General features: G+C 61.7%; 46 protein-coding genes and 2 rRNA genes (2 of these 48 running past the window's edge). 24 read left to right on the top strand and 24 right to left on the bottom strand.

Features of this window, described 5'->3' with window-relative positions; translation table 11 throughout:
* Together Aeroheme_RS20185 and rrf are read left to right on the top strand one after the other, a co-directional pair.
* Positions 1–2129 (top strand): 23S ribosomal RNA (locus Aeroheme_RS20185); it begins 761 nt to the left of the window's first position.
* 125 nt (positions 2130–2254) lie between these two features.
* Positions 2255–2369, top strand: a 5S ribosomal RNA gene (gene rrf / locus Aeroheme_RS20180).
* 99 nt (positions 2370–2468) lie between these two features.
* Here rrf and Aeroheme_RS20175 read toward each other — a convergent pair.
* The 3 genes from Aeroheme_RS20175 to ilvY all read right to left on the bottom strand — a co-directional run bounded on the left by Aeroheme_RS20175 (position 2469) and on the right by ilvY (position 6320).
* The gene (locus tag Aeroheme_RS20175; protein WP_411166455.1) at positions 2469–5042 is read right to left on the bottom strand and encodes a GNAT family N-acetyltransferase; all 2574 of its coding nucleotides are present in this window, start codon (positions 5040–5042) and stop codon (positions 2469–2471) included.
* Between the two features lie 90 nt (positions 5043–5132).
* A complete protein-coding gene (locus tag Aeroheme_RS20170; protein WP_111913734.1) occupies positions 5133–5324 on the bottom strand; it encodes a hypothetical protein in 192 nt (63 codons plus the stop codon).
* A gap of 102 nt (positions 5325–5426) precedes the next feature.
* Complete coding sequence (gene ilvY / locus Aeroheme_RS20165; protein WP_411166454.1) at positions 5427–6320, bottom strand: HTH-type transcriptional activator IlvY; 894 nt, start codon at positions 6318–6320, stop codon at positions 5427–5429.
* A gap of 212 nt (positions 6321–6532) precedes the next feature.
* On the opposite strand from ilvY, the gene ilvC reads away from it, so the two are divergent.
* Complete coding sequence (gene ilvC, locus Aeroheme_RS20160) at positions 6533–8014, top strand: ketol-acid reductoisomerase (protein ID WP_111913732.1); 1482 nt, start codon at positions 6533–6535, stop codon at positions 8012–8014.
* Between the two features lie 160 nt (positions 8015–8174).
* Here the strand turns inward: ilvC and pgi are convergent, their stop codons facing one another.
* From pgi to coaBC, 7 genes are all read right to left on the bottom strand, one after another.
* On the bottom strand, positions 8175–9824 hold the full coding sequence (gene pgi, locus Aeroheme_RS20155; RefSeq protein WP_411166453.1) for a glucose-6-phosphate isomerase: 1650 nt from the start codon (positions 9822–9824) through the stop codon (positions 8175–8177).
* 418 nt (positions 9825–10242) lie between these two features.
* Positions 10243–11079 carry a mechanosensitive ion channel domain-containing protein gene (locus Aeroheme_RS20150; RefSeq protein WP_106885449.1) on the bottom strand — a complete coding sequence of 279 codons (837 nt, stop codon included), beginning with the start codon at positions 11077–11079 and terminating at the stop codon, positions 10243–10245.
* Positions 11080–11260: 181 nt separating this feature from the next.
* Entirely contained in the window at positions 11261–11356 is a 96-nt protein-coding gene (locus Aeroheme_RS20145) for a hypothetical protein (RefSeq protein ID WP_392415242.1), read from the bottom strand.
* 16 nt (positions 11357–11372) lie between these two features.
* The gene (locus tag Aeroheme_RS20140; RefSeq protein WP_392415240.1) at positions 11373–11468 is read right to left on the bottom strand and encodes a hypothetical protein; all 96 of its coding nucleotides are present in this window, start codon (positions 11466–11468) and stop codon (positions 11373–11375) included.
* 16 nt (positions 11469–11484) lie between these two features.
* Positions 11485–12081, bottom strand: a complete 597-nt coding sequence (slmA, locus tag Aeroheme_RS20135; RefSeq protein WP_005323760.1) for a nucleoid occlusion factor SlmA — start codon at positions 12079–12081, stop codon at positions 11485–11487.
* A gap of 70 nt (positions 12082–12151) precedes the next feature.
* The gene (gene dut / locus Aeroheme_RS20130; protein ID WP_025328776.1) at positions 12152–12610 is read right to left on the bottom strand and encodes a dUTP diphosphatase; all 459 of its coding nucleotides are present in this window, start codon (positions 12608–12610) and stop codon (positions 12152–12154) included.
* A 121-nt stretch (positions 12611–12731) separates the two neighbouring features.
* A complete protein-coding gene (gene coaBC, locus Aeroheme_RS20125) occupies positions 12732–13934 on the bottom strand; it encodes a bifunctional phosphopantothenoylcysteine decarboxylase/phosphopantothenate--cysteine ligase CoaBC (protein ID WP_411166452.1) in 1203 nt (400 codons plus the stop codon).
* 147 nt (positions 13935–14081) lie between these two features.
* Between coaBC and radC the strand changes: the two genes are divergently transcribed.
* The 6 genes from radC to Aeroheme_RS20095 all read left to right on the top strand — a co-directional run bounded on the left by radC (position 14082) and on the right by Aeroheme_RS20095 (position 17754).
* Positions 14082–14756 (top strand): RadC family protein, encoded by a 675-nt coding sequence (gene radC / locus Aeroheme_RS20120; protein ID WP_163156784.1) that lies wholly within the window; start codon positions 14082–14084, stop codon positions 14754–14756.
* 136 nt (positions 14757–14892) lie between these two features.
* Positions 14893–15129 carry a 50S ribosomal protein L28 gene (rpmB, locus tag Aeroheme_RS20115; protein ID WP_005307492.1) on the top strand — a complete coding sequence of 79 codons (237 nt, stop codon included), beginning with the start codon at positions 14893–14895 and terminating at the stop codon, positions 15127–15129.
* Between the two features lie 11 nt (positions 15130–15140).
* Complete coding sequence (gene rpmG, locus Aeroheme_RS20110; protein WP_005323752.1) at positions 15141–15308, top strand: 50S ribosomal protein L33; 168 nt, start codon at positions 15141–15143, stop codon at positions 15306–15308.
* A 94-nt stretch (positions 15309–15402) separates the two neighbouring features.
* Complete coding sequence (locus tag Aeroheme_RS20105; RefSeq protein ID WP_163156786.1) at positions 15403–15858, top strand: hypothetical protein; 456 nt, start codon at positions 15403–15405, stop codon at positions 15856–15858.
* 27 nt (positions 15859–15885) lie between these two features.
* Complete coding sequence (mutM, locus tag Aeroheme_RS20100) at positions 15886–16698, top strand: bifunctional DNA-formamidopyrimidine glycosylase/DNA-(apurinic or apyrimidinic site) lyase (protein WP_163137455.1); 813 nt, start codon at positions 15886–15888, stop codon at positions 16696–16698.
* Between the two features lie 177 nt (positions 16699–16875).
* On the top strand, positions 16876–17754 hold the full coding sequence (locus Aeroheme_RS20095; RefSeq protein ID WP_411167273.1) for a VirK/YbjX family protein: 879 nt from the start codon (positions 16876–16878) through the stop codon (positions 17752–17754).
* Positions 17755–17829: 75 nt separating this feature from the next.
* On the opposite strand, the gene coaD is transcribed toward Aeroheme_RS20095, so the two are convergent.
* Positions 17830–18312 (bottom strand): pantetheine-phosphate adenylyltransferase, encoded by a 483-nt coding sequence (gene coaD, locus Aeroheme_RS20090; protein WP_139744767.1) that lies wholly within the window; start codon positions 18310–18312, stop codon positions 17830–17832.
* 223 nt (positions 18313–18535) lie between these two features.
* Between coaD and Aeroheme_RS20085 the strand changes: the two genes are divergently transcribed.
* Entirely contained in the window at positions 18536–19579 is a 1044-nt protein-coding gene (locus Aeroheme_RS20085; protein ID WP_411166451.1) for a glycosyltransferase family 9 protein, read from the top strand.
* A 58-nt stretch (positions 19580–19637) separates the two neighbouring features.
* On the opposite strand, the gene Aeroheme_RS20080 is transcribed toward Aeroheme_RS20085, so the two are convergent.
* Positions 19638–20426 (bottom strand): glycosyltransferase family 2 protein, encoded by a 789-nt coding sequence (locus Aeroheme_RS20080; RefSeq protein WP_411166450.1) that lies wholly within the window; start codon positions 20424–20426, stop codon positions 19638–19640.
* A 225-nt stretch (positions 20427–20651) separates the two neighbouring features.
* On the opposite strand from Aeroheme_RS20080, the gene waaF reads away from it, so the two are divergent.
* From waaF to Aeroheme_RS20065, 3 genes are all read left to right on the top strand, one after another.
* The gene (gene waaF / locus Aeroheme_RS20075; protein WP_411166449.1) at positions 20652–21749 is read left to right on the top strand and encodes a lipopolysaccharide heptosyltransferase II; all 1098 of its coding nucleotides are present in this window, start codon (positions 20652–20654) and stop codon (positions 21747–21749) included.
* A gap of 1 nt (position 21750) precedes the next feature.
* On the top strand, positions 21751–23028 hold the full coding sequence (gene waaA / locus Aeroheme_RS20070) for a lipid IV(A) 3-deoxy-D-manno-octulosonic acid transferase (RefSeq protein ID WP_411166448.1): 1278 nt from the start codon (positions 21751–21753) through the stop codon (positions 23026–23028).
* Between the two features lie 134 nt (positions 23029–23162).
* Positions 23163–24044: a DMT family transporter gene (locus Aeroheme_RS20065; RefSeq protein WP_411166447.1), complete on the top strand. Its 882-nt coding sequence runs from the start codon at positions 23163–23165 to the stop codon at positions 24042–24044.
* 172 nt (positions 24045–24216) lie between these two features.
* On the opposite strand, the gene Aeroheme_RS20060 is transcribed toward Aeroheme_RS20065, so the two are convergent.
* From Aeroheme_RS20060 to Aeroheme_RS20030, 7 genes are all read right to left on the bottom strand, one after another.
* A complete protein-coding gene (locus tag Aeroheme_RS20060) occupies positions 24217–24573 on the bottom strand; it encodes a 50S ribosome-binding protein YggL (RefSeq protein WP_411166446.1) in 357 nt (118 codons plus the stop codon).
* Between the two features lie 81 nt (positions 24574–24654).
* A complete protein-coding gene (locus Aeroheme_RS20055) occupies positions 24655–26007 on the bottom strand; it encodes a restriction endonuclease subunit S (protein WP_411166445.1) in 1353 nt (450 codons plus the stop codon).
* Positions 26007–27581 (bottom strand): N-6 DNA methylase, encoded by a 1575-nt coding sequence (locus tag Aeroheme_RS20050; RefSeq protein WP_411166444.1) that lies wholly within the window; start codon positions 27579–27581, stop codon positions 26007–26009. The genes Aeroheme_RS20055 and Aeroheme_RS20050 overlap by 1 nt, the downstream gene beginning before the upstream one ends.
* Positions 27582–27595: 14 nt before the next feature.
* Entirely contained in the window at positions 27596–28666 is a 1071-nt protein-coding gene (locus Aeroheme_RS20045) for a Fic family protein (RefSeq protein WP_411166443.1), read from the bottom strand.
* A 125-nt stretch (positions 28667–28791) separates the two neighbouring features.
* Positions 28792–32307: a type I restriction-modification system endonuclease gene (hsdR, locus tag Aeroheme_RS20040; RefSeq protein ID WP_411166442.1), complete on the bottom strand. Its 3516-nt coding sequence runs from the start codon at positions 32305–32307 to the stop codon at positions 28792–28794.
* Between the two features lie 2 nt (positions 32308–32309).
* Entirely contained in the window at positions 32310–33242 is a 933-nt protein-coding gene (locus Aeroheme_RS20035; protein ID WP_163157539.1) for a restriction endonuclease, read from the bottom strand.
* A 136-nt stretch (positions 33243–33378) separates the two neighbouring features.
* A complete protein-coding gene (locus tag Aeroheme_RS20030) occupies positions 33379–34242 on the bottom strand; it encodes a YicC/YloC family endoribonuclease (protein WP_111910820.1) in 864 nt (287 codons plus the stop codon).
* Between the two features lie 146 nt (positions 34243–34388).
* Between Aeroheme_RS20030 and rph the strand changes: the two genes are divergently transcribed.
* The 9 genes from rph to Aeroheme_RS19985 all read left to right on the top strand — a co-directional run bounded on the left by rph (position 34389) and on the right by Aeroheme_RS19985 (position 44080).
* A complete protein-coding gene (rph, locus tag Aeroheme_RS20025; RefSeq protein WP_025328763.1) occupies positions 34389–35105 on the top strand; it encodes a ribonuclease PH in 717 nt (238 codons plus the stop codon).
* 83 nt (positions 35106–35188) lie between these two features.
* The gene (gene pyrE / locus Aeroheme_RS20020) at positions 35189–35842 is read left to right on the top strand and encodes an orotate phosphoribosyltransferase (protein ID WP_371165816.1); all 654 of its coding nucleotides are present in this window, start codon (positions 35189–35191) and stop codon (positions 35840–35842) included.
* Positions 35843–35975: 133 nt separating this feature from the next.
* Positions 35976–38387: a heavy metal translocating P-type ATPase gene (locus Aeroheme_RS20015; RefSeq protein ID WP_411166441.1), complete on the top strand. Its 2412-nt coding sequence runs from the start codon at positions 35976–35978 to the stop codon at positions 38385–38387.
* Complete coding sequence (gene cueR, locus Aeroheme_RS20010) at positions 38384–38773, top strand: Cu(I)-responsive transcriptional regulator (RefSeq protein ID WP_005323722.1); 390 nt, start codon at positions 38384–38386, stop codon at positions 38771–38773. Before Aeroheme_RS20015 ends, cueR begins: the two co-directional genes overlap by 4 nt.
* 205 nt (positions 38774–38978) lie before the next feature.
* Positions 38979–40133 carry a diguanylate cyclase domain-containing protein gene (locus Aeroheme_RS20005; RefSeq protein WP_411166440.1) on the top strand — a complete coding sequence of 385 codons (1155 nt, stop codon included), beginning with the start codon at positions 38979–38981 and terminating at the stop codon, positions 40131–40133.
* 30 nt (positions 40134–40163) lie between these two features.
* A complete protein-coding gene (locus Aeroheme_RS20000) occupies positions 40164–40427 on the top strand; it encodes a YihD family protein (RefSeq protein ID WP_025328759.1) in 264 nt (87 codons plus the stop codon).
* A gap of 197 nt (positions 40428–40624) precedes the next feature.
* Positions 40625–42076: a cytochrome c oxidase accessory protein CcoG gene (ccoG, locus tag Aeroheme_RS19995; RefSeq protein WP_411166439.1), complete on the top strand. Its 1452-nt coding sequence runs from the start codon at positions 40625–40627 to the stop codon at positions 42074–42076.
* Between the two features lie 123 nt (positions 42077–42199).
* Positions 42200–43189: a serine/threonine protein kinase gene (locus Aeroheme_RS19990; RefSeq protein ID WP_111910825.1), complete on the top strand. Its 990-nt coding sequence runs from the start codon at positions 42200–42202 to the stop codon at positions 43187–43189.
* A gap of 282 nt (positions 43190–43471) precedes the next feature.
* A complete protein-coding gene (locus tag Aeroheme_RS19985; protein WP_111910826.1) occupies positions 43472–44080 on the top strand; it encodes a thiol:disulfide interchange protein DsbA/DsbL in 609 nt (202 codons plus the stop codon).
* Between the two features lie 74 nt (positions 44081–44154).
* Here the strand turns inward: Aeroheme_RS19985 and pncB are convergent, their stop codons facing one another.
* Positions 44155–45333 carry a nicotinate phosphoribosyltransferase gene (gene pncB / locus Aeroheme_RS19980; protein WP_411166438.1) on the bottom strand — a complete coding sequence of 393 codons (1179 nt, stop codon included), beginning with the start codon at positions 45331–45333 and terminating at the stop codon, positions 44155–44157.
* A gap of 101 nt (positions 45334–45434) precedes the next feature.
* Positions 45435–46070: a nicotinamidase gene (locus tag Aeroheme_RS19975; protein WP_393935596.1), complete on the bottom strand. Its 636-nt coding sequence runs from the start codon at positions 46068–46070 to the stop codon at positions 45435–45437.
* Between the two features lie 74 nt (positions 46071–46144).
* On the opposite strand from Aeroheme_RS19975, the gene Aeroheme_RS19970 reads away from it, so the two are divergent.
* Positions 46145–46795 (top strand): NUDIX hydrolase, encoded by a 651-nt coding sequence (locus Aeroheme_RS19970; RefSeq protein ID WP_111910828.1) that lies wholly within the window; start codon positions 46145–46147, stop codon positions 46793–46795.
* The gene (locus tag Aeroheme_RS19965; RefSeq protein ID WP_111910829.1) at positions 46792–47277 is read left to right on the top strand and encodes a DUF523 domain-containing protein; all 486 of its coding nucleotides are present in this window, start codon (positions 46792–46794) and stop codon (positions 47275–47277) included. Before Aeroheme_RS19970 ends, Aeroheme_RS19965 begins: the two co-directional genes overlap by 4 nt.
* Here the strand turns inward: Aeroheme_RS19965 and Aeroheme_RS19960 are convergent.
* The 3 genes from Aeroheme_RS19960 to Aeroheme_RS19950 form a co-directional block, all read right to left on the bottom strand.
* Entirely contained in the window at positions 47220–48167 is a 948-nt protein-coding gene (locus tag Aeroheme_RS19960) for an acyltransferase (protein WP_163148350.1), read from the bottom strand. The genes Aeroheme_RS19965 and Aeroheme_RS19960 overlap by 58 nt on opposite strands.
* Positions 48168–48176: 9 nt before the next feature.
* Positions 48177–49076 (bottom strand): acyltransferase, encoded by a 900-nt coding sequence (locus Aeroheme_RS19955; RefSeq protein WP_163137468.1) that lies wholly within the window; start codon positions 49074–49076, stop codon positions 48177–48179.
* A 121-nt stretch (positions 49077–49197) separates the two neighbouring features.
* Positions 49198–49953: the final stretch of a YifB family Mg chelatase-like AAA ATPase gene (locus Aeroheme_RS19950; RefSeq protein WP_411166437.1), read on the bottom strand. 762 nt of this gene lie beyond the right edge of the window; only the last 756 of its 1518 coding nucleotides appear in the window; its start codon lies off the right edge, out of view; the stop codon is at positions 49198–49200.

Raw genomic sequence — 49953 nt, 5'->3', positions numbered from 1 at the left:
TGGGGGTGAAAGGCCAATCAAACTCGGAGATAGCTGGTTCTCCCCGAAAGCTATTTAGGTAGCGCCTCGGACGAATACTACTGGGGGTAGAGCACTGTTTGGACTAGGGGGTCATCCCGACTTACCAACTCCATGCAAACTCCGAATACCAGTAAGTAATATCCGGGAGACACACGGCGGGTGCTAACGTCCGTCGTGAAGAGGGAAACAACCCAGACCGCCGGCTAAGGTCCCAAAGTTCTGGTTAAGTGGGAAACGATGTGGGAAGGCTCAGACAGCTAGGATGTTGGCTTAGAAGCAGCCATCATTTAAAGAAAGCGTAATAGCTCACTAGTCGAGTCGGCCTGCGCGGAAGATGTAACGGGGCTCAAACCAGGCACCGAAGCCGCGGATTCACACTTATGTGTGAGTGGTAGGGGAGCGTTCTGTAAGTCTGCGAAGGTGTGTCGAGAGGCATGCTGGAGATATCAGAAGTGCGAATGCTGACGTAAGTAACGATAAAGGGGGTGAAAAGCCTCCTCGCCGGAAGACCAAGGGTTCCTGTCCAACGTTAATCGGGGCAGGGTGAGTCGACCCCTAAGGTGAGGCCGAAAGGCGTAATCGATGGGAAGCAGGTTAATATTCCTGCACGACTTGTAATTGCGATGGGGGGACGGAGAAGGCTAGGTGGGCCAGGCGACGGTTGTCCTGGTGAAAGTGCGTAGGTGGTGTTTCTAGGCAAATCCGGAGACACAACACTGAGACACGAGACGAAGCCACTACGGTGGTGAAGCCATTGATGCCCTGCTTCCAGGAAAAGCCTCTAAGCTTCAGATTACAAGTCATCGTACCCCAAACCGACACAGGTGGTCGGGTAGAGAATACCAAGGCGCTTGAGAGAACTCGGGTGAAGGAACTAGGCAAAATAGAACCGTAACTTCGGGAGAAGGTTCGCTCTTGACAGTGAAGTCCCTTGCGGATGGAGCAGTTGGGAGTCGCAGTGACCAGATGGCTGGGACTGTTTATCAAAAACACAGCACTCTGCAAACACGAAAGTGGACGTATAGGGTGTGACACCTGCCCGGTGCCGGAAGGTTAATTGATGGGGTTAGCGCAAGCGAAGCTCTTGATCGAAGCCCCGGTAAACGGCGGCCGTAACTATAACGGTCCTAAGGTAGCGAAATTCCTTGTCGGGTAAGTTCCGACCTGCACGAATGGTGTAACCATGGCCATGCTGTCTCCACCCGAGACTCAGTGAAATCGAATTCGCCGTGAAGATGCGGTGTACCCGCGGCTAGACGGAAAGACCCCGTGAACCTTTACTACAGCTTGGCACTGAACATTGAACCTACATGTGTAGGATAGGTGGGAGGCTTTGAAGGCGTGACGCCAGTTGCGCTGGAGCCGTCCTTGAAATACCACCCTTGTATGTTTGATGTTCTAACGCAGGGCCCTGAATCGGGCTCGCGGACAGTGCCTGGTGGGTAGTTTGACTGGGGCGGTCTCCTCCCAAAGAGTAACGGAGGAGCACGAAGGTTGGCTAATCCTGGTCGGACATCAGGAGGTTAGTGCAATGGCATAAGCCAGCTTAACTGCGAGACGGACAGGTCGAGCAGGTACGAAAGTAGGTCATAGTGATCCGGTGGTTCTGAATGGAAGGGCCATCGCTCAACGGATAAAAGGTACTCCGGGGATAACAGGCTGATACCGCCCAAGAGTTCATATCGACGGCGGTGTTTGGCACCTCGATGTCGGCTCATCACATCCTGGGGCTGAAGTCGGTCCCAAGGGTATGGCTGTTCGCCATTTAAAGTGGTACGCGAGCTGGGTTCAGAACGTCGTGAGACAGTTCGGTCCCTATCTGCCGTGGGCGTTGGATGATTGAAGGGAGTTGCTCCTAGTACGAGAGGACCGGAGTGAACGAACCTCTGGTGTTCGGGTTGTCACGCCAGTGGCACTGCCCGGTAGCTAAGTTCGGAATCGATAACCGCTGAAAGCATCTAAGCGGGAAGCGAGCCCTGAGATGAGTCATCCCTGACCCCTTGAGGGTCCTAAAGGGCCGTTGGAGACCACAACGTTGATAGGTGGGGTGTGTAAGCGCGGCGACGTGTTGAGCTAACCCATACTAATTACCCGTGAGGCTTAACCATACAACACCCAAGAAGTGTTCTAAGGCTTGTAGCAAATAGAACGAACTACTCAAATTCAGTGATAGCGACCAGCCAATAAGGCCAAGTCGTTATTCACGTCAGCTTTCCGAGATTGAAGTTTTTTGCCTGGCGGCCATAGCGCCGTGGAACCACCTGATCCCATGCCGAACTCAGAAGTGAAACGCGGTAGCGCCGATGGTAGTGTGGCATTCGCCATGCGAGAGTAGGACACTGCCAGGCACCCAACACGAAGAACCCCGCTCATCGAGCGGGGTTTTTTATTGCCTGAAATTCACAGCCTGCATCTATATTCGGTTGATTTATAACCGAATCCCACCTTCATCGGCCCTGATCTGCACAGGGCAGCACCATATTGACTACGCCGTCTTCCAGCTGGATGTCGATCTGGAAACCCAGCCGCTTGGCCAGGTTGATCATGCCGCGATTGCTGGGCATGGTCATGCCCGACAGCTGGCCGATGCCGCGCTCTCTGGCGTAGCGCACTATTTTCTCCATCATCAGCTTGCCGAGCCCCAGCCCTTTCATATCCGATCGCACCAGGATGGCGAATTCCGCGTCAGACTGGTCCGGATTGGAGATGGCGCGCACCACTCCCAGGATCTGCTGGTTGAAGGCGCCTTCCTGTCCGACTGCGACGAAGGCCATCTCCCGGTCATAATCTATCTGGGTCATGCGGGCCAGCTCTTCGTGCCCCAGCTCCCCCACGTCGGCGAAGAAGCGTTTGTATCTGTCCTCATCGGAGACCTTGAGCACGAACTGCTTGTGGGCCGGTTCATCCTCCGGCCGGATCGGGCGCAGCAGGACATGGCTCTGATCCTTGAGCCAGGCACCCTCCTCCAGTTCGGTGGGATAGGGGCGAATGGCCAGTGGCAGCATCTGCCGACCCTCTTCCATCAGCACCAACCTGGCATCCAGGATCACCATCTCTTCACCACAGGCCTGCAGCGGGTGCAGATCCAGCTCCTGGATTTCGGGGAAGGCCAGCAGCAGTTCTGAGAGCTGGCACAAGACCTGGCCGAGGGCATCGATATCGAGTCGTACCGGACTGGCCTGTTCGCGGATCTTGCCGTTCTTGAGGGCACCGATGATCTGGTAGCGAGCGAGAGCCTGGTTGAGCGGTGGCAGGGCCGCGACCATTTCGTGGGGTTCGGCGCCTGACTCCCCGAGCAGGATGACGGGGCCGAACACGGGATCCTGCTGCAAGCGGATCCGCAGCTCCAGCCCCCCGCTGCGGCGCGCCATGCGTTGCACCAGCAAGCCTTCTATTCGGGCCCCCGGATCGTGCTGGCGGACCCGGTCCAGGATGGCATCCGCCGCCTGGGCCACTTCCGCCGAGGTGCGCAGATTCAGCATGACACCGTGCACCTCGGACTTGTGGGCTATGTCAGGTGAGCGCAGCTTCACCGCCACCGGATAGCCTATCTGCTCTGCGGTCAGCGCCGCCTCGATGGCATCGGAAACGATCCAGGTCGACAGGGTGGAGAGGCCGGCCGCCTGCATGATGGGTTGTGCCAGGTGGGTATCCAGTACCCGCTGCTTGCGATCCAGCGCCTGGCGGAGCAACTGCTGGCAACGTTCGACATCTAGCCTGTCCCCTTGCAGGGAGGCGGGGGTTTCCATCAACTGCTTCTGGTTGCGGCGATATTCCACCATGTGCATGAAGGCGGTGACTGCACTCTCCGGGGTGCGGTAAGTGGGGATCCCCGCCTCATTGAACAAGCGGCGACCCTCCTGGGCCGAGTATTCTCCCGCCCAGTTGGTCAGGATATTGAAACGCCTTGCCCTGGGGTGCTGCTTGAGGAAATCGATCAGATTGCTGGCCAGGGTTGCACCGCGGGCGGTAAGGGAGGGGGCGTGGATCAGCAGAATGGCATCGGCCCCGTCTCCTTGCAGCAGATCGTCCAGCGCGGTTCTGTAGGCCTCCACATCGGCATCGCTGCCTATGTCCAGGGGAGGCATGGCCATCTTGCCACCGCGCGCCAGCAGCACGTCTGCGGCCATGTTGGCCAGACCGCGCCCGTTGGAGAGGATGGCGAGTCGCTCCCCCTTGAGGGTCAAGGAGTGGCTCAGGGTTTCGACGGTGGCAAACAGCTCATGGGTATCCCGGACCCGCAGCATGCCGGCCCGGCGGATGGCGGCGTCATAGACGTTGTCGAGGCCGTTGGCCGGATCGTGGCGGCCGCTCTTGAGTACCAGAATGGGCTTGTTGCGGGAGGCGGCGCGGGCGGCGGAGAGAAAGTGACGGGCATCGTGCAGCTTGTCCATGTAGATCAGGATGGCGCGGGTTGCCCCGTCGCGGGAGAGCTGATCCAGCAGCTGGCCGAAGTCGATGTCGCAGTGATCCCCAAGCGAGACGAAGGCCGAGAAGCCAATCTCCCGCTGTTTGGCCCAATCGAGAATAGTGGTGCTGACGGCCGCCGATTGGGACAAAAAGGCCACCTGCCCCGGGGTGGCGGCTATGGGGGAAAAGCTGGCGTTGATGCCCTGCCCGGGCAACAGCATGCCCATGCTGTTGGGGCCGAGCAGGCGGATGCCGTATTGCTGGCAGAGCTGCCTGAGCCGCTGGCGCTCGTCGCCGGAGAACTGGGCGGCCAGTATGATGGCTGCGCCGGTCCCCTTCTTGCCGAGCTCCTCGATGAGCGGCAGTACCCGCTCGCGCCGGGTGCAGACGATGGCAAGATCCGGAGAGAGGGGGAGGCTCTCGATATCGGGATAGGCGAGCACGCCGGCGACGGCCCGGCAGTGGGGGCTGACCGGCAGTATGGGGCCCTTGAACTGGCCCGCGAGCAGATGCCGGATGACTACATGCCCGGCCTTCTGGGGGTCACTGGAGGCACCGATGACGGCAATCGATTGGGGTTTGAAGAGCCGATCCAGGCCGCTTGCTTTCATGGGCACTCCTCATGGCGACCCCCGAGGCGAGGGTGACGTATGGTGCCAGTCTAATACGCTTCAGGCGTTCATTCTGTGACCCATTGCGGATCACGACCGGGCCAGGGCATTGGCACGCAGATAAAATCTCAGCTCACCCTGGATGCACAACACAGTGGCCAGGTGCCTGTCCTGCACATAGATCTCCTGCTCCCGATCGAGCGAGGTGCGCTGGACTCCGAGGCTCTGCAGGTACTCTGCAAACAGGATGGCACTCTGGATTTCGACAAGATGCTGGCTCACGGCATGGTCCTCTGTGGTGGATGGGTTTGCCGGCCAGTGTCCCCTCTTCTCCAGGGGTTTCATACTGACACATTTGACACTGATGCTGGGGCCATCCCGGAGTCAGCGCAGTCCTCCCTGACCGCGGGCCGTGTTCCAGAAGGCGCGGATCAGCGGCTCCTCCAGCCGCTTCTTGAGCACGGCGATGCCGACATCGAACGGCTTGAGGGCAGGCTTGGGGTCGACGATGCGCACCTTGTCCCCCATGGGGCTGTGGTCGATCACGGCGGCAGGCACCAGGCCTACGCCGAAGCCGAGGGCGACCATGGCGACTATGCCTTCATTGCCGGCGACCTCGGCATAGATGTTGGGGGCTATGCCCTTGTTGCGAAACCACTGATCACAGCGTTTGCGGGCCAGCCCCTGCTCCGAGAGGATGAGTGGCAGCCGCTCCCAGTCGGGCTCCCCCTGCGAGAACCACTGGCTTTGCTGGGGGGCATTGCGGGGGGCGATAAACACCAGCGGCACCTGCTGCAGGCTGGCGAACTCCAGCTTGGCAGAGAGCGCATCCGGTCTGGCAGCGATGGCGAGATCGGCCTCGTCGGCCAGGATCTTGTCCACTGCCAGGGCGGGGTCGCCGGTCTCCAGCTTGATCTCGAGCTGGGGATAGCGGCGACGAAAGCGCTCCAGCACCTCGGGCAGCAGGAAGTAGCTGGCGGTGACCGAGCAGAACACCCGCAGCCGGCCCTGCAACGGCTCGTCGCTGCGCCTGAGTTCCTGCTTGAGCCGCCGCCACTCCTGCAGCAGGCTGCCACCGAACTCCCGCAACTTCTCCCCGGCCGGGGTGAGCCGCACGCTGCGATTGTCCCGCTCGAACAGCACGCAGCCGGTCTCCTGCTCCAGCCGCTGGATGGCGCGGCTCAGGGTGGAGGGGCTGACCGCCATGGCATCGGCGCTCTTGCCGAAGTGGAGGGAGTCGGCGAGGTGGAGAAACAGCTCGAGATTGCGAAGGTCCATCTTTGAATTCCTGCAGCGGCGCTTGTGCCGACTATATCCGTTCAGGCAGCTGCACCGGGCGGGAAAAACGGCCTGAGATTGCCAAGAGTCACATTTCAATTTATGCAACGTACTGTTTCGAATATATCAGTTCAGGCAATAAGTGTCCCGCGCTATAGTGGTTTGGACAACGCCGCTACCCGGCATGGAATCAATCGAACGGAGCAATCACCATGGCTAACTATTTCAACACCTTGAACCTGCGTCAGCAGTTGGCCCAGCTGGGCAAGTGTCGTTTCATGCAGCGCGAGGAGTTCGCTGACGGTTGTGCGGCGCTCAAGGGCAAGAAGGTGGTGATTGTGGGCTGTGGCGCCCAGGGTCTGAACCAGGGTCTGAACATGCGCGACTCCGGGCTGGACATCTCCTACGCCCTGCGCAAGGCCGCCATCACCGAGAAGCGCGCCTCCTGGCAGAAGGCCACCGACAACGGCTTCGTCGTCGGTACCTACGAAGATCTGATCCCGACCGCGGATCTGGTACTGAACCTGACCCCGGACAAGCAGCACTCCGACGTGGTGAAGACCGTCATGCCGCTGATGAAGCAGGGTGCCGCCCTGGGTTACTCTCACGGTTTCAACGTGGTGGAAGAGGGTCAGCAGATCCGCGCCGACATCACTGTCGTCATGGTGGCGCCCAAGTGCCCGGGTACCGAGGTGCGTGAAGAGTACAAGCGAGGTTTCGGCGTACCGACCCTGATCGCCGTTCACCCGGAGAACGATCCCCAGGGTGAAGGCATGGCCATCGCCAAGGCCTGGGCCTCCGCCACCGGCGGCGACCGTGCGGGCGTGCTGGAATCCTCCTTCGTGGCGGAAGTGAAATCCGACCTGATGGGCGAGCAGACCATTCTGTGCGGCATGCTGCAGGCAGGTTCCCTGCTCTGCTACGACAAGCTGGTTGCCGAGGGCACCGATCCGGCCTACGCCGGCAAGCTGATCCAGTTCGGCTGGGAGACCATCACCGAGGCCCTGAAGCAGGGTGGCATCAGCCTGATGATGGACCGTCTGTCCAACCCGGCCAAGCTGCGCGCCTTCGAACTGTCCGAGCAACTGCGCACCCTGATGCGTCCGCTGTTCGAGAAGCACATGGATGACATCATCGCCGGCGAATTCTCCCGCGGCATGATGGCCGACTGGGCCGAAGACGATGCCAAGCTGTTCGGCTGGCGCGAAGAGACCGGCAAGTCCGCCTTCGAGAATGCCCCGGCTTATGCGGGCAAGATCGCCGAGCAGGAGTACTTCGACAACGGCGTGGTCATGGTGGCCATGGTCAAGGCGGGTGTCGAGCTGGCGTTCGAAACCATGGTGGCCTCCGGCATCTATGAAGAGTCCGCCTACTACGAATCCCTGCACGAGTTGCCGCTGATCGCCAACACAGTCGCCCGCAAGCGTCTGTACGAGATGAACGTGGTGATCTCCGACACCGCCGAGTACGGCAACTACCTGTTCGCCAACGCCGCCGTGCCGCTGCTGCGTGAGCACTTTATGCCGACCCTTCAGGCTGGTGATTTGGGCAGTGCCCGTGCCGAGAGCAAGGCGGTGGACAACCTGGCGCTGCTGGCCGCGAATGAAGCGACCCGCAACCACCCCATCGAGCAGATCGGCCAGACCCTGCGTGGCTATATGAAAGACATGAAGCGCATCGCTGTTGGCGGCTAAAGCCGGCCATGCTGGCGATGGAAGGGCGGGGGTGACGATCCCCGTCTTCTGGCTGGCTTAGACACCTGGCCAGATCTCCACAGGATGGCAACGCCAGCTCCCGGCAATAAAAAGCCCCGCTCAATGAGCGGGGCTTTTGCATTCAGAAAGACTTGGAAAATCAGGCTTTCCAGGATTTCCAGGTGTTGATCAGACCGTTGGTGGAGCTGTCGTGGCTGGTGACGGCGTCATTGCTGCCCAGCTCCGGCAGTATCTTGTTGGCCAGTTGTTTGCCCAGCTCCACGCCCCACTGGTCGAAGCTGAAGATGTTCCAGATTGCGCCCTGTACGAAGATCTTGTGCTCGTACATGGCGATCAGGGCACCCAGCGTCTTCGGGGTCAGGCTCTTGAACAGTATGCTGTTGGTCGGGCGGTTGCCTTCGAACACCTTGAACGGCACCAGATCCTTGACCTGCTCCAGGGTTTTACCAGCAGCCAGGAACTCGGCTTCGACCTGTTCTTTGCTCTTGCCGAAGGCCAGTGCCTCGGTCTGGGCGAAGAAGTTGGCCAGCAGTTTCGGATGGTGGTCGCCGATAGGGTTATGGCTGATGGCCGGCGCCAGGAAGTCACAGGGGATCAGCTTGGTGCCCTGGTGGATCAGCTGGTAGAAGGCGTGCTGGCCGTTGGTGCCCGGCTCACCCCAGATGATGGGGCCGGTCTGGTAGTCAACCGGCTTGCCGTTGCGATCCACGTACTTGCCGTTGGATTCCATGTTGCCTTGCTGGAAGTAGGCAGGGAAGCGGTGCATGTACTGATCGTAGGGCAGAATGGCTTCGGACTCGGCACCATGGAAGTTGTTGTACCAGAGACCGATCAGCGCCAGCAGCACAGGCACGTTCTGCTCATAGGAGGCAGTGGCGAAGTGCATGTCCATCTCGAAGGCGCCTTGCAGCAGGGCTTCGAAGTTGTCGAAACCGACGGACAGGGCGATGGGCATGCCGATGGCGGACCAGGAGGAGTAGCGGCCGCCAACCCAGTCCCAGAACTCGAACATGTTGTTGGTGTCGATGCCGAACTCGGCCACGGCCTTGCCGTTGGTAGAGAGGGCAGCGAAGTGCTTGGCCACGTGTGCCTTGTCACCGGCGATCTGGATGAACCAGTCGCGGGCGGTCAGGGCGTTGGTCATGGTCTCCTGAGTGGTGAAGGTCTTGGAGGCCACCAGGAACAGGGTGGTTTCCGGATCGATCTTCTTGAGCGTCTCGGCGATATGGGTGCCGTCGACGTTGGAGACGAAGTGCATCTGCAGGTGGTTTTTGTAGGGGCGCAGCGCCTCGGTGATCATCACAGGACCCAGATCGGAACCGCCGATGCCGATGTTGACCACGTGCTGGATCGCCTTGTCGGTGTAGCCTTTCCACTCGCCGGAGATAATCTTCTCGCAGAAGCCTTTCATCTTGGCCAGTACGGCCTTCACTTCCGGCATCACATCCTTGCCGTCGCACTCTATGGGGCGGTCGGAACGGTTGCGCAGGGCCACGTGCAGGACGGAGCGGTCCTCGGTCATGTTGATCTTGTCGCCGTTGAACATGGCATCGATCGCGCTGCGCAGATCGGTCTCTTTGGCCAGATCGATGAGCAGCTTGAGCGTCTCCTCGGTGATCAGGTTCTTGGAGTAGTCGACCAGGATGTCGCCTTGATAGGTGAGGGAGAACTTGTTGAAACGCTGGGGATCCTGGGCGAACAGATCTTTCAGCCGGGTCTCTTTGTTCGCTGCAAAGTGGGCTTCCAGTGCCTGCCAGGCCTGGGTCTGGGTTGGATTGATATTTTTCATAGGATTACCGATCTTCCAAGTTGTGTTTGAACCTTGCAGGCAAGGCTCCCGCCAAACCTTATTATTCGAGCACTATACCGGGCCCATTATACCGAGCACATGGTGCGGCCCGTGTAACAGAGCTTTACCAATTGTCTGCATCGAAGGAGTTTACAACCAAAACGCTGCGATTATGAGTCAGCAGAGGCCATGAGATCTTGCGTTGGCTCATGCTTCGCCGGTCTCGTCAGGTTGAAAGGGGTTTCAATGTGGCAGGGGGGAGGCGGGGCGCACCAGGTGCCGGAGATGGGATGACGCGGCCGCCTTTGAACGGGTGTCGGGCAGGGGCCAGACCGTCCTGGCGGTGGCTGGCTTTTCCCCTGCCCCGGAAACGACAATGCCAGCCCGGAGGCTGGCATTGTGGCCATCATGACTGGATTCAGGCCTGGGTCTTCTGCATGTGCATGACCATCTGGGGGAAGGGGATCTCGACGCCCTCGGCATCGAAGGCCAGCTTCACCTTCTCGTGGAAGTCGAACCAGACACCCCAGTAATCGCCAGTCTTGACCCAGGGCCGCACCACTATGTTGACCGAGGAGTCGGCCAGGGCGGCGACGGCGATGACGGCTTCCGGATCTTTCAGGATGCGTGGGTCCTCGTTCACCAGTCGCTCCAGGATCTGCTTGGCCTTGCGCAGGTCAGAGCCGTAGCCGATGCCGAAGGTCATGTCGACCCGGCGGGTATCCATGCGCGAGTAGTTGACTATGGTGCCGTTGAGGATGGCGGAGTTCGGTACTACCACCATCTTGTTGTCACCGGAGGTGAGGGTGGTGGTGAACAGCTGGACGGACTGCACCACGCCGTTGGTGCCCGCTACTTCAATAAACTCGCCCGCCTTGATGGGGCGGAAGATGATCAGCAGGAAACCGGCGGCGAAGTTGGAGAGGGACCCCTGCAGCGCCAGACCTATGGCCAGACCGGCGGCACCTATGATGGCGACGAAGGAGGCGGTCTGCACCCCGACTCGGCCCAGGGCCGCTATCACCACGAACACCAGAATGGTGTACTTGAGGATGCTGCCGACGAAGTGGGTGACTGTGGCATCCAGCTTGCGGGTCTGCATCACTCTGACCACGCCACCGCTGAGAATATTGGCGGCGATGTAACCGACCAGCAGGGTGAGCAGGGCGGCGGCGATGTTGACCGCGTACTCGATGATCAGCCCCTGGTTGTTGACCAGCCAGGTCTGCGCTTCGGTAATGATCTCGGGTTCCATAGGATGTCCTGTTGGTATAAAGGTTTATGGCGCATGAATCTAACACCGGAACGCGACAACCTGGGTCGCATCTGGTGCTTATTTTGTGCCATAGCAAGCTGCCACAAAAAACAAGGGAGGCCAAGGCCTCCCTTTGTGTTCCAGTCCATCTGCGCCGGCATGGCCGCCGACGATTGCACATTCAACTCTGCAATAGCTGGCTGCGCATAAACTGCCATTGATCTTCGAACCCGGCGGTGGGCTTGAGCTTGAACTCGGAGCGGACGCCTTGGTCGATCCGCTCCTCTGGCTACTCAGCTTTGCAGCAGTTGGCTGCGCATAAATTGCCACTGATCTTCGAACCCGGCGGTGGGCTTGAGCTTGAACTCGGAGCGGACGTCTTGGTCGATCCGTGCCTCTGGCTACTCAGCTTTGCAGCAGTTGGCTGCGCATAAACTGCCACTGATCTTCAAACCCGGCGGTGGGTTTGAGCTTGAACTCGGAACGGACGAACTGGCTGATCCGTCCCTCGGCATAGGCCAGCAACAGGTTGGCCAGCATGGTCTCATCGAGCTGGAAGCCCTGGCCTTCCCGCAGCCGCTTCTCCCTCAGAGCCTGCTTGAGCTGGGTCTCCAGCTTGTCAAACAGGGCGCTGATGCGATCCCGCAGCCGATCGTGCTCGCCCAGCAGGGCGTCGCCGTTGAGGATGCGGGTGATGCCGGGATTGCGCTCGGCGAATACCAGCAGCAGCTGCAGTATATGGTGGCAGCGGGCCATGGTGTCCTTCTCTTCGGCCATGATCAGGTTGACCCGTGACAGCAGGGAATCCTCGATAAAGTCGATCAGCCCCTCGAACATCCGCGCCTTGCTCGGAAAGTGCCGATAGAGGGCAGCCTCGGACACACCCACCTCGGCCGCGAGGCGCGCCGTGGTGATGCGCTGGCCCGGACTGGTTTCCAGCATGTGGGCGAGTGCCTGCAGGATCTGATCGCGCCGACTCTGTTTCTGGTTACTGCTTGCCATGGATTCCCCTAAAAAAACAATGGCTTGATTCTGTTATTAGACACAGACCCCAGGGGCCTGTGTGGTCTTGTTATTGGCGACCAGAAGAACCAAACCCACCTTCACCCCGTTCACTTTGATTGAACTCATCGACCAGCTGGAAGCTGGCCTGCACCACGGGCAGGATCACCAGCTGGGCGATGCGCTCCCCTGGCTGCATGGTGAAGCTGTCGTTGCCGCGATTCCAGACCGAGACCATCAGCTGGCCCTGGTAGTCGGAATCGATGAGGCCGACCAGGTTGCCGAGCACTATGCCGTGCTTATGACCCAGGCCGGAGCGGGGCAAGATGGTGGCGCACAGACCCGGATCCTGAATGTGGATGGCGAGCCCGGTCGGCACTAGCGTGGTGTCGCCCGGGGCCAGCGTGATCGGTGCATCCAGCAGGGCGCGCAGATCCATGCCGGCGGAACCCGGAGTGGCGTAGGCAGGCAGCGGGAAGTCGGTGCCGATGCGGGCATCCAGGATTTTCAGTTCAATTTGTGTCGTCATGAATCGTTTTTCAATTGGATCGCCCGGGGGCGATCGAGTGGTTCAGTGGGCGCCCTTGGGTCGCCCAGCATGTTGTCAATGCGATGCCGATCGCCTTGAGTCCGCCGCCAGTGGCAGTGACTCAGGGTCGATAGTGGCGTGCAATCAGGGCGACAAGATGACGAGCCAGCGTCAGCTTGTCGGCCAGGGGCAGGGCGGCCTGACCCCCTTGCCAGAAGACGGTCAGGGCGTTGTCATCGGCATTGAAGCCTTGACCCGCGCGGGACACGTCGTTGGCGGCGATCATGTCCAGCCGCTTACGTCGCAGTTTGTCGAGGGCGTATTGTTCCACATCCACGGTTTCGGCGGCAAATCCGACGGTGAAGGGCTTGTCTGACAGTGCCCCCACGGCAGCTATGATGTCGGGATTCTTGACCAGGGTCAGCGCCATCTGGTCGTTGTCACCTGTCTTCTTGATCTTCTGGCTGGCGACCTGGGCCGGGCGATAGTCCGCCACGGCGGCGCAGCCGATGAAGAGATCGCACTCATGAACCCGGCTCATCACCGCCTGGTGCATCTGCAGGGCGCTCTCCACATCGACCCGCTCAATCCCCTGGGGAGTGGCCAGGGCGACCGGGCCGCTCACCAGCGTCACCTCGGCACCCGCCTCGCGGGCGGCGCGAGCGATGGCGTAACCCATCTTGCCGGAGCTGTGGTTGCTGATGTAGCGCACCGGATCCAGCGCCTCGCGGGTCGGCCCGGCGGTGAGCAGCAGCTTGACCCCCGCCAGCAGCGGCTCGGCAGTCAGCTGCTGGCAGCAGCGCTCCACCAGTTCGAGGGGATCCAGCATCCGGCCCGGACCCACGTCACCGCAGGCCTGGCTGCCGGAGTCCGGCCCCCACAGCAGGATGCCGCGGCTGGCCAGAGTATCGAGATTGGCCTGGGTGGCGGCGTTGCGATACATCTGCTGGTTCATGGCCGGTGCCAGCGCCACGGTTGCCGGGGTGGCCAGGCAGAGGGTGGTCAGCAGCTCGTCGGCCATGCCGGCGGCCATGCGCGCCATCAGGTTGGCGCTGGCGGGGGCGATCAGCACCAGATCCGCCCACTTGGCCAGCTCGATGTGGCCCATGCCCGCCTCGGCGGCCGGATCCAGCAGGCTGTCGGCGACCGGGTGGCCGGAGACGGCCTGCAGGGTCAAGGGAGTGATGAACTCCTTGGCGGAGCGGGTCATCACCACCCGCACCTCGGCCCCCTGATCTTTCAGGCGACGTACCAGCTCGGCACTCTTGTAGGCGGCGATCCCGCCACTGACACCCAACAGGATGCGTTTATCGGCCAATCTCATCTGCTGCTTCTCTTTCGGCTCACTCTGACTGGTCGGCTAAGATAGCACAGGCGATGGACGACGACAGAGGCTGACATGGGGGAGTTGTGGTCGGGCTCCCGCGATTTTTTGCTATGTTTTCTCTCAATAGCCATGAGGGAGAGACAAATGAGCATCAAGGAGTGGCCGGAAGATGAGCGCCCCCGGGAGAAGCTGTTGCGCCGTGGGGCGGGGGTGCTGTCCGATGCGGAATTGCTGGCGATCTTCCTGCGCACCGGGGTCAGCGGCCTGAGTGCGGTGGATCTTTCCCGCCAGCTGTTGCTGCAGTTCGGATCCTTGCGGGCGCTGCTCGGGGCCGAGCAGCAGGCTTTTTGCGGCGCTCACGGGCTGGGACCGGCCAAATATGCCCAGTTGCAGGCGGTGCTGGAGATGGGCAGACGGCATCTTGCCGAGCAGTTGCAACGGGGGGAGGCCCTCACCTCTCCCCAGTTGACCCGGGAGTATCTGCAGGCTCAACTGCGGGACAGGCCGCGGGAGGTGTTTGCGCTGTTATTGCTCGATAACCAGCACAGAGTGATTCAATTTGTTGAACTTTTCTACGGCACCCTGGATTCGGCGAGCGTCTGGCCCAGGGAAATCGTGCAGATCGCGCTCAAACATAATGCAGCCGCCGTGATTCTGGCGCATAATCACCCGTCCGGCGTAGCCGAGCCCAGTCGGGCCGACCGCCAGATCACGGATCGGATCCTGGCCGCCCTGGCCTTGGTCGATATCAGAGTGCTGGATCACTTGGTGATCGGTGACGGCATCACGGTTTCTTTCGCAGAGCGTGGTTGGTTATGACTGGGCTCTGGCACTGTATTAGTTGATCTTTGATCACGGATGCTGTATAAAATGCCGCCTTCTGTTTGCCCCGCAATCGAAGGCCAGCGGGGCAGATATTTGCTCGAGCAATGAAGTAAGATTTGGAGAGACTGACATGTCTAGAGTATGCCAAGTAACCGGCAAGCGCCCGGCAGTTGGTAACAACCGTTCGCACGCTAACAACGCTACCAAGCGTCGTTTCCTGCCGAACCTGCACACTCACCGTTTTTGGGTTGAGAGTGAAAAACGCTTCGTAAGCCTGCGCGTATCCGCAAAAGGCATGCGTATCATCGACAAGCGCGGCGTTGAAGTGGTTCTGGCTGAACTGCGTGCCAGCGGCGTTAAGGTATAAGGAATTAGATCATGGCTAAAGGTATTCGCGATAAGATTCGCCTGAACTCCAGCGCCGGTACTGGTCACTTCTATACCACTACCAAGAACAAGCGCACCATGCCCGAAAAAATGGAGATCAAGAAATTTGATCCCGTTATTCGTCAGCATGTGATCTACAAGGAAGGCAAAATCAAGTAATTACTTGATGCTGCATTCCCAAAAAACCCGGCTTAGTGCCGGGTTTTTTTATGGGTGAAATTCAGTACACTGCCGCTTCAAAGGGAGGCTTGCCATGTTCAAATTGAGCCGCAAAGGCTGGAATAACGTGATCATAGTGGTGGTGCTGATAGTGATCACCCTGCTGCACCGGTTGGAGCAGGCCCAGCAGGAGAACAGCGCCCAGCGGTCGCGTCCCCTGCTGCCCGAAGCTGCCGTGGTGTTGACCTGGCAGGGGCCTAGCTGGCAGATAGAGCGGATCGGCCAGGGCTGGCGCAGCGGGCCGGATCTGGGGCTCAGCAGCGCCCAGCTGGCCGCCCGCATCGAGACATGGCAGGGCTGGCTGCTGCCCCCGGGCGGGGCCGTGCGCGGCACCCCTGTTACCCTCAAGATATGGGTCGCCGGCCAGAGCGACCCGGTTGAAGTGGGGCTCTATCAGGACGACGGCAAGTTTGCCGCCCTGCTGTCCCCTTCGACCTGGCTCAGCCTGAGCCAGGAGCAGTACCGCAACCTGCTGCGTCCCACCCCCTGAACCCTGCCGTGAGCGAGAGGCCTGTCTATGCCTGAATTACCGGAAGTCGAAGTCAGCCGCCAGGGGATCTCTCCCTGGCTCACCGGCATCAAGGTGACCCGTGTGGTGGTAAGGGATGGCCGGCTGCGCTGGCCCGTGCCTGGCGAGATCCAGGAGCTGGTGGATCTCGTCATCCACAGGGTCAGCCGCCGCGCCAAGTACCTGCTGCTGGAGACAGATTTTGGCACCGCCATCCTGCACCTTGGCATGTCCGGCAGCCTGCGGGTGCTGGATATAGGCACCCCGGCCGAGAAGCACGATCACGTGGACATAGAGCTCGCCAACGGCAAGCTGCTGCGGCTCAACGATCCGCGCCGTTTCGGCGCCCTGCTGTGGACCCGTGAACCCGCCGAGGCGCATGCCCTGCTGGCCAAGCTGGGGCCCGAGCCGCTCACCGACGCCTTCAGCGCCGACTATCTGCGGGCGCGGGCCAAGGGGCGCAGCACCGCCATCAAGCAGTTCCTGATGGACAACCAGGTGGTGGTCGGGGTGGGCAATATCTACGCCAACGAGGCGCTCTATGCCGCCGGCATTCACCCCAAGCGGGCGGCGGGCAACATCAGTGGCGAGCGGTTGGGGACCCTGGTGGCCGAGATCAAGCGGGTGCTGGCCGAGGCCATTCGCCAGGGGGGCACCACCCTCAAGGACTTCACCAGTGCCGATGGCAAACCGGGCTATTTCGTGCAGCAGTTGCAGGTCTATGGCCGGGGCGGCCAGCCCTGTTTCCACTGCCATACCCTGCTGACCGAGGTGAGGATGGGCCAGAGAACCACTGTGTTCTGCTCCCACTGCCAACGCTGAATTGCCGTTTTTTGGGCCATATCCGGCCAAGTTGTAAGAGAGTATTGCCAGTCTGTTGATGCCGCTTTCGTCCATGACTACTATCTCGCCAGTTCAGGCTGCGAGGTAATAAAAATGACAGCAGAATCAATAGACTGGGATCATTTATCCCGGCAGGGGCACTATTGCGCCCAAAAAATGGCCCGCTTCCTTTATCCCGATGACAGCGCCCGCAAGACCTTCAATCGTGGCAAGTTCGTGCTGCGTAGTCTGCTCTACCGGCCGCAGTTGAACCGGGTGTTCGAGCTGTTTCAGACAGAACCCCTGAGGGCCCTGCCTGCCCACTACCCCGAGCTGCTCGACAAGCCGATGCGACCCTATCGCTTCGCCTGCTCGACCGTGAACCAGCGAGTCAGGATGGTGGAGGATCACTACCGGCTGCTGCTGGCCCGTTATCCTGACCTGATCGACCCGCTCTATCTGGGGGAGGGGATCGAACTCGGCCGCTACCCCGAGGGCGGCTGCCGCCTGGTGTTGCGCCACGACGGTACCTTCCGGCGGGAGGCCGAACTGGCCCTCTCCATCGTCAACGAGCAGGGGGAGCGGCTCTACAGCTGCGCCTTCTCGCTGGCGGGCAGCGAGCACGATCTGGCGCTGGTGATAGGCTCGGTGCAGGGCCCCGAGCCCGGTGTCGAGCGGCCCCAGGAGCAGGTACGGGCACTGACCAAGGCGGGTCATGGTCTGAGACCCAAGTCGCTGGTGGTGATGCTGGTGATGGCGCTGGCCGGGGCCATGGGGGCAAGCCGTGTTTCGGCCGTGCGGATGAAGGCGCACATCTTCCAGGCCAGACGCTACAGCAAGAAGAAAAAAGCCTGCCTGCAGGCGGACTATGACGAGCTGTGGCAGGAGTTCGGTGCCCTGGATCAGGATGCCAACTTCGTGCGGTTGCAGCCCGTGGTGCGCAAGCCGCTGGAAGAGGTGGCCGCCAAGAAGCGGGCCATGTACCGACGTCGCTACGCCTGGCTGGACGAGCTGACGCTCAACTGTCAGCAGGCGCTGAACCGCACGCCGGACTGACGGCAGGGGCGGGAGACCGGGGCTGCGCCAGTTGCCCCGACAAACAGGCTACCCGAGGGTAGCCTGTTTGCGTTGTCACTTGCCCTGTTTGGCGGCGATGGCCTGCGCCACCAGGGGATCGACGAACTGGTGGATGTCGCCGCCGTGCAGGGCGACTTCCTTCACCAGGGTGGAGGAGATGAAGGAGTTCTCTTCCGCCGGGGTGAGGAAGACGCTCTCAAGCTCCGGCATCAGGCGGCGGTTCATGTTGGCCAGCTGGAATTCGTACTCGAAGTCGGAGACGGCGCGCAGGCCCCGGATCAGCACGTTGGCCTGCTGCTCCCTGGCAAAATCCACCAGCAGGCCGGAGAAGCCCACCACCTTGACGTTGGGCAGATGGGCGGTCACCTGCTGAGCCAGCAGGACGCGCTCCGCCAGATCGAACAGCGGCCGTTTGCTCGGGCTGTTGGCGACCCCGACCACCACCTCGTCAAACAGCCTGGCGGCCCGGCCAATCAGGTCGGTGTGGCCGTTGGTGATGGGGTCGAAGGTGCCGGGATAGATTACCTTGTTGGTCATGCTGCTGATTCCTGCAACCGGGAAAATTGGTCGCATTATAGGGGCTGTTGCTGGTTTGTCGCGACCGGGATGGCGCGGATTTCTGGCGCGACGCCCCAGGTTTGATCGCCCAAATCAGGGCCCCTCGGCGTCTTCGCTTGAGAATAGCCCGGCATCAGGCAAGAATACCCGCACCGCGCATCAAGCCTCCCTGCATTGGTGACAGGGAGCAAAGGGATTTTTTATGAAACGTATTCTGGTAGTACGCAATGACAAGATTGGTGACTTCATGCTGGCCTGGCCGAGTTTTGCCATGCTCAAGCGCTCCATGGAGTGTCATGTGACTGCCCTGGTTCCCGCCTACACGGCGCCGCTGGCCCGCCTCTGCCCCTGGATCGACGAGATCATTCTGGATCCGGGTGCCCGGGCCGACAAGGAACAGCAACGCGCCTTGCTGGCCCGCATCAAGGCGGCCGCCTTCGATGCCTCCATCTGCCTCTTCTCCAACACCCGTAACGCCAAGCTGGTGTGGAAGGCGCACATTCCCTACCGGCTGGCCCCGGCCACCAAGCTGGCCCAGGTGCTCTACAACCAGCGGCTGGTGCAGCGCCGTTCCCGCTCCCAGAAGCCGGAGTACGAGTACAACCTGGATCTGGTGCGCCGCTTCCTGGCCGACCAGCAACTGAGCGTGGTGGAGCCCCAGGGGCCCTACCTCAGCTTCGATCCCGAGAGCCTGCAACAGGTGCGCGAGCAGATCGCCAGCCGCTTGAAGCTGGATGCGAGCCGCCCCTGGCTGATGGTGCACGCCGGCAGCGGCGGCTCGGCCAACAACCTCTCCATAGAGCAGTACTCGCGCCTCATCATCAAGCTCAACCAGGCCTGCCCTGAACTGCAGTGCGTGCTGACGGCGGGGCCCGGGGAGGAGAGCAAGGCGGAGCAACTGGCGGCCGAGCTGCTGGCCCACGGCGGCAACGGCTGGATCTACCGCTCCGACGAGGGGCTGCCGAAGTTCTGTCAGGTGATGGCCAACGCCGCCCTGTTCGTGGCGGGCAGCACGGGGCCGCTGCACATAGCCGCGGCGCTGGACGTGCCGACCATAGGATTCTTCCCGGCGCACCGCTCCGCCACGCCGCTGCGCTGGCGTCCGCTCAACAGCGAGGGGCGTCATCTGGCCTTCAGCCCGCCGGAAGACAGCGACCACCCGGAAGACATGAGCCAGCTCGATCCCAAGACGATGGCGGCGGCGATAGCCCGCTGGGCACCGCCGTTCTGGCAGGCAGAGAGCTGAGAATGCAGACAGGGCCCCTCGGGGCCCTGTCTCGTCATGGGAGTGTCACCATGCCGGCTTACTTTTGTGCCTGGTCCGGCGCCTGTGGTTGCTGGCGGATCCAGAGGTCGGCGTACTTCGCGAAGGTGGAGTGGGCCGAGAGGATGGCCAGCAGCAGCCCCTGCTTGCCGTCGAGGAAGCCGGCCTTGAGCAGGTACATCTTGAGGAAGCAGCCGACGGCGTGCACCAGCCCCTGACCGAGGGAACCCTTCTTGCCACGGGCGGTGCGCTGATCGGCCCAGGCCCTGGCGTAGCCGGCGGATTTGACCAGATAGTGCTCCAGATCCCGGTAGGTGAAGTGGAGCAGGTCGCCGTGCAGGTTGACGATCTTCATGTTGGCGCGCACCTCCACCTTCTCGTGCACCAGCGCCTCGTTGTAGCCGGTGAGCGCCCTGGGGTAGAGACGCAGTACCCGATCCGGGTACCAGCCGCTGTGGCGGATGAAGCGGCCGAACACCCAGGAGAGGCGGGGGATGGAGTAGATGGTGTCGCCCGCCGGGTTGGCCATGACGGTGGCAATGGCTGCTTTCAGTTCCGGGGTGAGCCGCTCGTCCGCATCCAGCCACAGCACCCATTCCGACTGGACATGGGACTGGGCGAGGCGGCGCTGGCGACCGAAACCGGGCCAGGCCGTGTTGACGAAGAAGCGGGCGCCGAATTCGGCGGCGATGGTGGGGGTCTCATCCTGACTGCCGGAGTCCAGGATGACGATTTCGTCCACCAGGCCATCGAGGGAGGCGAGGCAGGCGCGCAGGTTGTCGGCTTCGTTCTTGACGATCAGGACGGCCGCCAGGGTCGGTTTTTTCACGGGTTCTGGACTCTTGTTGGCGCCCGGCGGGCGGGTCATGCTCGGATTGGCGCCCATTCTAGCCTAAAACCCCGGCCGGGGCATGGGCCCGCTCCCCGTTGTGCTGCCCCTGAAGGCCTCTTGCGCATCAGGCAGGGATCTTCTGTTATTTCTTCGGCCTTTCTTGGGGCATAATCTCGCCCAGTAACGATTAACAGCCGGGCCAGTCCCGAGAGAAGACGCGCGATGAAGATATTGGTGATCGGCCCCTCCTGGGTCGGCGACATGGTGATGTCCCAGAGCCTCTACAAGGCGCTCAAGAGCAATCACCCGGACAGCGAGCTGCATGTGATGGCCCCGGCCTGGTGCGTGGCCCTGCTGGAGCGGATGCCCGAGGTGGACAAGGCCATCCCCATGCCGCTCGGCCACGGTGACTTCAAGCTGGGGGCCCGCCGCCGGCTCGGCAAGCAGCTGGCCGCCGAAAAGTACGATCAGGCCATCATCCAGCCCAACTCCATGAAGTCGGCCCTCATCCCCTGGTTTGCCCGGATCCCGGTGCGTACCGGCTGGAAGGGGGAGCACCGCTTCGGCCTGCTCAACGACATGCGCAGCAACAAGCAGGCCTTCCCGCTGATGGTGGAAGCCTATCTGGCGCTGGCCTACCCCAAGGCACAGATGAAGAGCCGGAGCGACATTCCGTCCATTCCCCATCCGTCCCTGCACGTGGATCTCGTCAATCAGGACAAGGCCCTGGAGCGGCTCGGCCTGAATCGCGCCCGCCCCGTGCTGGTGCTCTGCCCGGGGGCCGAGTTCGGCCCGGCCAAGCGCTGGCCCGAGGGGCACTACGCCGTGGTGGCCCAGAAGCATCTGGATGAAGGCTGGCAGGTGTGGATCTTCGGCTCCGGCAAGGATGTGGAGGTGGCCAACACCATACGGGACCGGATCAATCCCCTGTCCCGTCCCAATTGTCACGTGCTGGCGGGCAAGACCAGCCTGCACGAGGCGATCGATCTCATGGCCCTGGCAGGTCGGGTCATCGCCAATGACTCGGGCCTGATGCACGTCGCCGCCGCCCTCAACCGGCCGTTGATCGGCGTCTACGGCTCCACCTCGCCGCTCTACACGCCGCCCCTGGCGGACAGGGTGGAGATAGTGCACACCGACATCGAATGCCGCCCCTGTTTCAAGCGCACCTGCAAGTTCGGCCACCTCAAGTGCCTGATCGAGCTGATGCCGGAGCAGGTCATAGAGGCGGGCAAACGGCTGGAGCGCAGTGACGGGGCGGACCTGATCATAGCGCTGCAGCCGGTGGCTGAGCCCGCGACCGGCGGCGAAGGTCAGTAGCATGATCTATCGGCTGCTCTACAACCTGCTGATCCACCTGGGCCTGCCGCTGGCGCTGCTGGCGCTCTACAAGCCCAAAAAAGGCAAGCCCGGCTTCGGCAAGCGCTGGGCCGAGCACCTGGGGCGGACGCCTGCCACAGGGCAGGAGGCGCCGCTCTGGATCCATGCGGTGAGCGTGGGGGAGACGCTGGCCATCAGCCCCTTCATCCGCGCCCTCAAGGCGGAGCAGCCCTCCTTGCCCATACTGCTCACCACCACCACCCGCACCGGCGCCGAGCAGGCGGCCAAGCTCGGGGATCTGGTGGTGCATCGCTATGCGCCCCTGGACTACCCCTGGGCCGTCTCGGCGTTTCTGGCCACCTTCAAGCCCCGCGCCCTCTGGGTGATGGAGACAGAGCTGTGGCCGAACTGGCTGGCGGCCTGCGAGGCACGCAACCTGCCGGTGACCATCCTCAATGCCCGCCTCTCCGAGCGATCCTGCCAGCGCTATGCCCGTTTCCAGGGCGCCTTCGATGCCCTCAGCCGCCCGCTGACTCACCTGCTGTGCCAGCACCAGGACGACGCGGATCGCTTCCATCGTCTGGGAATAGGCCGCGAGCGGCTGGCGGTGACCGGCTCCATCAAGTTCGACATCCAGTTTGGCGACGAGGTGCAGGCCCGGGGCCGCGCCCTGCGTCAGCAGCTTGGACAGGAGCGGCCGGTCTGGATCGCCGCCAGCACCCATCAGGGGGAGGACGAGCAGGTGCTGGCCGCTTTCGATCGGGTGCTCAAGGCACATCCGTCTGCCCTGCTGATCCTGGTGCCGCGCCATCCCGAGCGTTTTGCCCGGGTGGCCGAGCTGTGTGCCCCCTACGGCTGCGTGCTGCGCTCTCACTGCCAGGGTCAGGGCAAGCCGGTGAGCGAGACGGACAAGGTCTATCTCGGCGATACCATGGGCGAGTTGCCGCTGATGCTGGCGGCCGCCGATCTGGCATTCGTCGGCGGCAGCCTGGTGAAGATTGGTGGCCACAACCTGCTGGAGCCGGCGGCGCTCGGCAAACCCTGCCTGACCGGCCCCGCCTACTTCAACTTCAGCGACATCACCCGCCAGCTGGTGGCTCAGGGGGGCGCCGCCGTGGTGGCGGATGCCGATGCCCTGGGCGACAAGGTGATTACGCTGCTCGGCGATGCGGGCGCCCGCCGCCAGATGGGGGAGCAGGCTCGTGCCGTGGTGCTGCGCAACCAGGGGGCGCTGGCGCGCACCCTGTCCCACTGCCTCGCCGCACTGGAAAACGACTAGTGCGGGTGGCCCTGGTGGGTCACCCCGTGCCCGCTCATAGTCCCGCCTGATCCCGGGGCAGGGGCAAACGCCGCAGGCAATCCGGCCTGCTTTCCTTTATGCTCTGCCCTTTGCCTTGACCCTGTGATGCCCCGATGAACCGCGCTCCCCTGCTGTTGATGATACTGGTCACCCTGCTGGCCGCCGCCGGCTGGCTCTTCTCGAAAGAGGCTATTCGCGAGCTGCCCACCGCCGCCTTTATCGGCAGCCGCTTCCTGCTGGCCGCCCTGCTGCTGTTGCCACTCGCCTGGCTGCGCGAGCCGCCCCCCAGCCGTTCGCAACTGCTGCGCGCCGCCGGGTGTGGCACCCTGCTCGGGGCCAGCCTGCTGTTCTGGGTCACCGCCATCAGCCAGAGCGATGCGCTGGGCAGCGGCGCCTTCATCATGAGCGTGGCCACCCTGATGGCGCCGCTCGCCGCCTGGGCCGCCTTCAAGGCCAGACCCGGCCGCCACTACTGGCTCACCCTGCCCATCGCCGTGGCCGGCCTGCTGCTGCTCTCCAGCAGCACCCACTGGGGCGTGTCCCTGTCCCTGTTCTGGTTTCTGGCGGCTGCCGCCACCCTGGGGGTTCAGCTCGCGGTGCACCGCCACTTCGCCCAGTCCATTCCCCCTACCTGGCTCACCTGCATCCAGCTGGCGGTGACCGGCCTGATCGGCACCCTGCTCTCCCTGCTGACAGAGCAGTGGCCCGCCGACATCAGCTCTGGTGTCTGGGGCTGGTTTACCGCCAGCGTCCTGATCGCCACCACACTGCGCTACTGGCTGCTCACCCACGCCCTGAGCCAGATGACCACGGCCCACGCCGCCCTGCTGATGCTGCTGGAACCCGTCTGGACCCTGATCCTGAGCACCCTCTTCTACGACGAGCCGCTGGGCCCTGCCAAGCTGGCCGGCGCCGGCCTGGTGCTGGGTGCCCTGGTGCTCTACCAGCTCCCCCTGCTGCTGCGCAGCCGCAAATTTAAAGCGTCAAACGGATAAGAGGCCGCACCCCCAGCCAGAACGGGTGGTTATCAGCTAAAAGAACGGGCCTGCACTTGCAGGCCCGTTCTTTTTTCAAAGGGGGGATGCTGTTTGAACGGGGTGTTGGGCAGGGGGACTGTCGCTCGTTCGTTTCCTAGGGGAGAGTTCGGCGGCTCACCCATGGAAACCGTTAAGCCCCCCAGGGGCCGTACCAGGCATCGTTCAAGGGTGCGATCTGGTGGTTGGCCACCCAGGATTGGCTGGCCAACCACTGGGCGGCCTGCTCTCTATCCGACTCGGTGAGCGTGCCACCGGCAAACTGGCAGAGATAGCCGCCGATCTCGCGCCCCGAGAGGGCGCCACCGCCACCGAAACCCCAGCCTTGCGACTCGATAAATGCGAGCCAGCGATCGAGCGCCTCTTCAAAGCTAACCAACTCGGGTTTCAGGACAAAGGTGAGCTGAAAACCGAACTCCTGAAACTCCCCCAGATGCAGCTTCTTGCGCAGGCGGCGGGAGCGGGTCTTATGGGGCTGAACCTCGGTCATAGGGTGACTCCTGATTAGGTGGGGTTGATTGCCGGTTTGCTCGCCCGTTTTGGCGTCTTGCGGTGTAATTCACGCTGTTCATTACACCCTACGGTTCTTGCGCGGTTTGGCGGCGGCCCGCTCGGCCTGGATGCGGGCCAGCAGGGCGGCGGCGCTATTGTCGCCACTGATCAGGTCGGGATTAGCGGCACGCCAGTCGGCGGTCAGCTCGCCACGAAACGCCTTGGCCAAGATGGCCTGGGTCAGCTTATCGACCCGCTCCTTGGCCGCTTTGGCCTGCTGCTCGAGGGTATCGGCATAGGCAAAGAGCTGTTCTACCCGGCGGACAATTTCGGTTTGTTCTGCTTCGCTTGGAAGGTGTACTGGAATTTCTCTAACTTTATTCAAATTTAAGTTTGGTTGCGCTCCACCAACAGCAGCCTTTCTTGTCTCTTCATAATTTTCTTGTAAGCGTAGCTTAATAAAACATTTGCTTGCTTTAGATTCATCAACAAGTATTGCGGCGCATGCTTGGTTGCATGTAGCCTTTAACCGCATCTCTGTTACTTGACCTCGTGTTTTACCTTCTCCATACATTGCCAATAGCAAGGTCCCCGCTGGAAATATCTTTAATGTACATTCCTTGATCGCTACATTAGTAACAAACTGCTCAGCTTCAAATATAAATGCTGTGCCCGTCGCTGCACTAGTTAACCACGGTATAGATCCTTCATCCCAATAAGCAGGGTTTGTTCGCTTAGGTGTTTTCCCCGTCGCAACTTGCGCTACACAACCTATGTTGGTAGCAATCCAGTGCTCTATTAAAACATCGTTCCTCTCCCGCCACTCCTCTGTCAATTCTCCACTGACAGCTGCTGTCAGTACTGATTGGCGGAAACGCTTGATAATATACGGGATCCGGGCCAGATGGACTTGGGTGGCCTCCACCTGAGCCAGCAACTTATCGAGTCGGCCGACAATCTCTTTTTGTTCCGCGAATGGTGGAAAATAAACTACATGCTCCTTTATTAGTGCTTGAGATATATTTGGTTGCGCTCCACCTTTTCCTTTTGCAATAAAGTTATCTTTCTCATTTAGCAAAAAGTAATATAAAAACTCTGACGTAGTAATATTATGCTTCGGATTACCAACAGCACAAGCCTGATTGGTTGTCGCGTCTATGCCAAGAATGGATGTTTTCCCAATGGTCGCGCCATACATTGCAATGGCTACCGCACCTTTTGGAAAGAGCTTGGCACTCGAATTTTTCAGACCAAGCTCGGTAATAAACTCGCTTGGATTTTGTATTACTTTTTCCCCGAGGTCACCAGTTTTGAACCATGGGATGTTACCACCATAATAATCTTCATTTTTTCTGGATGGTGTACCACCAGATCCCCAATCGGCAATATTATCAAGAGTGGTTTCCACCCATTCGGTAGGCAATGAGATCATCAGGCCATCCCCTCCAGCGCTTTAACCAATTCCTGCAATTCGGCCAGCGTCGCTTCCAGCTCATCCTTGGCCTCATTGGCCAATTCCAGCGGCTCGGGCAAGTCGGCCGCATCGACGCTGTTTTTATCCTTGAGCCAGCTGATATCCAGCGAATCGCCCTTGTTATCGCGGATCCACTCCCGGCCAAAGCAGCGCCAGCGGCTGCGAGCCAGCTCGGGGTCTGTGTTCTGGTTCGCGGCATCATCGGCCAGCTCGACTTTTTCTGCGCCGAAGCTGTATTCCCCTTCCGTGCGTAAACCGGTGCCATTGGGGTTGGCACCAAATACCTGCTCAAAGGGGCCCAGATGGGGATCTGTGCCGAACTCGGCCTCGGTAAAGCCAATGGCGGCATTGCCAAAGGGGGTGCGCTTGCCAAAGCTCGGCATATTGGTGCGAAGGTCATAGACCCAGACGGCCTGGGTGCAGCCCTCCTGCTGATAGGGGTCAGTGGCGCTGCCCTTCTGGAAGAAGAGCACATTGGTCTTGACCCCCTGGGCGTAGAAGATGCCGGTGGGCAGACGCAAGATGGTGTGCAGGTTGCACTTGTCCATCAGGTCACGGCGCACCTCGGTACCGACCCCGGCTTCAAACAGCACGTTGTCGGGCAGTACCACGGCGGCGCGGCCACCAGGCTTGAGGCCACGATAGATGTGCTGCAAGAAGGCGAGCTGCTTGTTGCTGGTCTTGTAGGTGAGATCGTCGCGGGTATTGCTGGCTTCGCCCCCCTTGCTGGTGCCAAAGGGCGGGTTGGCGAGGATGATATCGACCTTGGGCAAGGCGGCACCCGCCTGTCCCAGGGCATTGCCGAGGTGGACCACCCCCTCTTCGTCCCCTTCCATGCCGTGCAGCAGGCAGTTCATCAGGGCCAGGCGGCGGGTATTGGGCACCAGCTCGACCCCGATAAAGGCTTTCTGCTTCTGGAAACGCACCTGTTGCAGCGTCAAGTCGTCATAGTCCGACTGGCTCTTGATGTACTGGTCGGCGGCGATGAGAAAACCGGCGGTGCCGGCGGCCGGATCCTGAATCACTTCCCCCGCCTTGGGCTGGAGGCAGCGCACCATGCTGTTGATCAGGGCGCGCGGAGTGAAGTATTGGCCGGCACCGGATTTGGTTTCGCCGGCGTTTTTCTCCAGCAGCCCTTCATAGAGATCCCCCAGGCCATCCTGCTTGGCACTAAACCAGTCGATCTGGTCAAGGGTCTTGATCATCTGCTCCAGATGGCGCGGCTCGCGCAGCCGGGTCTGGGCATCCGCATAGATGGCGGCGATCAGGGGATCCTGGTCTTTGGAGAGATCCACCAGCATCTGGCGATAGTGGTTGAGCAGGTTGAGGCCGGAGCGGCTGGCAAGCTCTGGCCAGCGGCAATGCTCGGGCAGGGTGTGGGCGGCCAGAATGCCCGCCTCTTCGTTCTCGTGCACCATCTTGATAAAGAGCAGCAGCACCAGCTCGGTGACATAGTCGGAGTAGTTGATGCCGTCGTCACGCAGGACGTCGCACAGGTTCCACAGTTTTTGAACGATATCGTTGTTGCGCATGGGTGTTCCGGTGATCAGCTGTGGGCGGCCAGGAGGGCGCACAGGGGCTGGTTGATGTAGTAATTGCCGCGACCAATCTTCTGTTTTTGCAAGAATCCCTGCTCCACCAGCAGATCCAGATAGCGGGTGGCGGTGATGCGGGTCACCCCGAGATCGCCCATGACAAAGTCGATCTTGGTGTAGGGGTGGTTGAAGAGGTTGTTGAGCAGATCCTGACTGTAGATCTTGGGCAGTTGTTCGCGGATGCCCTGCTTGTAGCTGGCCATCAGCTCCTTGATGCCGGTGATGAGCGCTATGGTGCTCTGGGCCGTGTCGATCACCGCATCGAGCATGTAGAGCAGCCAGGGCTCCCAGTCACCTGTATCACGCACCGCTTGCAGCTCGTGGTAGTAGCGCCCCTTGTCCTGGATAAAGTAGCGGCTGAGATAGAGCACCGGCAGGTTGAGCAGCCCCTGAGCCACCAGATAGAGCAGGTTCAGGATGCGGCCGGTGCGGCCATTGCCGTCATAGAAGGGGTGAATGCTCTCGAACTGGTGGTGGATGATGGCCATCTTGACCAGGGGATCGGCATCACAGAGCTCGTCGTCATTGATATAGCGCACCAGATTGTCCATCAGGGCTGCTATCTCGTCTGCATGTTGGGGCGGGGTGTAGATCACCTCGCCGGTGCGGGCATTCTTGAGATCGGTGCCGGGCAGACGGCGCAAGCCGGCGCGGTTCTTTTCCAAACACTGCTGCACCGCCAGAATGTCGGCCAGCCGGATCAGCTGCTGACGGCGCACAATGGCAAAGCCCTGCTTGAGGGCGGCGGCATAATCCTGCACCTCTTTGGTGGCCGGATTGACCGCCTCTTCAAACAGGTTGGCGCGGTAGAGATCATCCTGGGTGGTGATGATGTTCTCGATCTCCGAGCTGTTTTTTGCCTCTTGCAGCGACAGGGTATTGATCAGGATCCCCTCGTTGGGGATGCTGGCCGCCACCCCCTTGAGTTCGGCCAGATAGCGGTGAGCCTCGGCGCTCTTCTTGAGCACGGCGCGGCTCTCGAGCTCGGCGATATTGGCCAGCGGCAGCGGGGTAATGGGCATAGAAAGTCCCCTTTTCTGTATATGGCGGCGATTGTATGTATAGAAATTTTAATTTTCTATACATATCACGGCCCACATAGATAAAAGGAGCCCTTTTCTATATCTGTCGGGGCTGCTGCCGTTTGTCAGGCAACTTGCCAGAGCGCGTCACCAAGCTGGTCCAGCAGTTTATCGAGTTGTCTACCGAGCAGACCGTCAAGCCTTTTGGCGCCGCCATCATCGGCAAAGCGCTCGTTGATAAAGTCGCGATCGACGATCACCTCGTGCACCAACTGCCTGGCCAGGCGATCCAGCCATTTGCGCTGGATGGGCGTCCAGCTCTGGCTGCGGTAGATCTGCTCCATCGCCAGCCGTACCCGTTCGCTATAGGGGATGAGCGGCTCGCCAAGGGCGGCACGGCGAATATGGCCTATGATGCTGGCGGCGATGTCCTGATTGGTCTGGCTGCGCCAGGCACTCTGCAGGTTGGCCTCCTTGAAACCGGCACTGTCGAGCAGCAGCTTGACCTCCTTGAGCTGGGCTCGGGTGAGGTTGCGTGGGGCATTGATCACCGCCATCAGTGCCGCATTGCTGTTGAGCTGCTGACGGATAAAGTCGGCGAAACCATCCAGATAATCCTCTGGCCTGCCATAGGCACCATAGCTCTGCTCGCGCAGGGTGAGCCTGTCTTGATGATCTGAAATCACCGGACGATATTCGCTGCCGATCAACTCCTCCACCTGCGCCAGTTCGCCTAGCAGGGTGGCGTGCTGGCGCAAAAAGTGGCTGGCCTGCCTTGGCCCAAGCTGATGGAGGTGCTGATGCAGCTTGCCCGGCTCAATACCCCATTCTTCCCCCAGTTCGGCCAGCTTCTGCTTCAAGGCCGGGTAGCGATCCGCCTTGCCCTCGGCCTTGCGCAGCACCCGCATCACCTTCTGGCTGAGCTGGCTCAAGATGGTGTCAGCCTGACTCTGGCCCGGCTCGTCTCCCGCCACGTTGAGGGCTTGCTCCAGACACTGTTCATCGCTCAGCTCACCAACCAGCTTCGCCAGGGTGATATCGGGATTTTTGACCAGGGGTTGCATGGTGTTGACCTCGGCCAGCGCGGCATAGATATCCACCGGGTCATAGATGCGAAACACCGTCTTGCCTATGTCGTCGCAGCGACGTGTGGCCCGCCCCATCATCTGCTCATAGAGGATCCGTGACTTGACCCGACGCATAAAGACCAGATTGCAGATGCGCGGCACGTCGATGCCGGTGGTGAGCAGGTCCACAGTGATGGCGATATTGGGGTAGCGTTCGTTCTTGTAGCGGCTGATCAGGGTGCTCACCCTGTCACTCTTGCCGGTGATCTTGGCGACCGCCTCCTGGTTATAGCTGTCGCCGTAGAGGGTTTTGAACTCGGCATCCAGCAGCCGCTTGACCATGTCGGCATGGTTGTCGGTGGCGCAGAAGATCATGGTCTTCTCTTCGCCGAAGGGATCCAGCTCCTGTGCCAGCGCCTGGCAGATGATCTGATTGAAGGATTCGTTGATCACCCGTTTGTTGAAGGCATCCACCTCGAAGTTGAGATCGTCTTCCAGCTCCGCGGTCTCGATCTCGCCGGTTCGGGTATCGATGGCGGTCACCGTCTCGCCCTTGCTGAAGTTGATGCCATGCTCGGTCAGCTCGGTCTGGAAACGGATCGGCGATTCGTGGTCGATCAACCAGTCATCGGCCACCGCCTCGCGGTAGGAGTAGAGGTAGACCGGTTTGCCGAAAATCTCGCTGGTGTGTTTAGCAGGGGTGGCGGTGAGGCCAATCTTGACCGCATCGAAGTAGTCGAGCACCCGACGGTAGCTCGACAGATATTGCGCGGCATCGCGGGTGGAGAGCTCCCCTTCGGTCATCTCCTGATCCAGGGCGTAACCCCGGTGGGCTTCGTCCACTATGATGCAGTCGAACTCATCGATCGGCGGTCGGTTATCACTGGCGAAGATACGTTTGACCATGGCCTGCACGGTGGCGACCTGAATGCGAGTCTCGGCTTGCGCCGCCATGTCTCCGAGCTCTGCGATGGTGTAAGCAGACCACAGAGTCTGGTTTTGTTCGAGGCGAGCATCTTTGAACGCATCCAGGGCTTGGCCGCCGAGTGCTGTCCTGTCCACCAGAAAGAGGATGCGGCGAAAACGCTCTGCCTTGAGGAAGCGATACATCAGACCAATGATGGTGCGGGTCTTGCCCGTCCCCGTCGCCATGGCCAGCAGACAGTTGCGTTGATCGCGCGCGAGCGCAGATTCCACCGCCTCGATGGCTTTCTGCTGATAGGGTCTCACCTTGAGGTAACCAAATCCCTCTTGCTTGAGTGTCTGCTCAGCTTGTTCGCGGCTGCGTTTGAGCAGATCCAGCAGCCCGTCCGGCGAGTGGAACTCTTGCAGTGCACGGGCGAGATTGCTCGGGTGGCGGGCATCGCGAAACCAGATGCCGGATTGCTCGGCCAGCTGTTTGACAAAGGGGCGACCGTTGCAGGAATAGAGGTAGGGGAGTTGATACTGTTCACCTTGACCATCGTGCCAGGGGGACGAGCGACCCTCCAGCACCCAGGGGCTGACCATCAAACCTGACAGGGCAAACCCCTTGCTGTAGCGCCCCGCCTGAGGGATCTTGCCGGCCACATTGGTATTCATCTTTTTCGCCTCTACGGCGGCGACCGGCATCAGGCCGATAAAGAGCACGTAATCGGCCCGACCCTTCTCCCCGTGATGCTCGGTTGGCCATTCGGCGATGGCCATGTTGCGCCCCTTCTGCGGACGAGCCCCCTTGCGGTAATCGAGTTGCTCGGAGTCCGCCTCCCAGCCAGCATCCTGCAACTGTTGATCGATGAGAATGCGGGTACTGGCCTCGTCGAGAACCAAGGTGTCGGTGATGCGCTTTGCCTTGCTGGCAAACCCTTGCAGGGCCAGCGCTGCCTGCTTCCTGGCCTCTTCGCTTTGCTGCTGTAATTGCTGCTGCAATTGGGCAAGGCGGCGTTCGAACTCCTGCTGCTGGGTAGCGAGCGCCTGTTGGTGAGTCTTGGCCTGGGAGGCAAGCTCTCTGGCCTCGCTGTCCATCAGCTCAGCCAGCTCCTGATATTCCTTCTTCTCCCGCGCCAGCAACTCGGCCAACTCCTGATTCTGATCGAGCTGGCTACTGGCACTGGTGAGCTCATCTTTGAGCCTGGCTATCTGCTCCTGCAATTGGTGCAGCTCGGCGCTGGGATCTTTGGGGACGATAAAGGGCTCTGGTTTGAAATGTTCGCTCCCCTTGCCAAAGAAACGGTGGTACCAGACAGCCAGGTCTCGAGCGACTTTGAGCCCGGCCAGGGCCTCCTTGTGACGGGTCTTGAACTGATGCACCGCATGATTACCCGCCTTGCGCAGCCCATGGAACAGGTTCATCACTATCGGATCCAGCGACAACTCACGGCCAACCAGATAGAGCAGTTCGGCCTGTGTGGTCTGCGGCTGGGCGGCAATGCCACAGCGCATTGCAATATCTTGGGCCAAGGCTTCACTCAGTTGACGCAACTTGACCAGGGTCGTGTTGGGATCACCGGCGAATGCCCGTTCAGCACCCTGCGCCAGCTCAAGCAGAATGGGGGCATGGGCTTGAAGGAAATAGAAGTTGCTGCGCTCGGTCATGGTCAGTCTTCCAGAAAGTAATCCGAATCCAGGGTCTTGATGGTGATGGTCTGGCGGGTGGTGACGCCGACGCCGTATTCAATCATCAAGGCGGCGAGATGTGGGCCGTCAATCAGGATAATGCGCTTCTCAATCAGCCCCACGAACTCCTGTGCCTCGCGGCTAAAGCCTGAGGTAGTGATAAAGACCCCCTTGCGGGCTTTGTGCAGATCCAGCGCTCCTGCGAAAGCCTGAATGTCTGGGCGGCCCACCGTCTTGTCGGTGTAGCGCTTGGCCTGCAGGTAGATGGAGTCGAGCCCGAGCCGGTCTTCCTTGATGATGCCGTCGATACCTCCATCACTGCTGTAACGGGTGGTGCGGGCCGCATCCTGCTGACTGCCGCCATACCCCATGGCCACCATGAGATCGACCACCAACTGCTCAAAGAAGCGAGGTGAAAGGCCAAGGATCTCGGCTAGCAAGTCATCGGCAAGGGATTGATTGATGGCCGCCAGAGCCTGTTCAATCTGCTCTTGCGGTGTACTGGCCTGCTCGGGGGTTGACTGTGTTGCTGCGCCAGTCACGATCCGGGACGGATTGCCCATGCTTTCGCTGGAGGCCAGGGTGAAAGCGACGAACTCGTTGAACTGGGCCAGATAGTGATTGTCGATGGGGTGACCCGAGGCCAGCGCCACCTTGCCCCGTTCGGTGATAAGACAAATGCCGCGTTTGGGTTGCTCGATTAACCCCGCCTTGACCAGATAGGTCTTGGCCCAGCCGACCCGGGAGCGGATGGTGGTTTGGCGGCCACTTGGCAAGGTGTCTGCCAGCTGTTCCGGGGTGAAGGCATAGTGTTGGCAAACCCGCTCGAACACTTCCCTAAGGGGGCGGGAATGACCATCGGCCAGCACCTTGAGCACCGCAGGCATCATGGCTTCATAACTGGGTAGATTCATGGCGGACAGGGACTCGGTGAAAGGCAGTCACCTATCTTGCCACAAGCGGCCCGACTGGGGCCATGCCGTTGATCACACTGGGGATATGACATAAAAAAGCCCCCGGGTGGCGGGGGCTGGTGCATCGATGAGGGGGTCACTCGATGTTTTGAATTTGCTCGCGCATCTGCTCGATGAGAACCTTCAGTTCGACGGCGGACTGGGTCACTTCGGCGTTGATGGATTTGGAGCCGAGGGTGTTCGACTCGCGGTTGAACTCCTGCATCATAAAGTCGAGACGACGGCCGCAGGCGCCACCCTTCTTCATGATCTTGATGGTTTCGCTGATGTGCATCTCCAGGCGATCCAGTTCCTCGGCCACGTCGATCTTCTGGGCCAGCAGCACGATTTCCTGCTCGATGCGGGCGGGATCCAGCTCCACCTTGGCCTCGCTCAGGCGGTCGGTGAGCTTCTGGCGCTGCCACTCGATGATTTGCGGCAGGTGTACGCGCACCTTCTTCACTTCCACCTGGATGCCGTCCAGACGCTGCTGGATCAAGTTCTTGAGGTTGGCCCCTTCGCTGGCGCGGGAGGCGAGGAAATCTTCCATGGTCAGATCGAAACCGCCGAGCAGTTCGGTGGCGACTGCATCCATGTCCTGTTCGGCGGCGGCCATGACACCCGGCCAGCGCAGCACGTCCACCGGGTTGAGCTGGCCCTGGCCCGCTTCTTTCATTACCCAGTTGGCGCTGTCGATGATGAGCTTGGCCAGCTCTTCATTGATGTGCAGCTGGCTGGCGGCGGCCTGCGCTGCCTCGAACCTCAGGTTGCACTCCACCTTGCCGCGCTGCAGCTTGGCACGGAAACGCTCACGCAGGACCGGCTCCAGGCTGCGCAGCTGCTCCGGCAGGCGGATGTAGGTTTCCAGATAGCGCTGGTTGACCGAACGAATTTCCCAAACGGCTGTGCCCCAGTCGCCCTTGAATTCCTTGCGGGCGTAGGCGGTCATGCTGTGAATCATTGATTGTTCCGGGCTTGATGAAGTGTGCGGCCAGTATACTCAGCCAGGCTTGCCCCGTCAGCCGATGCCGTGGTTTTAGCGGCTGATATTTGAGTAGCAATGGCTTATACTCCTGCGCCAATTCAGCCAGCCCAGAGGTCAGTCCCATGTCCCGTCCCAGCGATCGCAGTGCCGCGCAAGTGCGCCCGGTTACCATCACCCGCAACTTCACCAAGCATGCGGAAGGATCTGTGCTGGTGGAGTTCGGCCACACCCGCGTGCTGTGCACCGCCAGCGTCGACACCAGCGTGCCGCGCTTCCTGAAAGGCAAGGGTCAGGGCTGGGTCACCGCCGAGTACGGCATGCTGCCGCGCTCCACCCATTCGCGCATGAACCGCGAGGCGGCCGCCGGCAAGCAGAGCGGTCGCACCCTGGAGATCTCCCGACTGATCGCCCGCTCCCTGCGTGCCGCCGTGGACTTGACCGCGCTTGGCGAGCACTCCATCACTGTGGACTGTGACGTGCTGCAGGCCGACGGCGGCACCCGCACCGCCGCCATCACAGGTGCCTGCGTGGCCCTGGTGGATGCGCTGAACTGGATGGTCGAGAAGGGCATGCTCAAGCAGAGCCCGCTCAAGCAGATGATCGCCGCCGTCTCCGTCGGTATGTATCAGGGCGAAGCCATCTGCGATCTGGAGTATGTAGAAGATTCCGCCGCCGAGACCGACATGAACGTGGTGATGACCGAAGACGGTCGCATCATAGAGGTGCAGGGCACCGCCGAGGCCGAGCCCTTCACCCACGAGGAGCTGCTGGCGATGCTGGCGCTCGCCAAGGGCGGCATCGACGACATCATAGCGCTGCAGAAGCAGGCGCTCTCCTGAATTTCTGATTTGAAAAACGCGGCATTGACCGCGTTTTTTTATACCCCCACACCAGTAAACGACAAGCCAAGCAAGGAGCCAGAATGAAAGCCTACCAGCGTCAATTTATCGAGTTCGCCCTGGAGAAACAGGTTCTCAAATTCGGTGAGTTCACCCTGAAATCCGGCCGCAAGAGCCCCTACTTCTTCAACGCCGGCCTGTTCAACAGCGGTCGCGATCTGGCCCGCCTCGGTCGCTTCTATGCCGCCGCCCTGATGGATGCCGGCATCGAATTCGATGTGCTGTTTGGCCCGGCCTACAAGGGGATCCCCATCGCCTCCGCCACCGCGGTGCAGCTGGTGGAGCAGCACGACGTGGACGTGCCCTGGTGCTTCAACCGCAAGGAAGCCAAGGATCACGGCGAAGGCGGCAATCTGGTGGGCAGCCCGCTCAAGGGGCGCATCATGCTGGTGGACGACGTCATCACCGCCGGGACCGCCATCCGCGAATCCATGGATCTGATCCAGGCCAACGGCGCCTCCCTGGCGGGTGTGCTGATCGCCCTGGATCGTCAGGAGAAGGGCAAGGGGGAGCTCTCCGCCATCCAGGAAGTGGAGCGTGACTACGGCGCCCACATCATCGCCATCATCCAGATGAGCGACCTCATCGCCTATCTGGAAGAGAAGCAGGCAGAGCAGCCCGCGCTGGCCGAGCAACTGGCGGCCATGAAGGCCTATCGCGTCCAGTACGGCATCTGATCGCCGCACCCTGAGTGTTAAATGCGGCGCCTTTTGGCGCCGTTTTTTATTTGCACAAAAAGTCGGTGCGCTCACTTGAGCTTGCCCTTACGGTAAAGGTTAAGGTTTGCTGGTCTATCCGAGGAGGATTGTCATGACCATGCATATTCAACTTCCCGTCAGCGGCATGAGCTGTGCCAACTGCGCCAGCCGCATCACGGCCGCCCTCAACCAGCTCGACGGCGTGACGGCCAGCGTCAACTTCGCGCTGGAGCAGGCGGCCATCGAGCTGAGCGATCCGGTGCGCTTGCCTGCGGTGCTGGACAGCATAGCGGCGCAGGGTTACGGCTATGGCAGTGAAACCGTGTCGTTTCAAATCAGCGGCATGACCTGTGCCGGTTGTTCGGCTCGGCTGAACAAGATGCTGGCTGCCTTGCCTGGCGTCATCTCGGCCGAGGTCAATTTCTCCCTCGAGCAGGCCCGCATCCTGCTGGTGCCCGGCACCCAGACCCCGGCTTCCCTGCGCACCCATATAGAAGCGCTTGGCTTCGGTGCCCAGCTGGCGCAAGGCTCCGTCAGCCAGCGCCGTCAGCAACTGCTGGCCCGTGAGGAGCAGGAAGCTGCAGCCGCCCGCCAGGCACTGACTCAGGTTGTTATTTCGGCTCTGCTCACCCTGCCGCTGCTGGTGGGCATGGTCGCCATGGCCGGCCTGCTGCCCTGGCATCTGCCCGCCTGGCTGGAGCTGGTGCTCGCCACCCCGGTGCAGTTCTGGATCGGGGCCCGCTTCTATCGCGGCGCCTGGCTCGCCCTCAAGAACCGCGCCGCCAATATGGATGTGCTGGTGGTGACAGGCACCAGTGCCGCCTACTTCTACAGCCTCTATCTGCTGCTGACGCTGGGGATGGCCGCCAGCGGCAAGCTCTATTTCGAGGCGAGCGCCATCATCATTACCCTGATTTCACTCGGGAAACTGCTGGAGGCGAGGGCCAGACGCAGTACCCAGTCCGCCATTCGCGAGCTGATGGCGTTGCGGCCGGACACCGTCACCGTCTGGCGTGGCGAAGCCTGGCAGAGCGTCGCCATCGACGAGGTGCTGCGCGGCGACAGGCTGCGGGTGCTGGTGGGGGAGCGGGTGCCGGTGGACGGCAAGATCCTGAGTGGTGAGAGCGAGCTGGATGAATCCATTCTCACCGGCGAGAGCCTGCCGGTGCCGCGCGCACTGGGGGATGCCGTGCTGGGCGGCGCCATCAACCGCTCCGGCGTGCTGGAGATAGAGGCCACGACCGTGGGGGAGGACTCCAGCCTCAGCAAGATCATCGCCCTGGTGGAGCGTGCCCAGATGGGCAAGGCGCCGCTGCAACAGCTGGTGGACAGGGTCTCCGCCATCTTCGTGCCCGTGGTGATGGCCATAGCCCTGTTCACCCTGCTGGCCTGGTATGCCTACAGTAACGACTTCGGTCAGGCGCTGCTGGCAGCCGTCGCCGTGCTGGTGATCGCCTGCCCCTGCGCCCTGGGGCTGGCGACCCCGGCCGCCATCGTCACCGGCACCGGGGTGGCGGCGCGCCACGGCATCCTGATCAAGGACGTGGATACCCTGCAGAAGGCCCATGCCATCAAGGCGCTGATCTTCGACAAGACTGGCACCCTGACTCAGGGGCGGCCGGTGCTGGCGAGCTGGAGCGGCACCGACGAACAACTGCGCCTCGCCGCCGCCCTGCAACAGGCGAGCGAGCACCCGCTGGCGCTGGCGATGCGCGAGGCGGTCGGCAAAGAGGTCGTGCTGCCCCAGCCTGAAGCCGTGGAGGTGCGGGTCGGTGCCGGTATTCTCGGTCAAGTGGCTGGGCACAGGGTGGCCATCGGCAATCCCTCCCTGCTGGCTCAGCTCGGCATTGAGCCGCCACTGCAGGATGAAGCGCCCGCCGACGGCGCGACCCGGGTCTGGGTCGCCATCGACGGCGTGGCGGTGGCTATCGCCGCCCTGGCCGATACCCTGCGCCCCGAGAGCCCCGAGGCCATTGCCATCCTGCGCCAGCGCGGCATCGCCAGCTGGCTGGTGAGCGGCGATGCGCCGGCACCCGTGGCCCATATCGCCGCCAAGCTGGGGCTGGACGGCGCCTTTGACTCAGTGCTGCCCGCCGGCAAGGTGGAGAAAGTAGAGGCGCTGCGCGCCCGTACCCAGGGCCTGGTGGCCATGGTGGGGGACGGGGTGAACGACGCCCCGGCGCTGGCGGCGGCGGATGTCGGCATCGCCATGGGCTCAGGCTCGGATGTGGCCATGGAGACCGCCTCCATCACCCTCATGCGATCTGATCCGCGGCTGGTGGCCGATGCCATCGACATCTCGGCGGCCACCTGGCGCACCATACAGCAGAACCTGTTCTGGGCCTTCGTGTTCAACATCATCGGCATTCCGCTGGCGGCGCTGGGCTATCTCAGCCCCGAGCTGGCGGGGGCGGCCATGGCCCTGAGCAGCATCACGGTATTGAGCAATTCCCTGTTACTGAAACGCTGGCAGCCCAGGGCGGGCGGCCAGCGCCAATCTGAATCGAAAAGGAGCCATCCATGAACATCAGCAAGGTTGCCAAGGCCACTGGGCTGTCCGCCAAGACCATCCGCTACTACGAGAGCATCGGCCTCATCTCGGCACCGGTGCGCAGCGACAACGGCTATCGCAGCTACACAGACGGCGCCCTGCGGGAGCTGCGCTTCGTCAAGCGGGCGCGGGAAACCGGCTTCAACCTGGAGGAGTGTCAGGAGCTGCTGGCGCTCTATCGGGACGAGCACAGGACCAGCGCCCAGGTGAAGAAGCTGGCGCAGGAGAAGATCGTCGATCTGCGGGCCCGGATCGCCGGTCTGCAGGCCATGCTCAGCTCCCTGGAGGAGGTGGTGGGGTGCTGCCACGGGGACGCGAATCCCCAATGTCCCATCCTCGACGAACTCGAGAAGGGCTGAGGGAGCCCGGGCAGGCTGGAGCTGCACGGGATCCTGCCGGCGTGGCACGACGAGAGCGGGCAGGCCGGGGCGGCCCGGGATCCCGCCTGTGCTGCGCGGCGCACGGCGGATTGGGGGCTGAGTGGCTGCTTAATAGCGGGCGATTGATTGTTGAGCAGGAAAAGGGAGTGTTAAACTGTGCGGCTCTTGTACAGGGAGTACCCAGTTGACCCAGAGTGTGAATCACCAGGTGCGGCGGGCCATCATGGTCCAGCTCTATACCCACGCCTCCTTCAGCCTGCCTTGTCTGGCGCTGCTGGCGATCAGCTGGAGCCTGCTGTTCCACGACTACCTGCCCGCCAGGGAGGCGCTCGGCTGGCTTGGCCTGGTCTTCCTGCTGTTGCTGGGACGCTGGTGGCACCTGCGCTGGCGTCAGCCCCGGCTGGCAGAGCTCCCGCTGCCGGTGCTGGAGCGGGAGCTATTCATCGGGGTGACTATCACCTCCATCATCTGGGCCCTCGGCGTGCTGCTCTACATGGACAGACTGCCGGACACCTACCGCGCCGCCATGATGATGCTCACCAGCCTGATCCTCACCGGCAGCGCCATCATGCTGTTCGGCAGTCGCCGCACCCTCTACGGGGCCGTGCTGCCGCTCGGGTTCGCCATGCTGTTCGAGCTCAGCGGCGGCAACGAGCAGGAGCGGATCGTCTCCTGCATGCTGGCGGGTTACCTGTTCGTCTTTCTGCCGACCCTGCTGCGCCGGTTGCGCCGGGATCAGGTGGCCTCCCTTTACCACAGTTTCTCCAACGCCGATCTGGTGGCCGAGCTCAAGGCGGTCTCGGAGCATCTCAAGCTCACCTCCCGCCTGGACGGCCTGACCGGTATCGCCAACCGGGCTCACCTGGACGACACCCTGGCGCGAGCCTGGCGCCGCTGTCACAGGGCCAGGGCGCCCCTCTCCCTGGTGCTGGTGGATGTGGACTACTTCAAGCAATTCAACGATCACTATGGCCACCAGCTGGGTGACCAGTGCCTGCAGCAGGTGGCGAGCCTGCTGGCCGAGGTGTTGCGGCGGGAAGACGATCTGGCCGCCCGTTACGGCGGGGAGGAGTTTGCCCTGCTGCTGCCCTGCACCACCTTGCAGGGGGCCATGCAGCTCGCCGAACAGGTGCAAACGGCCCTGCGTACCCTGGGCATTCCCCACCACAAGTCCCGGGTATCCGGCCGGGTCAGCTGCAGCTTCGGGGTGGCGACCCTGGTGCCGGATCAGCACAACTCCATCACCGAGCTTATCCAAAAAGCGGATGCGGCCCTCTATCAGGCCAAGCATAATGGCCGGGATCGTATCGAAGTAGCCTTGATGGGTAAGGTTGCCTGAGTTTCACATGACAGATTAAAGAGGTCGTCTATGCAATGTCATCGTATCGAAGAGCTGCTGGAGCTGCTGCAGCCCGCCTGGATCAAGGAGCAGGATCTCAGCCTGGTGCAATTCATCGCCAAACTGGCGGCAGAGGCCGGCTATGAGGGCGCCCTGTCCGAGCTGACCGACGACATGCTGATCTACCACCTCAAGATGCGCGAATCCGACAAGCAGGCGATGATTCCGGGCCTGGCCAAGGATCATGTTCCTGACTTCAAGGAAGCCCTGCTCAAGGCCCGCGGCATCAAGTAACCCGACCGCCGGGTTGCCGGAAGAGGAAGGTTTCAAGAGAATCTCTAAAAAGGCCCATAGTCAACTGGCTATGGGCCTTTTTTGTTGCCTGAAATTGCGACGGCACTCGAACTATAGATACATTTAACCCACACAATTAGCAGGCTGTTTAAGATATAATCGCCTTCATAACAATATGAGTGGAGCTATGTGCTGCAATGGCCGACCAGGACAAGATCGATATCAAGGATGTGACCGACAAGAACGTCACCGGGACCTTCAATCCCCACACGTTCAAGGCGGGCGATGACAGGTTCAATCCCGGTAACCGCATCTACGTCAGGTCCCAGACCGGCTACTGGCAGCGGGTGCGCAAGGTCATGGGCTGGTTCTTCGTCGCCCTCTTCGTCACCTTGCCCCTGCTGCGCTACGACGGCCGCCAGGCGGTGCTGTTCGATCTGGAGCATCAGCAGTTCCACATCTTCGGCGCCACCATCTGGCCGCAGGATCTGACCCTGCTGGCCTGGGTCTTCATGATTGCCGCCTTCGCCCTCTTCTTCGTCACCACCTTCCTCGGCCGGGTCTGGTGCGGCTATCTCTGCCCCCAGACGGTGTGGACCTTTATGTTCATCTGGTTCGAAGAGAAGCTGGAAGGCGCCGCCAACAAGCGCCGCAAGCTGGATGCCGCCCCCTGGAGTGGCGAGAAGCTGGCCCGCAAGGGTGCAAAGCACCTGGCCTGGATCCTGCTGTCCCTGGGCACCGGCCTCACCTTCGTCGCCTACTTCCAGGATGTGTTCCAGCTGGTGCCTGACTTCTTCACCCTGCAGGCGAGCGGCTGGGTCATCTTCTGGGTGCTCTTCTTCGCGGCCTGCACCTACGGCAACGCCGGCTGGATGCGCGCCATCATGTGCATCCACATGTGCCCCTATGCCCGCTTCCAGTCCGCCATGTTCGACAAGGACACCTACATAGTCGGCTACGACAGCAAGCGCGGCGAGACCCGTGGCGCCCGTGGCCGCAAGGCCGATCCCAAGTCGCTGGGGCTGGGGGACTGCATCGACTGCGATCTCTGCGTGCAGGTCTGTCCGACCGGTATCGACATCCGCGACGGCCTGCAGTACGAGTGCATCAACTGCGGCGCCTGCGTCGATGCCTGCGATCAGACCATGGATCGGATGGGCTATCCGAAGGGACTGATCAGCTACACCACAGAGCACAAGCTGGCCCACAACCAGACCCATGTGGCCAGGCCCAAGCTGCTCGGCTATGGCCTGGTGATGGTCATCATGCTGGGAGTCTTCGTCTACAACGCCATGTCCATCATGCCCATGGGGCTCGACATACTGCGGGATCGCAACCAGCTGTTCCGCGAGAACAGCGAGGGGCTCATCGAGAACACCTATACCCTGAAGATCCTCAACAAGACCCTGCAGTCCCAGACCTATCAGCTGGATGTGGAAGGGTTGCCGGAGCACCAGTGGTTCGGCCCGCGGGAAGTGACTCTCAAACCAGGGGAAATCTTCACCCTGCCGGTGAGCCTGGCGGTGGATCCCTTCAACCTGAAGCGGCCGACCCTGGATGTCCAGTTCGTGCTCAAACGGGAAGGAGCCGCACCGGACGACAGCAAGGGTACCCTGCGCCAGCCCAGCAAGTTTATCAGCCGGCTCTGAGGGGCCGTCCCGGACGGCTGATCCGGCGTGCCACGGGCGTCCGTGGAATGTCCCGGATCGGGATCATGGGCGGCATTGATCGGCTATCTCGGATAGAATGGGGCGCAACAGCGCCCCTTTCTCATGGTGGATGACATGCGTTTCAACTATTCCGACCTCAATCCCGACCTCATCATGGATGCGATCGATCTCAGCGGCCTGCGCATCGACTCCGGCCTCATCGAGCTCAACAGCTATGAAAACCGGGTCTACCAGTTTCAGGATGAGGAGCGTCGCCGTTACGTGGTGAAGTTCTACCGCCCCGGTCGCTGGAGCCGGGCCCAGATCCTCGAGGAGCACGAGTTTGCCGCTCGCCTGCGTGAGACGGAGATCCCGGTCGCCGCCCCCATCGCCTTTGCCGGCGAGACCCTGCTGGAGTATCAGGGCTACCCCTTCGCCATCTGGCAGAGCGTCGGTGGTCGCCAGTTCGAGGTGGACAACCTGGATCAGCTGGAGTGGGTGGGGCGCTATCTCGGCCGCATCCACAGTGTCGGGGCCAGTCACTCCTTCCACCATCGGGTCCAGCTGGACGTGGAGAGCATGCTGCACGAGCCGCGTCAGTTGCTGGCGGCCGGAGAGTGGGTGCCGAGCGGCCTGGCCAAGCAGTTCTTCGGGGTGCTCGACGAGCTGATCCGGCATGTCTGCGACGCCATGACCCTGGACGTGGCCCGGATCTCCCTGCACGGGGATTGCCACCCCGGCAACATACTGTGGCGTGACGGCCCCCTGTTCGTCGATCTCGACGACTGCCGCACCGGCCCCGCCATCCAGGATCTCTGGATGATGCTGAGCGGCGAGCGCCACGAGCAGCAGATCCAGCTCGACACCCTGCTGGCCGGCTACGAGGAGTTCATGGAGTTCGACCCGCGGGAGCTGGCGCTGATCGAACCGCTGCGAGCCATGCGGATAGTCCACTACATGGCCTGGCTGGCCCGGCGCTGGGAGGATCCCGCCTTCCCCCGTCACTTCCCCTGGTTCAATACGGATCACTACTGGCGCCAGCAGATAGCGACCCTGCACGACCAACTGGAAGCGCTCAAGGCGCCGCCCCTTACGCTGATGCCGAACTGGTAAGGCAGGCGGAGCGCGGTACCCGCAGTACGACCAGCAGGATGCGCTCCAGGTACTGCCCCTGACGCTGATGCTGAACTGGTAAGCCAGGCGGAGTTCGGGCAACTGGCGGCGCTCCGGGTCGCTGATGCTGGCCGGACAAGCCCCGGCAACCTGGGCTTGGATGCTGCGGCGATGGGCTCGCCCACCCGCCTTTGCCATTGACGGCGGGAAGGTGACGCAATAGGCTTGGACTGCTTCGGTTCGCCGGGCGTGCCTCACAGTGATCCCTTAACAGGAAACGTCATGAAAAAAGTACTATTTTTCCTCGCTGCCATGCTGATGATCCCCATGGTTCACGCCGCCCCGGAATTCAAGGAAGGCGTCAACTATGACGTGGTCACCCAGACCGGCAGCGCCCAACCTGAAGTGCTGGAGTTCTTCTCCTATTTCTGCCCGCACTGCGCCAAGTTCGAGCCGATCGCCGAAGATCTGAAGAAGAGCCTGCCGGAAGGCGTGCCGATGAAGAAGAACCCGGTGGCCTTCCTGGGCCGTGAGATGGGTCCGGAGATGCAACGCGCCTATGCCGTCGCCAACCTGCTGAACGTCGAAGGCAAGCTGACCCCGGTCATCTTCGACAAGATCCACACCCAGCGTCAGGTGCCGCAGAGCCGTGCCGACGTGAAGCAGATCTTCGTGGACAACGGCGTACCGGCCGAAGAGTTTGACGGTGCCGTCGACAGCTTCGCCGTCTCCGGCATGGTCTCCCAGTTCGATCGCAACACCGAGAGCTACAACATTCGCGGTGTGCCGGCCTTCCTGGTCAATGGCAAGTACCTGGTGAAAATTGAATCCATCACCTCCCAGGAGCAGTTCAACCAGCTGGTGAAATTCCTGCTGGCCAAGAAAGACTGACCTCTCCCGAGTCGATAAAAAAGCCCGCCGGTGCAAACCGGCGGGCTTTTTGTTGTCTGCTGTTCCTGGGGGGGTCACACCCCGACGTGGAAGGCCTGCTTGAGGTTGCGGATGAAGTCCGCGTCCCGGCACAGGGTCTTGCCCGGGCTGTCGGAGATCTTGGCGACCGGGCCGCCGTTGCACTCCATCAGCTTGAAGACGATGTTCATCGGGCTGACGCCGGGCAGATCGCAGGTGAGCTTGGTGCCGATGCCGAAGCTGGTGTTGATGCGGCCACGGAAGTGGCGAAATAGCTCGACGGCCTTGTCGAGGTTGAGGCCGTCGGAGAAGACCAGCGTCTTGTCTTTGGGATCTATGCCGAGCCGCTGGTAGTGGCTGATGGCCTTCTCGCCCCACACCACGGGGTCACCGGAATCGTGGCGCAGTCCCTGATAGCGGCTGGCCAGCTCGAAATCGAAGTCGCGCAGGAAGGCATCCATGGTGATGCAGTCGGTCAGGGCGATTCCCAGGTGGTTGGTGAACTCGTCAAGCCAGCTGATGAGGGCCGCGCGCTGGCTGTGTTCCAGCGGGAAGCCGAGCTGCTGGTGAGCCTGGAACCACTCGTGGGCCTGGGTGCCCACCGCCGGCAGCCGGTACTTCTGGGCCAGCTGGTAGTTGCTGGTGCCCCGAAATGCCGGCAGGCGCTCCTTGAGGCGGCCCACCACGGCATCCTGCACGGCATGGGAGAAGCGGCGGCGGGTGCCGAAGTCGATGAGGTTGAAATCCTGCATCTCCTCGGGGCTGAGTTCCCGCTCCAGCTTGTCGATCTTTTGATCCAGCCGCGCCTGGGCATGGCTCACCCCGAACTGGGGATAGCGGAAGCGGTTGCGCATCTCGCTGATGATGGCGAGCACAGGGATCTCCCACAGGATCACATCCTGCCAGGGTCCCTCGACCCGCACATTGATGCGGCCATCCTGCTCGAACACCTTGAGCAGGGAGGCATCCAGCGGCTTGCGGCGCAGGTGATCGAGATAATCGGCGGTGAAGAAGGGGCGCTCGGCCAGGAAGTCGAGCTCGGAGCCGGTCAGGCGCAGGGAGCCGGCGAGGCGCAGCTGCTCCTCGATCTCGCCCATCATGGGCAGCAGATCTTCCTCGTTGCGGCTGTGGAACTCGGCCACCACCTCGGCATCCGGGTAGCGATGGAACACCGCCTGCTGCATGTGCAGCTTGTAGGCGTCGGTGTCGAGCAGGCTGGTGAGGATAGGGGGCATATCAGGCTCCTCGCAGACGGGTGAGCACGATGACGCGCCCTTGCTGCATAGGTAAGGTGCAGGCGCCGGTATCGAGTTGGCGGGTGAGGATCGGCGACATATCAGGCGTCCAGCAGGCGTTGTACATCGATCAGGGTCTGGGCCAGTTCTGCACCCGCCTCGATCATCTGGGTGTGGGCGCTGGCAACCGTCTCTGGGGCTATGCCACGGCAGGCATCGAGGTGCACTATGACCCGCAGACCGGCACGGCGCAGCTGCAGCACGCTGGTCTTGACGCAGTAGTCGGTGGCAAGGCCGCCCACCAGTACTGTGCTGATGCCCCGGGCTTGCAGGAATTCGATGAGGCCTGTGCTGCGGCGCTCGGCCAGGTCATGGTAGCAGGCGCCATAGGGATGCAGGTCCGGCTCGACCCCCTTCCAGACGAAGAAGTCATAGTCGATGGGGGCGGGCAGGCCATCGAGCAGCTCGAAGCCAGGGGTGCCCGGTACGCAATGGGTCGGCCAGGTGAGATCGGCGTTGGGCAGGTCCAGCGGTTGCAGCATGGCGGCGGGGGTTGTCACCACCCAGGCGGCGTTCGCGGGGTGGGCGTCCTTGCTGCCGATCCGCAGGCTGGCGAGGGCGGCTTGCGCGTTGAGAGCGGCCACTATGTCAGCCCCGCCCGCGACGGGCAGCTCGTTCGGGCAGAGGGGGGTAAACCCCTTCTGCGCATCTATATCCAGGCTGGCGATGGTTCCCATGGGTGGCTCCTGCACATAATATTCTTGTGATATTATCTACCAAACATTATTAGAAGGCGAGCAGGTCGACCAGGATGCCGAGAATGAGTCTGGATATGGTGGTGCTGCGGTTGAACGAGGAGCGGCTCGAGCTGCTCCTCGAGACCCGGGATCGCCCCCCCTTTAGCCACTGCTGGCAGTTGCCGGCCCTGCGTATCGACGAGACCCGGGATCGGGATCTGGATGCCGCCCGTCACCGTCTGCTGGGGGAGTGGGGGCTGGGGCATTGCTACAGCGAGCAGGTCTGTACCCTCGGCAATCTGGAGCGGGATCCCCGTGGCTGGTCCACCACCCTCGTCTATCTGTGCCTGGTCGAGCCGGAGGCGGAGGCCGTGCGAGGGCATTGGCACCCGCTCTCGGCCCTGCCGGGTCTCGATCTTGCCTTCGATCACGGCCAGCTGGTCGCCATGGGGCTGGAGCGGCTGCGCATCAAGAGCCGCTACAGCACACTGCCGCTGCAACTGCTGGGGGCCGAGTTCACCCTCTCCGAGGTGCAGCGGGCCTTCGAGATAGTTCTGCAGACCCCCATGAACACGGCGGCGTTTCGCAAGCGGATCCATCGTGCCGACATCCTGGTGGATACCGGCCGCAAGCGTACCGGCAAGCAGCGTCCCGCCATCCTCTACCGGTTGGAGAGCCCCTGCTGCGTGATGTTCGATCAGGTGATGCATGGAGCGGAAGCATGAATAAAGCGCCGCCCCGGGTACTGGTCAGCGCCTGCCTGCTGGGTCAGCCGGTACGCTACGACGGCCAGAGCAAGGGGATAGTCAGCGACTGGCTGAATGCGCTGGGGGCCGAGGGGAGGGCGCTGGCGTTCTGCCCCGAGGTGGCGGGCGGTCTGCCGACCCCGCGCCCGCCCGCCGAGCGGCAGGGTGAGCTTGTGGTAACCGAGAGCGGGCTGGATGTGACGGCCGAGTTCGATCGCGGCGCCGAGCTGGCGCTCGGGCTCTGCCTGGCGCAGGGCATTCGCTTTGCCCTGCTCAAGGAGGGGAGCCCCTCCTGCGGCAGTGGCCGCATCTACAACGGCCGCTTCGAAGGCGTTTCCATGGCGGGTGAGGGCAAGACCACGGCCCTGCTGCGCCGTCACGGCATTCAGGTGTTCAGCGAGGATCAGTTGCCAGAGCTGGCTCTGGCACTCTCCCTGGCGGCCACCGCAGCGGGCTCCTGAGCTCGCTGCCACCCTTCCAATACCTCGTCCTTCTCCTGCCAGCGCTGGTTCAGCCACGCCTGAAAACCGCGCTTGAACTGCTTGTCGTTGAAGTAGTCACCCACCAGCGCCTCATCCACTGGCAGCTCCTCGATGCGCACCTGAATGCGCTTCATCCGCCCCATCAGGAAGTCCTTGAACGGCGTTTCGCTGTTGTCCGGGTAGCGGATGGTGACGTTGATCAGGCTGTCGAACTGCTCCCCCATGGCCGCCAGCGTGAAGGCGAGCCCCGCCGCCTTGGGTGGCATCAGGTGGCGGTGGCGGGATCGGGTCGCCTCTCGCTTCGCCTCGGTGAAGCGGGTCCCCTCCACAAAGTTGATGACTGTGGTGGGGATGTGGCGAAACTTCTCGCAGGCGTTGCGGGTGGTCTCTATGTCCTTGCCCCTCAGGTGCGGGTTGCGCAGCAAAAACTCCCGTGAGTAGCGACGCATAAAGGGCATGTCGAGCCCCCAGCAGGCGAGCCCCAGCAGCGGTATGTAGATGAGCTCGTGCTTCATGAAGAACTTGGGCACCGGCAGCCTGTCGCGGAACAGGTGGCCCAGCACCACTATGTCGGTCCAGCTCATGTGGTTGCTGATGATGAGGTACCAGCCATCTTTGCGCAGCCGGGTGTCATCCTCGAGCTGCCAGTCGATGCGGGTGGTGAGGCGGATCACCAGGGCGTTGCAACCCAGCCACAGCCTCATGAAGCCATTGTTGAGCCGGCTGCAGGCGCGGCCAAAGGCCGGAATCGGCAACAGCAATTTCGCCAGGGAGACCAGCAGGATCAGGCTGGCGCACAGGGCGGTGAACAATATGGTCAGGCCGGCGCTGATGAACAGCACCAGGGGGCCGGGGAGCAGGCTTAGCATGGGCGTCGTTTACTGCGTCTTGTCCGCCAGCAGCTGGTTCAGGGTCTGGTCTTTCTCGCGCCAGATCCCGTTCAGCCACTGTTGAAACTCTTGTTGGAACTCGGGGTCATTGAAGTAATCCCCCACCAGATTGCGTTCGATCGGCAGAAAGCGGACCCGAACCTTGATCTCCTTGACCCGACCGCACATGAAGTCCCAGTAGCTTGGGATGCCGCCCGGATAGGCGATGGTCACATCCACCAGCTTGTGCAGTTGATCCCCCATGGCCGCCAGGGTGAAGGCGATGCCGCCAGCCCTCGGGTGCAGGAGGTGGCGATAGGGGGCACCCTGTTTGTCGTGCTTGTGGGTGGTGAAGCGGGTGCCCTCTACGAAGTTCATCACACTCACCGGAATGTGGCGGAACTTGGCACAGGCCTTGCGCGTCGTTTCTATGTCTTTTCCCTTCAGATGCGGCTTCTTTTCCAGCAAGCTGCGTGAATATCGCCGCATGAAGGGGAAGTCCAGCGCCCACCAGGCCAGACCGAGAAAAGGTACCCAAATCAGTTCTTTCTTGAGGAAAAACTTCAGGAAGGGAATTTTTTGATTAAAAATCCGCTGCAGTACCAGTATGTCGACCCAGGATTGATGGTTGGCAACCACCATATACCACTCATTCCGGCGTCCTTTGTCCACTCCGACCACCTCGAAAGGGGTTCTGATGATGGTTTTCTGGATCAGATTGTTGAAACCTATCCAGCAGCTGGCACAGCCGTCCAGCAGGGCGTTGCAGAGGGTACGCCAGCCCTTGAGCGGCAGCAGCAGCTTGATGAGGCCGAGCAGCAGTATGGGGACAAACCAGAAGAGGGTGTTGAGGAAATAGAGCAGGGTCGAGAGGCAGCCGCGCAGCCGCTCTATCAGCTTGTTGTGCATGAATCGGATCCGTTTTCGTGTCTGTGGGTGGCAACCAAGTGGTCAGATCTGTGGCCATAATATCAGCCGATCCGACGCTAGACCATGGATGCACCGCACAGACGCCGGGATCTCCTGGCCCTCACTGGCCGCTGCGCAGCCGTGACAGCAGCCTGTCCATGGCCCGGTAGCCGAGCGCCTCGATAAGATGTCCCTTCTCGATGGTGGGGCGCCCCGCCAGATCCGCTATGGTGCGCGACACCCGCAAAATGCGGTGCCAGGCCCGGATGCTGAGCCCCAGCTTCTGGATGGCGTTCTCCAGAAATTCGGCATCTTGTGGCGATAGTCGGCAAATATCCTCTATCTCGCGACTATCAAGCAGGTTGTTGAGCTTGCCGTTGCGACTGAGCATTCGCTCCCGCGCCCCTAGCACCCGGTCGCGGATCTGCTGGCTCGACTCTCCCCGCTCCGCCTTGCCGGTGAGGCTCCCCTTGGGCAGCAGCGGCACCTCCACCGTCAGATCGAAACGGTCGAGGAAGGGGCCTGAGAGCTTACCGAGGTAGCGCAGTATCTGATCCGGGCTGGAGCGGGTCTGGCCGTCCCCATAGTGGCCGCAGGGACTGGGATTCATGGCGCCCACCAGCTGGAAGCGGGCGGGAAAATCCACCTGGCGGGCGGCCCGGCTGATGATGATGTGACCCGTCTCCAGCGGCTCGCGCAGGGAGTCGAGCACCTTGCGCTCGAACTCGGGCAGCTCGTCGAGAAACAGCACACCATTGTGGGCCAGGGATATTTCCCCCGGCCGCGGGTGACTGCCACCTCCCACCAGGGCCACCGCCGAGGCGCTGTGGTGGGGCGTGCGATAGGGCCTGTGATGCCAGTGGCCAGCGCGGGGGGT

The organism is Aeromonas sp. DSM 116730 (genome assembly GCF_046581335.1).
GTDB classification, from domain to species: domain Bacteria; phylum Pseudomonadota; class Gammaproteobacteria; order Enterobacterales; family Aeromonadaceae; genus Aeromonas; species Aeromonas rivipollensis.
The sequence above is the reverse complement of the archived record's forward strand: the minus strand, read 5'-3'. Positions and strand labels throughout refer to the sequence as shown.

Bases quoted from the DNA above. Each gene is read 5' to 3' on its own strand.
- Aeroheme_RS20050 (WP_411166444.1), bottom strand. From the start codon at position 27,581: ATGCGCAACAACGATATCGTTCAAAAACTGTGGAACCTGTGCGACGTC.
- pyrE (WP_371165816.1), top strand. From the start codon at position 35,189: ATGAAAGCCTACCAGCGTCAATTTATCGAGTTCGCCCTGGAGAAACAG.
- Aeroheme_RS19975 (WP_393935596.1), bottom strand. From the start codon at position 46,070: ATGGGAACCATCGCCAGCCTGGATATAGATGCGCAGAAGGGGTTTACC.
- Aeroheme_RS20035 (WP_163157539.1), bottom strand. From the start codon at position 33,242: ATGAATCTACCCAGTTATGAAGCCATGATGCCTGCGGTGCTCAAGGTG.
- Aeroheme_RS19985 (WP_111910826.1), top strand. From the start codon at position 43,472: ATGAAAAAAGTACTATTTTTCCTCGCTGCCATGCTGATGATCCCCATG.
- rpmB (WP_005307492.1), top strand. From the start codon at position 14,893: ATGTCTAGAGTATGCCAAGTAACCGGCAAGCGCCCGGCAGTTGGTAAC.
- Aeroheme_RS19965 (WP_111910829.1), top strand. From the start codon at position 46,792: ATGAATAAAGCGCCGCCCCGGGTACTGGTCAGCGCCTGCCTGCTGGGT.
- Aeroheme_RS20095 (WP_411167273.1), top strand. From the start codon at position 16,876: ATGGCCCGCTTCCTTTATCCCGATGACAGCGCCCGCAAGACCTTCAAT.
- Aeroheme_RS19960 (WP_163148350.1), bottom strand. From the start codon at position 48,167: ATGCTAAGCCTGCTCCCCGGCCCCCTGGTGCTGTTCATCAGCGCCGGC.
- Aeroheme_RS20065 (WP_411166447.1), top strand. From the start codon at position 23,163: ATGAACCGCGCTCCCCTGCTGTTGATGATACTGGTCACCCTGCTGGCC.
- mutM (WP_163137455.1), top strand. From the start codon at position 15,886: ATGCCTGAATTACCGGAAGTCGAAGTCAGCCGCCAGGGGATCTCTCCC.
- waaF (WP_411166449.1), top strand. From the start codon at position 20,652: ATGAAGATATTGGTGATCGGCCCCTCCTGGGTCGGCGACATGGTGATG.
- coaD (WP_139744767.1), bottom strand. From the start codon at position 18,312: ATGACCAACAAGGTAATCTATCCCGGCACCTTCGACCCCATCACCAAC.
- rpmG (WP_005323752.1), top strand. From the start codon at position 15,141: ATGGCTAAAGGTATTCGCGATAAGATTCGCCTGAACTCCAGCGCCGGT.
- Aeroheme_RS19955 (WP_163137468.1), bottom strand. From the start codon at position 49,076: ATGCACAACAAGCTGATAGAGCGGCTGCGCGGCTGCCTCTCGACCCTG.
- radC (WP_163156784.1), top strand. From the start codon at position 14,082: ATGAGCATCAAGGAGTGGCCGGAAGATGAGCGCCCCCGGGAGAAGCTG.
- Aeroheme_RS20045 (WP_411166443.1), bottom strand. From the start codon at position 28,666: ATGCCCATTACCCCGCTGCCGCTGGCCAATATCGCCGAGCTCGAGAGC.
- Aeroheme_RS20030 (WP_111910820.1), bottom strand. From the start codon at position 34,242: ATGATTCACAGCATGACCGCCTACGCCCGCAAGGAATTCAAGGGCGAC.
- Aeroheme_RS19990 (WP_111910825.1), top strand. From the start codon at position 42,200: ATGGTGGATGACATGCGTTTCAACTATTCCGACCTCAATCCCGACCTC.
- dut (WP_025328776.1), bottom strand. From the start codon at position 12,610: ATGACGACACAAATTGAACTGAAAATCCTGGATGCCCGCATCGGCACC.
- ilvC (WP_111913732.1), top strand. From the start codon at position 6,533: ATGGCTAACTATTTCAACACCTTGAACCTGCGTCAGCAGTTGGCCCAG.
- Aeroheme_RS20000 (WP_025328759.1), top strand. From the start codon at position 40,164: ATGCAATGTCATCGTATCGAAGAGCTGCTGGAGCTGCTGCAGCCCGCC.
- Aeroheme_RS20060 (WP_411166446.1), bottom strand. From the start codon at position 24,573: ATGACCGAGGTTCAGCCCCATAAGACCCGCTCCCGCCGCCTGCGCAAG.
- Aeroheme_RS20085 (WP_411166451.1), top strand. From the start codon at position 18,536: ATGAAACGTATTCTGGTAGTACGCAATGACAAGATTGGTGACTTCATG.
- slmA (WP_005323760.1), bottom strand. From the start codon at position 12,081: ATGGCAAGCAGTAACCAGAAACAGAGTCGGCGCGATCAGATCCTGCAG.
- Aeroheme_RS20015 (WP_411166441.1), top strand. From the start codon at position 35,976: ATGACCATGCATATTCAACTTCCCGTCAGCGGCATGAGCTGTGCCAAC.
- pgi (WP_411166453.1), bottom strand. From the start codon at position 9,824: ATGAAAAATATCAATCCAACCCAGACCCAGGCCTGGCAGGCACTGGAA.
- Aeroheme_RS20105 (WP_163156786.1), top strand. From the start codon at position 15,403: ATGTTCAAATTGAGCCGCAAAGGCTGGAATAACGTGATCATAGTGGTG.
- Aeroheme_RS19970 (WP_111910828.1), top strand. From the start codon at position 46,145: ATGCCGAGAATGAGTCTGGATATGGTGGTGCTGCGGTTGAACGAGGAG.
- hsdR (WP_411166442.1), bottom strand. From the start codon at position 32,307: ATGACCGAGCGCAGCAACTTCTATTTCCTTCAAGCCCATGCCCCCATT.
- Aeroheme_RS20150 (WP_106885449.1), bottom strand. From the start codon at position 11,079: ATGGAACCCGAGATCATTACCGAAGCGCAGACCTGGCTGGTCAACAAC.
- Aeroheme_RS20055 (WP_411166445.1), bottom strand. From the start codon at position 26,007: ATGATCTCATTGCCTACCGAATGGGTGGAAACCACTCTTGATAATATT.
- cueR (WP_005323722.1), top strand. From the start codon at position 38,384: ATGAACATCAGCAAGGTTGCCAAGGCCACTGGGCTGTCCGCCAAGACC.
- waaA (WP_411166448.1), top strand. From the start codon at position 21,751: ATGATCTATCGGCTGCTCTACAACCTGCTGATCCACCTGGGCCTGCCG.
- rph (WP_025328763.1), top strand. From the start codon at position 34,389: ATGTCCCGTCCCAGCGATCGCAGTGCCGCGCAAGTGCGCCCGGTTACC.
- Aeroheme_RS20175 (WP_411166455.1), bottom strand. From the start codon at position 5,042: ATGAAAGCAAGCGGCCTGGATCGGCTCTTCAAACCCCAATCGATTGCC.
- pncB (WP_411166438.1), bottom strand. From the start codon at position 45,333: ATGCCCCCTATCCTCACCAGCCTGCTCGACACCGACGCCTACAAGCTG.
- ccoG (WP_411166439.1), top strand. From the start codon at position 40,625: ATGGCCGACCAGGACAAGATCGATATCAAGGATGTGACCGACAAGAAC.
- ilvY (WP_411166454.1), bottom strand. From the start codon at position 6,320: ATGGACCTTCGCAATCTCGAGCTGTTTCTCCACCTCGCCGACTCCCTC.
- coaBC (WP_411166452.1), bottom strand. From the start codon at position 13,934: ATGAGATTGGCCGATAAACGCATCCTGTTGGGTGTCAGTGGCGGGATC.